Below are 56,696 nucleotides of genomic sequence, written 5' to 3' on the forward strand. Positions count from 1 at the left end.
TTGCCGATGTCGCGGCCCACGGCCGAGACGATGCCGGCCGTCACCGTGCCGCCGAGGCCGAACGGATTGCCGACCGCCAACACCCAGTCGCCGATGCGCGGCTTGCCGTCGGCGAGCTTGGCGAACGGGAAGTTCGTGCTGCCCTCGACCTTGATCAGCGCCAGATCCGTACGCTGGTCGGTGCCGATCACCTTGGCGCTGTAGGTCTTGCCGTCGTCGGTCGTCACCTCGACCTTGTTGGCGCCGTCGACCACGTGGTTGTTGGTCACGGCATAGCCGTCGGCGGAGATGAAGAAGCCGGAGCCCTGCCCGGTCACGGCGCGACCACCGCCGCGGCCGCCGCGGCCCGGCATGCCGGGAATGCCGTTCTCACCGCCGAAGCGGCGGAAGAAGCGCTCCATCGGCGAGCCCGGCTGGAACGGCGTATCGTCGTCGCTGTCGTCCTTGGCGACCTTCTCCGCGATGTTGACCTTGACCGAAATCACCGACGGCTTCACCCGCTCCACGATGTCGGCAAAGCCGACGGGGCGCGCGACCTTGCTGACCTCGTTGGCGACCTGCGCGTGCGCCGAGGTCGAGAACAGATCGACCGGCGCCCCCTGCGGCGACAGGCCATAGGCGGCGACGCCGAGGCCCGCGACCACGGAGGCCATCAGCGCGAACTTGCGCGCCGAGAACAGCCCGCGCCGGGGCTGGCGATAGGACGGAAGCGAGGACAGGTCGGTCGGACGGTCAGTCATACGGTTTTCTCCGCAAGCGATTTTGGTCAAGGTCTAAACTGGGGTCCCGGGCTGTGCGCCCCGTTCGCCAGTGAAGATGGGGGCCGCCGCCTTACGGCGTGCTGGCTGCGGCGTTAAACTTCTGTAATGGACGGACACGAACACTGCGGCGGAATGGCGCAGATGGTGGAGCGAGGGTGAAAAGACGTTTGCGCCCAATAACTTGCCAAAGCCTCGGCCGCCCTCTGGCCGCCATCATTTTGGCCGCTCCAACCAAAGTCGCACCCAGCGACGGCCCGACCGGGCCGCTCGGCCGGGCGATGACAGTTAGGCGAAAGCCGCCGCTCCACTCCATCCTGTCATTCCCCGCGAAAGCGGGGAATCCAGCACGCCGAGCCCTCTCGGTTCAACAATGACCGCTCCGGCGTACTGGATCCCCCGCTTTCGCGGAGGATGACAGTGGAGTGTGAGGCACACCGCCTGTCCCAATCTCCGTCATTGCGAGCGCAGCGAAGCAATCCAGGGTGGTGGGCGGGACTCTGGATTGCTTCGCTGCGCTCGCAATGACGCGGAGAGATCTCGATCCACACTATCAAACAGCACTTGGAGAACATAACCGAGAGACGAGCCCCATCATCCTCGCGACGCATCCCGCGCCCGAGCTATGCCCTTGAACTCGTGCCCTCACGTCGAGGGCACAGGGAAGGCCGGGCGCTGGCCGCGCCCGTGGCCCGCCTGCGGAAAAAAATGCAGGCGGCAGGTACCACAGGTCTGGCCGAACACGCCCGGCCCTCCCTGTGCGATGGTGTTAACGATTATACGTGATCTCCCCGGGGACCGGCTGTCTTGCCCCCGTCACCGGCGGATCATCACCACCGGCTTGGCCGCAGCATCGGGCGACCAGGACCACACGATTTCCCGTCCGCGTTCCGCCGTTCGTCGGCGAGGCCAAACCCCGCTGCGGCAGCCCGCGTCCATCGCATTCCGAAACCCGCGTCCGTGACGATCGCGATACGCTCCCTCAGCGGAACGGAACGCGCGGAGGATAAGGGTGATTTGGGGTGGAGCGCAAGAGTATTTTTGATTTTCGGAATTCGTAGGCGGGTTTTCGGAAGGCGAGTGGTTTTAGCCGGCCACGACAGGAGAGCTGGAATGTACCTAAGCCACGGATCACATGCGCCAGAACAGCACACCCTTTACTTGGATAATTTCTTGGACGCCGCAGATGGCAGTTGAGGGTCCACCGCGATGTTGATGTGACGATACACGATGTTGCTCTCCCTGATGTCTTCCGGGACGTTAATTTGCTCTTTGGTTACAACCACCAAATAGCGATGGCTGGTCAGCTCCAATCCGCCGAGTATCCCGCCTCTATAGATTTCCGCTTGAGCCTTCGCTTCACGGTAGGCGCTATCTGCATTGCCAGCGGTCACTCGCTTCCATTCGGTCAATACAAACCCGAGTGAGAGAGGTGCTGCGTCAATCCGCAAAGGCTCTTGATAAACAAGGTCAGTTTGCCCTCCTGCCGTGGCACTCACCTTAAAAGCCCAAATGCCATGCCAAAGGAGATGGACCGAACCGAGCTTCTCGCACGCGGTTTCATGGTGCGAATGCGCCTTTTGCCACTTTGACCGATAGTCCTCGTCAGCAACGATTTGGCGTTGTAGGTGCAAAAACGCCAGCTCAGACGCAGATCGGAGTTGCTCAGTGTGATTGCTCAGCAAATACGTCAACTCCGCCTCGAAGGCGATGAGTTTCACGATGATAGTGCGAACGAGCAAAGCATCAGCTACAGAGTTCTCTTTAATCTGACGACCAGCGTCATCCTTAAATGCGTCTATGGCGAGAGTCGCGGTCACAGGTAGCAAGCTCTCGTAATCTTGCTGAAAGCTTTCGATTGAAACAAGAATGTCAGCACACTGACGTTGCAACTCCTTCTCTGCGCCATACGACGATTTGTTATTTGCTGCGAGGAACCGCGCGTGTGTTGCAGCCGCTCGCTCAAGACCATGAATACGAGCGGATATACATTTCCAAACGGAAATATAAGTCAGCGCGCTCATTATCTCCTCCACGGCTTCGTTTGAACCCACGAATGGGCGGCATGAATGTACGCACGATTTCACCAAAAGAACAGCGAGCGTGTCCCCATCCGCGTGGCGATATCCGGGGTCAACACGGCTAGCGTGTACGAACGCGGATGTCGGCATTACTCGTCCAAACTAGTGCGCTGAACTCATCGTAAATGAATCTAAACTCGCAGGTACAGCGCTCGTGGCCCATCCGTCGAGACGCCCACCCGCGGCGGGCTCCTCAAGAAGAGGTTCAAAACGCCGCGAACTCTTAATCCTCATGGTGAGTAGCAAGCGTAGCTCGGATGGGCGCAGCGATATCCGGAGTCATCTCTAGAGCTGGTGCAATCCCGGATGTCCTGCACTCATGCGGGCTACGGGACGGACCGCCCCATCGGTGGTGCGTAGGGCGGCTTAGCCGCAGGCGTAAGCCGCCGCGATCCGAGCTCGGTCTGCAGTGGCGGATTACGCTGCGCTAATCCGCCCTACTCGACCGAACGCGTCGCCCGGATGAGCGCAGCGATGTCCGGATTCGCCTCGGCGGCGCGTGAGACCCCGGATGTCGCTGCGCTCATCCGGGCTACGGGCGAGATGCCCGCAACTACTAGCTCGCCTTCACGCTCACGATGAACGCATCCACCTCGCGCTTCAGCGTCTCGGCCTGTTGCGACAGCTCGCCGGCGGCGTCGCGGGCCTCAGAGGCGAGGCGGCCGGTTTCGGCCGAGGTGGAGGTGATCTGGGCGATGTGGTTGGAGACGTCGAGGGTGCCGCGGGCGGCTTCCTGGACGCTCTTGGAGATGTCCTGGGTGGCGTTGCGCTGCTGCGAGGTGTCGACCTCGATGCCGGACATGATGGCGCTGATCTCGGAGAGCGTGGTCGAGATGCCGTCGATGGCGCCGCGGGTCTCGGCGGTGATGCCCTGGATGCTGGCGACATGCGCCGAGATCTCGTCGGTCGCCTTGCTGGTCTGGTTGGCGAGGTTCTTCACCTCCGACGCCACGACCGAGAAGCCCCTGCCGGCCTCGCCGGCGCGGGCGGCCTCGATGGTGGCGTTCAGCGCCAGCAGGTTGGTCTGCGAGGCGATCGCCTGCACCAGCTGGACCACGGCGCCGATCTTCTCGGCGGCGTCCGACAGCGAATGGATGGTGTTCTTGCTCTTCTCGGCCTGCGACGCCGCGCCCTCGGCGCGCTGGGTGGCGTCGGAGACGCGGCGGCTGATGGTGCCGATCGAGCTCGACATCTCCTCGGCCGAGCCGGCCACCGTCTGGACGCTGCGATTGGCGTGGTTGGCGGCGGCCTCGACCGCATTCGCTTTGGCAGAGGTGTCGTTGGCGGCGCGCGACAGGGTCTCGGCATTGCTCTTCAGCCGGACCGCCGAGGACGCCACGCTGCCGACGACGCTGGCGACGAGCTCGTTGAAGGAGTGGATGCGGCCGTCGAGAAAGCGCGAGCGCTCGCCCTGGCGCTGCGCCTCCTGCAGCTCGCGCTCCGTGAGGCGCTGGCGCTCGATGCCGTTGGTCTTGAACACCTCCAGCGCGCCGGCGAGCTGGCCGATCTCGTTGCCGAGGCCGAGGCCGGGAATGCGCGTGTCGAATTTCTGGTCGGCGACGTCGCGCATGGCGCTGACCATCGCGGCGAGCGGGCGCAGGATGCCGTTCTGCACGGCGGCGTAGGTCATCAGGCAGACGGCGCTGGCGAACACGGCAATGGCGACGCAGGCCATGAGGAAGTAGGAGAACGCCGAATGCGCCTGCTGATAGGTCAGCATCGCATGATCACGCGCCGGGCCGCTGAGACTGGCGAAATCCGACGACAGGCTGGTGATCTGGTTGTTGAGATAGAGCACCGCGATGAAGCCGGTGCCGCCGCCGATCGCCAACAGCATGAGGAGAGAGGCCACGACGCCCCCCACGAGGAAGCGGATCGTCAGATTACTGTTGGAGAACATCGGATTTGCCCGGGTACGTCAGACGGAATGTCAACGCACACTTCCAGACAAAGGTAAAATAAGCTGAAAGCCGGGAGACGGGACGAGCACGGGGTTTTGCGGGCTACCGGCCGAAGCAAGATGGAGCATCGAAGGCGTGCTGGACGCTGACCATGAGCACTCCGGCCACGTTCTGCCTTCCGCTCCTCACCCTGAGGAGCCCGCCGCAGGCGGGCGTCTCGAAGGGCGAGGCCCGCGCTGTGGCCTCATGGTTCGAGACGGCGCTGCGCGCCTCCTCACCATGAGGGTGAGCTCCGAAACCGGCGCGGCGCATCGACCATGAGTCGCGCACTTCATGTCGCCGGCGGCTGCTCCGCGGCCATCAGCGCGGCGAGCCGCGCCTCCTCCTCCGCCGTCAGCTTCGGCGTGGCCTCCGGGCCGCGCTGGCCGCGGCGGCGCACCTGCAGCCACAGCGCAAGCCCGCCGCCGAGCAACAGCAGCGGCGGCAGCAGCCACAGCAACAGGGTCTGGCGCTCGAAGCGCGGCTTCAGCAGCACGAACTGGCCGTAGCGCGCGACCAGGAAATCCAGCACTTGATTGTCACTATCACCGGCGGCGAGACGCTCGCGCACCAGGAGGCGCAGGTCGCGCGCCAGCGGCGCATCGGAATCGTCGATCGACTGATTCTGGCAGACCATGCAGCGCAGCTCGCGCGACAGCGCGCGGGCGCGCTGCTCCTTGGCCGTGTCGGCCATGACCTCGTCGGGCTGCACCGCATGCGCCACCGGCGCCGCGAGCAGCAGCAGCGCGAGCGCCGCGAGACCGAGAATGCGTCGCATCCGCCCTACTCCGCCGGCTGCAGCGCGTGCGCGGCACGCGCCGGCCGCGGCGCACCGACACGGAGACGACGATCGGACAGCGACAGCAGGCCGCCGAACGCCATCAGCACCGGACCGAACCAGATCAGCAGCACCAGCGGCTTGTGATAGATGCGCACGGCGAGGCCGCCGTCGGCGGTGGCATCGCCGAGCGAGACGTAGAGCTGGCTGACGCCGCGGGTCATCAGCGCCGCTTCCGTCGTCGACATGCCGCGGGTGGCGAAGCTGCGCTTGCTCGGCGTCAGGACGCTGAGCTGCCTGCCGTCCTCGCTGATGACGAAGGTGCTGACGACCTCGCTGAAGTTCGGGCCCTGGCGCTGGGTCATGCCGTCGAACTTGATCTGGTAGCCGGCGAGATTGCGGACGTCGCCGGGACGGAGCGTGCTGATCAGCTCGCTGTTCCAGGTGGTCTCGCAGACGATGCCGAGCAGCGCGACGCCGAGGCCGGCATGCGCGAACGCCGTGCCCCACACCGAGCGCGGCAGGCCGCGGGTCCGGTGCAGCGCGGTCCTGAACGGCACGCGGGCCACGCCGCTGCGCTCGACCAGATCAACGACGGAGCCGGTGATCACGAACACGCCGAGGCCGATGCCAACAGGCGCCAGCGCGCTGCCGCCGCGCGCCCAGGCCCAGGCGATCGCGATCGCCACCAGCGCGGTGACGCCAGCCGCGAGCAGCCGCTGCATCGCAGCGACGAGATCGCCGCGCTTCCAGGCCAGCATCGGGCCGAACGGCACCATCAGCAAGAGCAGCGCGAACAAGGGGCCGAAGGTGATGTTGTAGAAGGGCGCGCCGACCGAGAGCTTGAAGTCGAGCGCCTCCATGATGACCGGATAGAGCGTGCCGAACAGCACGGTGGCACAGGACACGGTGAGCAGCAGATTGTTCAAGACCAGCGCGCCCTCGCGCGAGATCGGCGCGAACAGGCCGCCCTGCTTCAGCGCGGTGGCGCGGCCGGCGAACAGCGTGAGGCTGCCGCCGATGAACAGCACGAGGATGCCGAGGATGAAGACGCCGCGCGTGGGATCGCTGGCGAAAGCGTGGACCGAGGTGATGACGCCGGAGCGCACCAGGAAGGTGCCGAGCAGGGACAGCGAGAAGGTCAGGATCGACAGCAGGATGGTCCAGACCTTGAGCGCGTTGCGCTTCTCCATGACGACGGCGGAGTGCAGCAGCGCGGTGCCGGCGAGCCAGGGCATCAGCGAGGCGTTCTCGACCGGGTCCCAGAACCACCAGCCGCCCCAGCCGAGCTCGTAATAGGCCCAGTACGAGCCCATGGCGATGCCGAGCGTCAGGAAGATCCAGGCCATCAGGGTCCACGGTCGCACCCAGCGCGCCCAGGCGGCATCGATGCGGCCTTCGAGCAGGGCTGCGATGGCGAAGGAGAACGAGATCGAGAAGCCGACATAGCCGAGATAGAGCATCGGCGGATGCACGGCGAGCCCGATGTCCTGCAAGACGGGGTTGAGGTCGCGGCCCTCGATCGGCGGGGTGGCGAGGCGCGTGAACGGGTTCGAGGTGGTCAGGATGAACAGATAGAACGCGGTCGCGACCCAGGCCTGCACGGCGAGGACGCGGGCGCGCAACGACAGCGGCAGGTTGTTGCCGAAGGCCGCGACCATGGCGCCGAACAGCGCCAGGATCGACACCCACAGCAGCATCGAGCCTTCGTGGTTGCCCCACACGCCGGTGACCTTGTAGAGCAGCGGCTTCATCGAGTGCGAGTTCTCGAACACGTTGGCGACGGAGAAATCCGAGGTCACGTGCAGGGTGATCAGCGCGATGAAGGACAGGCCGGCGAACAGCAATTGCGCCAGCGCCGCCGAGCGGCCGACATTCATCAGCGCGACGTCGCGCTGGGCGGCGCCGAGCATCGGCACGGTGGACTGGATCAGCGCCAGCGCGAGCGCCAGCACCAGGGCATAATGTCCGCTCTCTGCAATCACTGCGTCGCTCCTGCCGCGCTCTTGTCAGCTCCCTCGCGCATCGACACCGGGCTTGGTGTGGCTGCGCCGGCTGGCTTGGCGCCGGCTTGCGGCTTGCCGTAATCGTCCTTCCAATGGCCCTGCTTCTTCAGGCTGTCGGCGACTTCCTTGGGCATGTAGGTCTCGTCGTGCTTGGCGAGCACGGTGTCGGCCTTGAACACGCCGTTGGCATCGAGCGCGCCCTCGGCGACAACGCCCTGCCCTTCGCGGAACAGGTCCGGCAGGATGCCCTTGTAGGCGACCGGCAGCTTGGCGCCGCCGTCGGCGACCTCGAAGCTGATGTCGAGATCGTCGCCGCGCTTCAGCGAGCCCGGCTGCACCAGTCCACCGAGCCGGAAGCGCTTGCCCGGGCCGATATGCTTCTCCGCCACCATGGTCGGGGTCGAGAAGAACACGATGGAGTCGCGCAGCGCGTTGAGCACCAGCCCTGCCGCGACCGCGAGCACGAACAGCGCACCGCCGATGATCGTCAAACGCCTCTGCTTGCGTGTCATCCCGTCATCCCGTTGGCGGCGGAAGCGCCGCTCATCCATCCAAGCCGAAAGTCTTCACGCCCTCGTTGAGCTGCCGCAACCGCTCGGCATCGCCGGACACCGCCTGCCGCGCATCCGACAGCGCCCCCTTGGCCTTGTCGAGATCGCCCATCACGACATAGGCGCGCACCAGGCGCAGCCAGCCCTCGACGTCGTCGCCATTCTGCTTCAGCCGCGCCGCCAGCCGGTCGACCATGCCGCGGATCATCGTCTCGCGGTCACCGTCGCTCATGCTCTTGGCCGCGGCCATCGCCTCGCTCGGCAGCGCCGGCACCTCGCCGCCGCCGACCCGGCCGAGCGCCGCCGTCACCAGCGGCCGCCACGGCGCATCCGCCGGCGCCTTGCCCAGCATCGCCCGCCAGATCGCGCCCGCATCGTCCTTGCGGCCGTCCTGCTCGGCGGCGAGACCGAGGTAGTAGTTCGACTTCGGCTCGTCGGCCTCGAGCGCATGGGCCCGCTCGAACTCCGCCTTCGCCTCGGCGGTGACGACGCCGCCGGCGGCGGCCGTGATCACCTCGCCGAGATCGGCGCGCTTGGCCGCGCCGTCGCCGGCATAGGTGATCATGTTGCGATAGGCCCGAATCGCGTCATCGGTGCGGCCGAGCCGTGCCAGCACCGGGGCGAGCACGGTCCAGCCGCGGCCGTCGGTCGGATTCTTCTGCAGATGCTGCTCGACCTGCGCCACCAGCGTTTCCAGCGGCTGCGTCCCGGTGGGCGGCGCCGCGCGCGCGGTGAGCGGGAAATCCGGCAGTTGCGGCGAGCCGAGCGGCAAATAGACCGCGAGCGCCACGATCGGCACGCCGATCAGCGCCAGCACGGCCGACGCGCGGCGCAGGCCGAGGCTCGGCTTCACCGTGGCCTCGCCCTCCTGGTCCGCAGCGGCCAAAAGGCGGCGGCTGATCTCGACCCGCGCGGCCTCCGCTTCGACCTTGCCGATCAGCCCGGTTTCGACGTCGCGCTCGATCTCGGCCAGCTGGTCCTTGTAGACGACGACCTCGCGACCGTCCGACGAGGCCCGCGCGCCCAGGCCGAGCGGCAGCAGGACGGCGAAGATCGCCGCGGCCGTCATCACGGCGAACACGAACCAGAGAGTCATCGGACAGAGTTCCAGTCAGCGCCCACCGGCAGGCGCGCCTCGCGCCGCTTTTAACCAGCACCGTTCCCGGCGGCAATTCACATTTGCCGCCGTGGTAGCCCAGCCGTCCGCGCCGAAAAACTCAGGAGGATTACGTAATTAGAGGACCTCGAACTCGGCGCTCTTGGCGAGATAGCTGCCGCGCCCGTTCAGGGCCACCAGGAAATAGGTCCCCGGCCTGACATGGTCGGTGAGCCTGATCCGCAGCGACCCGACCGGGACCGGCGAGGCGATGGTGATGACGGGATCGGCGAGTGGCGCCCCGCTCGTCTTGTCGACGAGCACGACCTTCGCCTTGATCATGAGGTTGCGATAGGTCGCGCGAACGACGCGGTTCTCGACCTCGACGAAGTTGATGACGGAAATCATGGTCTTGATGAAAAAGGATGGAACCTGGCGGGAACCTATGCGTGGCCCCGGGGCGGGGTCAACTTGAAATTGCAAAATCAAAAACGTAAACAGATTAGCAGAAAATCTCAGCCGGCGCGCGAGGATTTTCGTTCGCCGTTCATCGCGTTCTCGGCCGCCCTGCTCATCAATTGGGCGTAGTCGTTGCCGAACAGGACGTGACAGAAGCGGATCGCCGCCGACACCTGCGACTGCCGATAGGCGCGCGCCCGCGCATCGCCCGAGCGCAGCGACTGCACCAGCGCTTCGGTGGCCTTCTCGACATATTGCTGCAGGTCGGAATAGGTCCGCAGCGTCACCTCGTTGATCGCGAGCTCGCTGGCATAGTTGCGGCAGACGGCGACGAACTCGATCAGCGCCGCCACCTCCTCGACCTCGCTGCCGTCGACGCCGGCGCCGGCCGGAATGTCCTTGTCGGCGCGCTGGCGCAGGATGCGGCGGACGCGGCCCGGCACGCTGTCGATCTCCGATTGCAGGGCATTGGAGATGTCGGCGCGGATCGCGGTGAGCTGCTTGCCCCAGTTCGATTCCGAGCGCAGGTCGAGCTCGGTGCGCAGGCCGCGAACGCCGTCATGCAGCGTCTTCAGCGTATCGCCGAGATTGGAGAAATGACCGCGCCGGATGTCGGCGCGCAGCACCGAGGCGAGCCCGGCGAGATCGTTGAGCGCGATGGTGACGGCGACGCCGAACGGGGTCGCCGCCACGCGGATCTCGTCGTCCGATGCCGCGATCTTGGTGGCGAGCCGGATGATCTGCCAGGGCGCGGCGAGCCGCTGCATCACCAGCGACAATGCGAACGGCAGCATCGAGGGCGTCTGCAGCGACGGCACGTTGATGGCTTCGGTGACGGAAGCAATCTGCGAATCGCCGAGCACGCGGATGATGCCGGGCAGCCGGCCGTTGAGGCCGTCGAGCGCCTCGCGATTCTGCAGCACCAGCCCGATCGGCAGGAGATCCTCGATCACGCTGGGCGCGCCGATGCGGGCCAGCGCGCGCTGGCGGTCGCCGGTCGCGTTGGGGCCGACGAGGTTCATCAGCGCGTCGGCGGCGGCGCGCTGCAGCTTGCGCGCGGCCATCTCGACCTCGCGCGAACTGTCGCTGGAGACCGCCATCGCGGCCTCGAATTCGGCGTAGCGCTCCGGCGCCCCTTCGCGGCCGAGCCACTGCCAGACCGGCAGCAGCGAGGCACGGCGGATCTGGCCGGGACGGAGAGGACCGGTGGAATCGGTGAGGAACGGGTCGAGCGGCCGGAACAGCCGACGCGGGCCATCGCCGCTCTGGCGGCGCTCCTCGCGGGCCTGCGGACGGGCGATCTCGATGGCGGGTTGGGGCCGCGCCGGGTCGGCTGTTGGCGCGGGAGCCGGCGGCGCGACGGGACGCACCACCTTGCGCAGTTGCTCGAGCACCAGGGTCGCCACGGCGACGTCCTGGCCGCGCTCGATGGCGCGCTCGAATTCGCGCATCAGGAGCGACTGCGCGTTCGGCGGCAGCTGCCCGAGATATTCCCTTAACCGCTCGTGAGCTGTCTGACCCATGCGCCGGCGTGCAAATTTCCACGGCGAGAGCGCACATCGCGCACCCCTGCCCGAACCATAGCGTCCGCGGTATTAAGAACACCTTTAGGATGGCGAAATTCGCCGCCCCGTCAAACGCCGGGCAATCTCAGCTCCGCCCGCAGTCCCCCGGTCGGGGCATCGCCCAGGGTCAGGCGGCCGCCATAGAGCGCGGCCAGATCGGTGACGATCGACAGCCCGAGCCCCGATCCCGGCTTGGATTCGTCCAGCCGCTGGCCGCGCCGCAGCACCTGGGCGCGCTCGGCGGCCGAGAGGCCGCGGCCATCGTCGTCGACCACGATCCGCAGCATCGGCGACGCCCCGGATTGGGCCGGCGGCTCCACCGTGAGCTCGACCGAAACCCGCGAAGCCGCCCATTTGCAGGCATTGTCGACCAGATTGCCGACCATCTCCTCCAGATCCTGGCGCTCACCGCGAAACCTCGCGGCGGGATCGGCGGTCGCCTCGACCACGATGCTGCGGTCGCGGTAGATCTTTTCCATGGTGCGCCGCAGCGCCTCGATGGCCGGCGCCACCTCCGTCACGGTGGATACGATGGTGACGCGCGCGGCGATCCGCGCCCGCTCGAGGTGGTGGGCGACCTGGTCGCGCATGACGTCCGCCTGCTCCATGACCTTGGCCGCGAAGGGGTCCGCCGCATGGGTCGCCGCTTCATTCACGATGACGGAGAGCGGCGTCTTGATGGCATGGGCGAGATTGCCGACATGCGTGCGCGCCCGCTCGACGATCTCGCGATTGGCATCGATCAGCGCATTGGTTTCGCGGGCCAGCGGCGCGATCTCGACCGGAAACTCCCCTTCCAGCCGCTCGGCGCGCCCGGACCGGATGTCGGCGATCGATTCGGAGATGCGTTTCAGCGGCGCGAGGCCATAGCGGACCTGGAAGATGGTCGTGAGCAGCAGCACGATCCCGAGCGCCGTGAAGGTGCCGCCGAGGTAATAGTCGAAGCTGCGGGTCTCGTCGAAGATCTCCGAGGCATCTCCGGCGACGCTGACCAGGAATTTGCCGTCGGAGCCGAGATCCACCGGGCGCTCGACCATGCGCAGGTCCTGGTTCTCCGGCCCCTCGACATAGCCGATCCGGATCCCGGCCGCCGTGAGCTCGACCCCCTGCTCCTCCAGCTTGGGCAGCTTCTTGTCCCACAGCGAGCGCGAGGCCCGTACCTCCGGCTTCTCGGCGTCGGTACGGGTGATCTGCCAGTACCAGCCGGACAGCGGCAGCTCGAACAGTGGCTCGCCCAATGACTGGAATTGGCGGTCCGGCGGATCATCGGGGGTGGCGACCTCGGCGATCAGGGTGCGCAGATAGAGGTTGAGCCGTCGGTCGAAGGCGCGCTCGGTCGCGTTGCGATAGACCGAGGACAGCACGATGCCGGTGATGGCGAGAATGACCACGAGCCACGCGGTCGCGGACAGGAACAACCGGGTGGCAAGTGAACTCTGGCGCATGACCGCAAACTAGCGAAACGGCCGGCGCCCGGCCACCTCGAATGGCTGGCTCCGGAAATGGATCAGGCGCCTGCGGCCGGCGGCGGGGTCAGCAGGTAGCCGAGGCCGCGCACGGTCTGGATGACGTCGCAGTCGAGCTTCTTCCTGATGCGGCCGACGAACACCTCGATCGTGTTCGAATCGCGGTCGAAGTCCTGGTCGTAGAGATGCTCGACCAGCTCGCTGCGCGAGACGACGCGACCGGAATGATGCATCAGATAGGACAGCAGGCGGTATTCGTGTGAGGTCATCTTGACGGGGTTGCCTGACACGCTGACCTTGCCGGTGCGGGTGTCGAGGGTGACCGGCCCGCAGGTCAGCTCGCTCTGGGCATGGCCGGCCGAGCGGCGCAGCAGCGCGCGGATGCGCGCCAGGACTTCCTCGAGATGGAACGGCTTGGCGACATAGTCGTCGGCACCGGCGTCGAAGCCCTGGACCTTGTCGCTCCAGCGGTCGCGCGCGGTCAGGATCAGCACGGGCATCGCCCGGCCATTGCGCCGCCAGGCTTCCAGCACTGAGATGCCGTCCATCTTGGGCAGGCCGATGTCCAGCACGACAGCGTCGTAGGGCTCGCTGTCTCCCAGATAGTGCCCTTCCTCACCATCGAACGCACGGTCCACAACGTAGCCGGCGTCGCTCAGGGCCGTGGTGAGCTGACGGTTGAGATCCGGATCGTCCTCGACAACGAGCAGACGCACGCTTGCCTCCAGAGCTGAACTGCACGATTTCCGCCCTCAAGATGAACCGGAAGGCCGTGAACCGTGCATGAACGGAACCCGAGCGACCAAGTTACTTTTTGGTCATCTCGATCGGGACCGCCGGCAAGGGCCGACAGAATTGGGGCGGATATAAGCTCTGGAGGATGGGCATGTGAAGACCCGCCGCACCGATGGCGGGGCTTGAACGCGGACCCGCGGGGACGCGGACGGACGTGCTCCCCGGGTCCCCTCCCCAGCCACGCAACGGAGCGGGTCGAACGGTCCTCGTGTCACGTGCGGAAGAACACGAACCAGACCAGGCCAAGGACCAGCAGCGCCAGTCCGGTGGAGATGGCCAGGATCGCCAGGACGGACGATCCAGGCTCACCCTGCCGCGCTTCGGTGGGGGTCTCGACGATCTGCGTCGGTCGTCTGGCTGCCATGGTGCCCTCAGCTGACTGTTATCCGCGTTCGAGCGGTAAAGCGCTCTGTCACGCACTCTCGTTGGCAACGTCGGCAGCCAGGTGATGTTCCGGTACGGCGCCCCCCCTGCGACGGGTTAACGCCGATCCGAGAATCTGCCGGCCAGCTTGTTGAATCCGCAGCCTCGGGTGTTATCCTCGCGGCTGCCGCGAGAACGACGTCCGCAGCAGCCCGGTTCGGAGCAAGCCGTTAGTTCGGAGTTAAGTGGAGTAGGTCATGGCCCCGCGCGCCAATTGGAAGGGTTTTCTGCGCCTGTCGCTCGTGACCTGTCCGGTCGCGCTCTATCCGGCGACGTCGGAGTCCGAGAAGGTCTCCTTCAACCAGATCAACCGCAAGACCGGCCACCGCATCAAATACAGCAGGGTCGATGCCGAGACCGGCGAGGAAGTCGCCAATGACGACATCGTCAAGGGCTACAAGGTCGACACCGACACCTACATCGAGGTCACCAAGGACGAGCTCGAGGACATCGCGCTGGAATCGACGCACACGATCGAGATCGACGAGTTCGTGCCGCGCACCGACATCGACAGCCGCTATCTGATCCGCCCCTATTACCTCGTCCCTGACGGCAAGGTCGGCCATGACGCCTTCGCAGTCATTCGCGAGACCATCCGCAGCATGGACAAGGTCGCGATCGGCCGTGTCGTGCTCACCAACCGCGAGCACATCATCGCGCTGGAGCCGCTCGGCAAGGGCCTGATGGGAACGCTGCTGCGCTACCCCTACGAAGTGCGCAACGAGGAAGAATATTTCGACGACATCCAGGATGTGAAGATCACCAGCGACATGCTGGATCTCGCCAAGCACATCGTCGAGAAGAAATCGGCCGACTTCCAGCCGGAGAACTTCGAGGATCACTACGAGGCCGCGCTGATCGAGCTCATCAACAAGAAGCGCAGCGGCGTGACGATCGCCGCCAAGGCCGCGCCGAAGTCGAGCGGCAACGTCATCAACCTGATGGACGCCCTGAAGCGCAGCCTTGCCAGCGAGGGTGACAAGGCGCCCGCCGCGGCCGCCCCCGCGCCGAAGGCCAAGGCCAAGAAGCCGAAGAAGCGCGTCGAAGGCCAGCGCGAGATGCTGCTGCCGATCAGCGGCAAGAAGGCCAAGGACGAGACGAAGAAGGCCGAGGAGCCGAAGAAGTCGGAGAAGCCCGTGCGAACCACCGCACGCTCACGCAAAGCGAGTTGAGGCTTCGATACGGCGAGCGACCTCCGGATCTCTGCACGTCGTACGGGTCCTCTGCATAACGGTCACTCGGCCGCGACTGCCGCGAGTTCCAGGTGTTGCAGCGGGCACGCCACACCGCGCGTGGCCACGGGTCTGTCATCCACCAACGACACCGCATCGATCGCCGCCGTCCCATTCACGGCGGAAACATCTGCCTTGGTCAGGTAAGTTGATCCTGCGACGGTGATCCAGCGATCAGGCGCGGATTTGTGATCGTGTCGACATCGCTCCGATGCTTGCGGAATGATCACGTCGCGCCTAGCTCTGCGGCGCGGGATGGTGATCCGGGCGTACAGCTTCCTGATGGAAGATTGATGTGCCTGGTCGGTCGGGACGACGCTGGCGAAGTCGTCCCAGCCGCACGACGCGGCGTATCAGGGGGATATGGATGTTTCAGCACGATACGGACCAACGCCGGGCGCAGTACGCCTAGCGATGGCACGGGTTCAGCTGTCCGAGCTCTCCGCTTTCGCAGCCGTCGCGGATTCGTTGAGCTTCACCAAGGCCGCCGCTTATCTCGGCTGCTCCTTGCCCACCATCAGCCAGACCATCAAGAGCCTCGAGGAGCGGCTGGACGTCAGGCTGTTCAACCGGACGACACGCAGCGTGGCCCTCACGGAGGCCGGCGAGCGCCTGCTGGCGGAGATCCAGCCGATTCTCGAACGGGTCGACCAGGCCATCGAGAGCATCAACGCGTTCCGCGACAAGCCGATGGGCACCCTGCGCCTGACCGTATCCCGCGTGTTCGCCGTAAGGGGGCTCGGCCCCCTGATCAGGTCATTCCTGGCCGAATACCCGGACATCCATATCGAACTGGCTGTCGACGACACCAACAGTGACATCGTGCGCAATCGCTTTGATGCCGGCATCAGATCCGGACACCGGGTGGAGCGCGACATGAAGGTCATCCGCGTCTTCGACGAGTGCAGCTTCGTTGCGGTTGCCGCCCCCGGCTATCTCGCGGCGCATCCCGCGCCGGCCGTTCCCGAGGATCTCCAGGCCCATAATTGCATCCGGCATCGGGTCCCTGCCGACGATACGCTGCAGCCCTGGATCTTCGAAAAGGGCGGCGAGCGCACCGAGATTGCTGTGGACGGCTCCCTCATCGTCAACGACTTCGATCTCGCGCTGAATGCCGCACTCGACGGCATCGGCGTCGCTTATCTCGTCGAGCCGATGATCGAGCCGCATCTGGCCGAAGGACGGCTAATGCGGCTGCTGCCCGGCTGGAGCTACGCGACGCCCGGACTGTTCCTGTACCATCCGAGCCGCCGGCAACCGCCGATGCCGCTGCAGGTCTTTCTCGACTTCGTCAAGCGCTGGCGCAGCGGCGTCACCCTGGACGCGATGACGCGCGCGGCGGATTACGGCGCACACGGGTTGGTAGCAGCGACGTCACATCGAACGTCGATGCACGTCGAGCCCAACCGCCGCTGAGATCACGTGCGAGGCCGGAGAGATCATTCGCGCGTCGGCAGCGACGCTGCGAAACGCCATGATGCGCGCAGTTTGCGATGTGCAGCGGGATTGTTCGGGATTCCCATCTAACCTATTCACGATTATCACCATTAACAAATTGACACAGCGAGGCCAAAACCGCGGCGTGACCGCGTCGACGCTGGTGCGTGCGAGCAGCGTGTTAACGACGATCGAGTGTGCCTCGAACAAGCAGAGCACATTCATCAAATCGAAATTGGCTCATGCACACTGCATTCAACCATTCCGCCAGTCGCGCCGATCAAGCCGTCGCCGGAATCAAATGTGTGAGAGCAGCAATCTGGCGAAGCCAGAGGCGACACGCGGGGGGCCGTGTGCATCGCCGTCAACCGGAGAAACGGAAATGAAGACGTTGAGGGGCCTGCTACTCGGAACGGGAGCAGTGATACTGTCCGCCGCGGCGGCGCAGGCCGCGGATCTTCCGCTGAAGGCCAAGGCCGTCGAATATGTGAAGGTGTGCTCGCTGTACGGCACCGGCTTCTACTACATTCCCGGCACCGACACCTGCATCAAGCTCGGCGGCTATCTGCGCGCCGAGACCGCGCTGTGGACCAACAGCAATTACGGTGGCGCCTATTCAGGCCAGGCCGGCGCAGACAACCGCCTGAGCAACCGCTATCAGACCCGTTCGCGCCAGGATCTGAACATCGATACGCGCACCGCGACCGAATATGGCGTGGTGCGCACCTACTTCGAGACCGTGCTGAACTGGACTTCGGGCTCCTATGGCGGCGCGGGCGCCGGCGCCACCTCCTACACCGGCGATGCCATCTCGGGCGGCATCGTCGGCGTCTACTACGCCTTCATTCAGTTCGCCGGCTTCACGATGGGCAAGGCGGTGTCGACCTTCGACGCGCCCTGGACCAACTATCCCGGCAACAATTTCGACGGCCTGGTTGGCGGCAGCGGCTCCAACAACGGCGTCAACCAGTTCACCTATACCGCCGATTTCGGCCAGGGCATCACCGCCGCGGTCTCGCTGGAAGACCAGACGCAGTTCTTCACCACCAACATCTGGAACACGTCGGGCATCACCGCGGCCGGCGTGCTCGGCGGCAATTATGGCTCGAGCAGCTTCGGCGGGACGGTGTCTCCCGACATCATCGGCATGGTTCGCGTCGACCAGGCGTGGGGCATCTTCCAGGCGTCGTTCGCCGCGCATGACAATCATGCCGCCTATTACGGTGCGACCGAGACCTCGGGTCATCCCTCCGACAAGTGGGGCTGGGCCGCGCAACTGGCGCTGTCGATCAAGAACATCCCGACCGGTCCGGGCGACGTCGTCAACCTGCAGGCGGTCTACACCGACGGCGCTAGCCGCTACAACTTCCAGAGCCTCGCCAACACGACCTACGCGATGTACGGCGGCACCAACGTAGCCGGCGCCTATCAGAGCATCGGCTTCGCCGGCGTCGCCGACGCGGTGTTCGGCACCGGCACGGGCCTGTCGACCGTGCAGACCTGGGGCATGCGCGGCGCCTTCACCCACAATTGGGATCCGCGCTGGAATACGGCGCTGTACGGCGCCTATGCCCAGGTGCGCTATGGCCAGACGGGATCGAGCCTCATCTGTGCCGGCATTGCCGCCACCGCGATGCTGACGGCGGGCTCGACCTGCAACCCCGACTTCAATCTCGGACAGATCGGCCTCATCACCCGATGGACGCCGGTCAAGGGCCTGACCTTCTCGGCCGACGTGACCTACAGCCACCTCGACCAGAAATATTCGGGCACGGCGATTGCTCCGGCCGTCACGAGCACGGCGAAGCCGGCCGCGATCTACCAGCTCAAGGACCAGGACACGGTGAGCATGCTGCTGCGCGCCCAGCGCAACTTTTGAAGCTGGGCTGTTGAACCTCTGACTGCTCGACGAGCTTCCGGCGATGCCCCCGCCGGAAGCTTCGTTCGTGGAGACTGGCGGCGCGTCGCATGCAACAGAATGGGATGGGGCACAATGCAGCAGGCGTCGTGCACAATCACGACGCCTGTGACTTGATCGGCCAATGAGTTGATTCGGCCAATGAGTTGATCACGCGCCGACTTGATCGCGCGGCAATTTGACCGGCGGGCTCTACTTGATCGAGGTGTTGATCGCGGTGAACTTGCTGCTCAGCCCCGAGCCCAGGCCATTGACGGCCGCCAGGATCACGATGCTCAATCCGCCGGCAATGATGGCGTATTCGATTGAGGTCGCGCCAGCCTGATTCTTCAGGAAGCTCGCAATCAACTGCCGCATCTACCTCTCCGGTCGGGCTCGATCATCTGACGCGCCGGAAGGGCGCGCCGAGGCCGGGATGGACGCCCCGCCGGAAACCCTCCGTCATCGGCTTGAACAATCGGTTAACCCGATGAGGTACCTGCGCGGCCCAGATTCGGAGCCGGCATTCGATCGCAGGCCCGCCCTCACCCGACCTCCGAGATCCGAACCGGAGTGCAAGCAACTGAACTTGCTTCGCTTTATTCTCAGTCCGCGGCCCCCGGCCGGCTGGCGGCAGAGCCGAGCCGCTGAATCCTCGTCCGACACATTCAGAAAAAATTCGGCTTATCCGCCAGATGCCACGTCATGATCTGGGTCAACGGCGATGGCGTGGACCGCCTTAAAGGTTATCCTGGTCGCCATGAGCACAACAGATTCCGCCCGCCCCCAGCTCAAGATCCGCAGCGTCGCGCTCGACACCGGCCGCGAGAACGTTGTCGTGATCTCCCGCCGCTCGAAGGCGCTGCGGCCCGAGGTCTTCCGCGGCTTCAGCCGCGTCGAGCTGCGCTGCAACTCGCGGACGCTGCTGGCCACACTCCTGATCACCGACGACGACGCACTGATCGGGCCCGACGAGATCGGCCTGTCGGAGCCGGCGCTGCGGCGCTTTGCCGAGCCGGCCGGCACGCTCGCGACCGTGTCGCCCGCGACGCCGCCCGACAGCATGGAGGCGGTCCGGGCCAAGATCCGGGGTGAGACCTTGAGCGACCAGGCGATCGTTGCCGTGATCGAGGACCTCACCCACTACCGCTATTCGGACATGGAGATCGCAGCCTTCCTGATCGGGTCGGCCAGCTTCATGACCTCGGGTGAGCTGCTGGCGCTGACGCGCGCCATGGCCAATGCAGGCACTCAGCTCAAATGGCCGGACCCGGTCGTGGTCGACAAGCATTGCATCGGCGGCATCCCCGGCAACCGCACCTCGATGGTGGTGGTGCCGATCGTCGCCGCCCACGGCCTGACCATCCCGAAGACCTCCTCGCGTGCGATCACCTCGCCGGCCGGCACCGCCGACACGATGGAGGTGCTGGCGCGGGTCAATGTCGGCGCGGAGGAGATGAAATCGATCGTCGCCGCCTGCAATGGCTGCGTGATCTGGGGCGGCCACGTCAACCTGTCGCCGGCCGATGACATCCTGATCTCGGTCGAGCGCCCGCTCAGCCTCGATACCCGCGAGCAGATGGTCGCCTCGATCATGTCGAAGAAGCTCGCTGCCGGCTCGACGCATCTGCTGCTCGACCTGCCGGTCGGCCCGACCGCCAAGCTGACCAGCGGCGCGGAGGCGATGCGCCTGCGCAAGCTGTTCGAGTTCGTCGGCGACAGGTTCGGTCTCAAGGTCGAGGTGATCACCACCGACGGCCGCCAGCCGATCGGCAACGGCATCGGGCCGGTGCTGGAGGCGCGCGACGTGATGGCGGTGCTGGGCAACGAGCCGTCGGCCCCGGCTGACCTGCGCGAGAAATCGCTGCGGCTGGCGGCGCATCTGCTCGAATATGATCCGAAGCTGCGCGGCGGCGCCGGCTATAACAGGGCGCGCGAGCTGCTCGACAGCGGCGCGGCGCTCAAGCAGATGCTGAAGATCATCGATGCGCAGGGCCCACCGGAATGCCGCAGCGAGCTCGGTGATCTCGCCTTCGACGTCAAGGCCGAACACGACGGTATCGTCTCCGCGATCGATTGCCTGCGGCTCAATCGCCTCGCGCGCACCGCCGGCGCGCCCGTGAACAAGGGCTCCGGGATCATGCTGTTCAGGAAGATCGGCGATCGTGTCGACCGGGGTGAGCCACTCTATCGCGTGTTCACCTGCGATCCGTCGGAGCATGATCTGGCCGCAGCCGCGGCCGCCGCCAACCACGGCTATAGCTTCGCCGACGGCGCGAACGGTCGTTCGTGATGAACCGTCGTCGAGCATCGATCCATCGTCCTCGGGAGACCGCCGCATGAGTGTGACCGTTCGATTCTGCGGTGCGGCGCACACCGTCACCGGGTCCTGCTATCTGGTCCGGACCGACAACGGACAGATGCTGATCGACTGCGGCCTGTTCCAGGGTCAGAAGACGCTGAAGGAGCTCAATTACGGCGACTTCCCATTCCGTCCCGCCGATATCGACGCAGTGCTGCTGACGCATGCGCATATCGACCATAGCGGCCTGCTGCCGAAACTGGTGCGCATGGGCTTCGACGGCAAGATCTTCGCGACGCGCGGCACCATCGATCTCTGCTCCTGGATGCTGCCCGATGCCGGCAACATCCAGGAGCAGGAGGTGCTGGCGCTGAACCGCCGCAACACCGCGCGCGGCCGCGGCGAGGTCAGCCCGATCTACACCCAGGACGACGCCATCGCCGCGCTGCAATACTTCCAAGCCGTCCCCTACGAGACCTGGACCGATATCATTCCCGGCGTCCGCGCCCGCTACTGGAATGCCGGGCATCTGCTGGGCTCGGCCTCGATCGAGATCGAATTCGCAGGACAAGGCGCCGACGGCGCGCCGCTGCGGCTGCTCGCCTCCGGCGATGTCGGGCCCGACGCCAAGCTGCTGCAGCCGGATCCGAAAGCGCCCGAGGGCTTCGACTACGTGATCTCGGAGGCGACCTATGGCGACCGCATCCGTGAGCCGACCACGCCGGAGCTGCGCCGCGGCCGTCTGGCCGGCGAGGTGCGCGACGCGGCGGCGGCCCAGGGCGCGCTATTGATCCCGGCCTTCGCGGTGGAACGGACGCAGGAGCTGATCGTCGATCTGGTCGGCCTGATGGAGCGAGGCGAGATTCCGGCCGCGCCGATGTTTCTGGATTCGCCGCTGGCGATCCACGCCACCGAGGTGTTTCGCGCGCACACCGAGAGCCTCGACGGCGGCAGCGATGTCGGCCGTCTGTTGTCGTCGTCGCATCTGCGCTTCACCGAGACCGTCGATGAAAGCAAGGCGATCGCCAAGCTGACCGGCTTCCACATCATCATCGCCGCCAGCGGCATGTGCGATGCCGGTCGCATCCGCCATCATCTCAAGCGCTGGCTGTGGAACAGCCGCGCCACCGTGCTGCTGGTCGGCTACCAGGCCAACGGCACGCTTGGGCGCTTCCTGCAGGACGGCGTCAAGGCGGTGCGCATCCAGGGCGAGGAGATCAAGGTCGCGGCGCGCATCCGCATGATCGACGACTATTCCGGCCACGCCGACGGCGCCGAGATCGCGCGCTGGATCGCGGCCCGCCGCCCGATCGCGCGCGGCCTCTTCCTGTCCCACGGCGAGGACGCTGCGATCGCGGCGCTGGCGACGCGCGTCGCCGAGCGGATCGTGCCGGCGGCGAAAGTGTTCTCGCCCCTGCTCGACGACGTCTATGAGCTGACGAGCGCAGTGCCGACGCCGCTCGACGTCGCGCGCCGACGGCGGCTGGCGCCGGAGGCGGTCACCCGGCTGGACTGGCACAACGACATGTCGGGTCTGCTGCTCGACATCCACGAGCGGATCGAGCAGGCCGCCGACGATCGCGCCCGCGGCGTCATCATCCGCCGCCTGCGCCGGGCGCTGGAGGAGTGATGCGAGCGGCGTAGCCGCGAAGGCTGCGCGCCTGCGATGTTCGTCGTCGAACGGTCACACTTTGATCGCACCTTGAGGACGATCGGGTGCGGTGCGAAGCTCGCAGACGGCGACGCTCTCGCAGCTTGTGCATATTGAAACACACAACGTGCCGACGGCTGGTCTCCGAGAGCTGTTCTGATAGGCTCGACACGTGGTTCATGACAACGGAACGATCCGGGTGAACCGGGCGCAGGTGGGGAAACGAGGGGCTCTCACATGCATCAACCATCGAAATGGTGGGCGGGACTGATCGCTGTTGCCGTGCTGTGGCTCGCGGCCATGAGCTTCAAGACGGCGGGGGTCGAGGACGATATCGCACCGCGGGCACGTGCCGCCGTTGCCGCCGCCGTCCCCGACACAGCCGCGGCTCTCAAGGTCTCTGTCGCGGGGCGTGACGTTCGCATCGAAGGGCCGGAGTTCAGTCCCGATCAGTCGACGAAACTGGAGGACGCCGCGTCGGTCAACGGCGTTCGGCTCGTCGACGGCACCTACGACAAGCTGCCGACACCGAAACCGTATGCCTTCCGCGCCACGCGAAACGGCAGCCAGCTCGTGCTCGAAGGCGCGGTGCCGACGCCCGCCGTTCGGAATGCCGTGCTCAATGCCGTCCGTTCGTCCGGCGGTGAGGTGGTCGATCGCCTCGGCTATGCGCTGGGAGCTCCGGCCGACTTCGCGGCCATCGCGAGCCACGGATCGGTCCAGGCCGCCAAGCTCAACGGCGGCGCGTTCGCGCTCGCGGACAAGGCCTATTCGATCGCAGGTGCCGCCGCATCGTCGGACGCCTATGAGGCCGCCATCGCCGCGACGCGGCAGTTGCCGGGCGGCGCCGTGCTCGACAAGGTCGCGATCCTGCCGCCGGAGGCAAAACCGTTCATCTGGAGCGCGGTTCGCGAGAGCAACACGCTGGTGATGTCCGGCGTCGTTCCGAATGACGACATCAGGCGCGCGCTCGAGGCCGCCGCGATCAAGGCCTGGCCCGGCGCGTCGGTGATGCATCACATGCAGATCGCGCGTGGCGCGCCTGCTGGCGATTTTGGTGCCTACACGTCCTATGCGCTGACGGAGCTCACCAGGCTGAGCACGGGCCGCGTCGTCATCTCCGACGCCACCTACACGATTTCGGGCGAGGCGCCCTCGACCGCCGCCTATGACGAAACGATGGCCGGTGTCGGCAAGCTGCCGACCGGGCTGACCTTGGCGAAGGCCGACATTCTGCCGCCGGAGATCAAGCCCTATCGCTGGTCGGCGGAGTTCGACGGCACCGGCTTGAGCCTCACAGGTCTCGCGCCGAGCGGAGCGACCCGCGATGCGATGCTGGGCTCCGCCAGCGGACAGTTCGACGGCAAGCCGATCAAGAGCCAGATCGGCATCGCCCGCGGCGCCCCGGATGGCGACCTTGCCAAAGCGAGCGCGAGCCTGCTGCAGCAGCTCGCCCGGCTTTCGCAGGGGCGCGCCGAGATCAACGACACCCAGGTCTCGCTCAGGGGCGTCGGACTCGCCAACGTCACCGGCGCAGCCGTGCGCGAGCAACTGGCCGGCGCCCTGCCCGCGCCGTTTGCGCTCGCGTCCATCGACGTCCGCGACGGCCCGGTCTCGCCTTACGCGTTCGGACTGCAGAAGCAGGACGGCCGTGTCATGCTGAGCGGCTACGTGCCTGATGATGCCGCCCGCCGCGATCTCGTCGACGCCGCCACGTCGACGTTCATCACCGAGACGGTCGAGGACGGCCTGAAGATCGGCGACGGTGCGCCAAAGGATTACGTGCAGTCGCTGAAGGCGACGTTCCCGGCGCTGGCGCGGCTGTGGTCGGGTGCGCTGACGGCGAAGGACGCGGCGATCACGGTCGACGGGCTCGCCATCTACGACAAGTCGGCAGAGCAGGTCCGCAAGGAGCTCGCCGATGCGGTCGGCAGCGGCTTCAAGCTCGACGACGTCAAGATCGGCCTCAAGCCGGAAAGCCCGCCACTCGCGGTCGCGGAGTGCCAGCCGGCGTTCAACGGGCTGCTCGCCAAGGGCCGCGTCCGCTTCAGCACCGGCAGCGCCGAGCTCAGCCGCGAGTCGCTGGCGCTGCTCGATCACCTGATCGAGGTTGCGCAGCGCTGCAAGGACGCCGAGATCGCGATCGAAGGCCACACCGACAATGTCGGCGACGAAGCTAACAACATGGACCTCTCCAAGCGCCGGGCTGCCGCGGTGGTCGGCTATATCGGCGACGCCGGCATCGACACCTCGCGCATGACCTCGGAAGGCTACGGCCAGACCAAGCCGGTCGCCTCCAACGACACGGCCGAAGGCCGCGCGCAGAACCGCCGCATCGAATTCGTCGTCAAGTGAGGCGCTGACATCATGATGTACGACCTTGCGACATTTCCGTTCTGGATCATCTTCGCCGTCGGCATCGGCGGCTTTGTCGGCTGGCGCACCTGGTCGGACGCGCCGCGGCCGGATTGGCTGAGAAGCTGGCTGCTGCCGGCGACGCTCGCCCTCGTCATCGGGATCGTGATGGCGCTGCTGAGCGTGCTGCCCGGACGTGCCGGCCTGTGGCTCGAGGTCGGCCTGCTGATGGTCGGCGCCTATGTGCTCGGCTGCCTGATCGGCGGACAGCTCAAGGACTATGTCGGGCTGGGTGACACCAGTGCGATGTCTCCGGGCGGTCCAGGACACAGCGTCGCGTTCGCCGGCGCACCGGCGGCGGCCAGTCCTTGGGCGGACAGCCCATCCCCGGCTGCGCAAGCCGCAGCCAGCGTCGAGGCCGATCGCCTCGCCACTGAAGCCGCCGCGAAAGCTGAAGCCGAACGTGTTGCGGCCGAAGCCGCTGCAAGGGCGGAGGCCGAGCGTCTAGCCGCCGAAACGGCCGCAAAGGCCGAGGCTGAGCAGCTCGCCGCGGAAGCCACGGCAAGGGCCGAAGCTGATCGTCTGGCGGCTGAAGCCGCAGCGAAGGCCGAAGCCGAACGTCTCGCTGCCGAGGCGGCGGCGAACGCCGAGTCCCAGCGCCTTGCTGCGGAGACCGCCGCGAAAGCCGAGGCCGACCGCCTCGCTGCGGAAGCAGCCGCGAAAGCAGAGGCCGATCGTGTTGCGGCAGAAGCGGCCGAAAAGGCCGAAGCTGAACGCTTGGCCGCTGAGGCAGCGGGGAAAGCCGAAGCAGACCGTCTTGCGGCGGAGGCCGTCGCGAAAGCCGAGGCGGAGGCTCAGCGTCTCGCGGCCGAAGCGACCGCCAAGGCCGAGGCCGATCGCCTGGCCGCCGACGCGGCCGCAAGGGCGGAAGCCGATGACCTCGCCGCAGACGCCGAGGCGGAACGGCTTGCAGCCGAGGTTGCCGCATCATCGGCGCCGGAGATCCCAGCCACAGCCGACGGCAGGCCGCCGGCCCTGCCCGCACCCAACGGTGCCGCCGATGATCTCAAGCTGATCAAGGGCATCGGACCCAAGAACGAGCGCGTCCTCAACGACATCGGCATCCACCATTTCAGCCAGATCGCGGCGTGGTCGCCTGACCATGCGAGCTGGGTCGGCCATCACATGGCCTTCCCCGGCCGGATCGAGCGCGAGCATTGGATCGCGCAGGCCAAGCTGCTCGCCGCGGGCCTCGACACCGCGCATTCGACTGCGGTGAAGTCCGGCGCGATCACGATCGATGATCAGGCCGACGCGCCGCTGAGCGAGGACGAGGCCAGCTACCTCCTGGCCCACCTGCCGGCGCTGATGCCGCCCGTCGAGAACGAGGACACCCATGGCGGCGCCCGCCCGCTCGGACTGGCGGCGCCGCGCGGCGGGCAAGCCGACGATCTCAAGCTCATCAAGGGCATCGGCAAGCAGAACGAGGCCCGGCTGCACGGCCTCGGCATCTGGCATTTCGAGCAGATCGCAGCCTGGACCGCCGAGCACGCCAAATGGGTCGGCTCGTATCTGGCGTTCGCAGGACGGATCGAGCGCGAGCGATGGATCAGCCAAGCCAGGGAGCTGGCGAACGGCCGATCGACCGAATTTGCGAAACGCGTCGAGGCTGGTCTGGTGAAGTCATCGCTCGACGACGGCTCGCGCGGGCAGGACAACATCGAGATCCCTCAGCCGCGCGAGTAGCGGCCCCAACTGACGAACCGTAGGGTGGGCAAAGGCGCAGCTGTGCTCTCTCCTCACGTCCCATCGTGGTGGCGCCGTGCCCACCATCTCGCCGCGGGCTGAGCTTGACGACGGTGGGCACGGCGCGCGCGACAGGGTGCCTTGGAACAACGGCTGTGCCGGGCGCCTTTGCCCACCCTACCTGTCTTTCCTATTCCGCCATCTCCACCGGCTCGGTGCGCGACGGGCCGGCCAGCGGCCGCTCCTCCATCAGCATCATGCAGACCGAGGCGCAGGCCAGCATCGCGGTGGCCGCGGCATAGACGAAGCGGAAGGCATGGATCATGTCGGCTTCCGCGATGCCGCTGACCGCGCCATGGGCGCCCTCCGCCAGCGAAATGTCGGCGCCCAGCGCCATCAGCAGGATGGCGCTGAAGGCCGCAACCGTGAACGAGGACATCATCGAGCGGAAGAAGTTCATCGCGCCGGTGATGGTGCCGATCTGGGAGCGGTCCACCGCGTTCTGCAGCGAGACCACCGAGATCGGGAACGCCGTTCCGAGCCCGATGCCGTAGATCGACAGCAGCGCCATCAGCACCCAGAGCGAGGGCGTGGTCACCGTCATGACCGCGGCGGCGATGGTGCCGATGATCGTGCCCACGATGGCGACGCGCTTGTAGTGCCTGACCCGGGCCATGGTGCGGCCGGCAATCGCCGCACCGAAGGTCGAGATCGCCGCGATCGGAATCAGGCCGAGGCCGGCCTCGCTCGGCGTCAAATGATAGACCAGCTCGTAATAGAGCGGCAGATGGACCGTGAGCCCGATCAGCGCGCCAAGTGCGCAGCCGCTTGCCAGCATGCCGTAGGGCACGACCGTGCCGCCCATCAGCGACAGCGGCAGGAACGGCTCATCGGCCCGTCTGGCGTGCCAGACGAAGGCCAAGCCCAGCGCCACCGCGCTGCCGATCATCGCCAGCAGGGTCGGCGATAGCCAGGCCAGCTTGTGGCCGCCCCAGGTCAGCACCAGCATGAACACGACGGCCGAGGCCATCAGCAGCAGGCCGCCGGCCCAGTCGACCTTGCGCAGCCGGTGATAGACCGGCAGCCGGCCCATCTTGGGCAGCAGCAAGGCGAGAGCGGCGATCGCGAGCGGGACGTTGATCCAGAAGATCATCGACCAGTGCAGATGGTCGGCGAAGAAGCCGCCGATCACCGGCCCGAGCAGGCCGGCGAGCAGCCAGACGCCGCTGAAATAGGCCTGGTACTGGCCGCGCTCGCGCGGGCTGACGACGTCGGAGATCACGGTCTGGACCACCGGCATGATGCCGCCACCACCCAGCCCCTGCAGGCCGCGGGCGAGGATCAGCACCGGCATGTTCGGCGCCAGCGCGCAGACCACCGAGCCGACCACGAACAGGCTGAGCGCGGTGATGATCATCGAGCGGCGGCCATAGATGTCGCAGAGCGTGCCGAACACCGGCGCCACCGCGGTCGACGCCAGCAGGTAGGCGGTGATCACCCAGGAGAGATTGGTGACGTCCTGGAACTCGCGGCCGATGGTCGGTAGCGCGGTCGCCACGATGGTCTGGTCGAGCGCGGCCAGGAACATCGTCAGCAGCAGGCTCATCAGGATGGTCCGCACCTCGGCCTGGGTCAGCGGCACGGGCGGCGCGAGCGGCGGCGCATCCTCGATCGCCTGCACCTGCGGCGGAATGGCCGGCAGCTCGGCGGCGATCTCTTCGGGCAGGGATTGGGACGCGGCAGGACAATGGCTCTGCCGATCGAACTTGTTCATGGGATGAATGCTATGCCGGGCGCGACCAACGCCGCGCGGATTCGCTGACTGGCGAACTACTTAAGGCATAAATTTCCCCCGCGGCAGCCGGCCGGGCGCATGGGTGCATCCCGACAGCACGAGAACGGTCGCATCATCGTGATTTGCTGCGAACGCGAGGTGATCGAGCCTATTTCGGCCGTCGCTTCAGCTTGGCCCGCTTCGGCAGCAGCACCGGCCATTGCACGATGTGGTCCTCGAGCTGGTCGTCCGGAACGTCGTCCTCGGTCCCTTCGACCCGTCCGCGCACCGAGACGCCGGCTTCATGCACCGTCTGAGGATCGCCCGAGATCAAGGGATGCCACCAGTAGAGATCGCGCCCCTCGGCCACGAGGCGGTAGCCGCAGCTCGGCGGCAGCCACGTCAGGGTGCGGACGTTCTCAGGCGTCAGGCGAACGCAATCCGACACTTGTTCGGAACGATTCGGGTAGTTCTTGCAGGCACATAGCCCGGCATCCAAGAGCTTGCACGAGATGTGGGTGAAGTAGATGTCGCCGGTATCCTCGTCTTCCAGCTTCTCCAGGCAGCAGCGCCCGCAGCCATCGCACAGGCTTTCCCATTCTGCCTCGGACATCTCTTCCAAGATCTTGGTTTTCCAGAACATTCCCTCCTGGCCCGAGGGACGTTTGAGCGGTGCGGTCATCGGGCGATTCTCAAGGAGGGCATGGCGTGGCCGCCATCTAGGTGCCCGGCCCCGAGCCGCGCAAGGGGCTTTGCCGATTACGGCGGCACGTTAGCTTTGTGCATCAAATTGTGAGCGGAACCATTGGTTTGTGACCTCCGCTCGGCTAGATACATAGTTGAGTCACTCCGGCGCGGCGCCGGCAACGCGGCTTGGGGTCAGGTGCTCGGGTTCGGGCGGCTGACTGTGCAGTGCCATGGGTTTGCCGCAACAATCGCGCAAGACCCTTCGATGGCCCCCAGCCCCAGTTGCTGAGTGCTTTCGAAGCCAGCTGACACGCTTTCGAAACGACCAGGGTTCCCGTGCGGCAGATCATTCCAGACGATTGGAAGAAGCGGATCAACAATTTCCGCCTGGATCTCGACGCCCGCTTCGATTCGGCGCTGTTCTCCTCCCTGCGCGGCACCCGCGAGCTGTATGAACGCTATTCGGCGTTCATGGACCGCTTCTATGTCGGCGGCTGGAAGCGCTGGGTGTTCGTCGAGCCGTTCTCAGAGGCTGCCACCATCGGGCTGGGCGGCCTGGTGCTGATGCTGGCGCTCGCGATCCCCGCCTTCCGGGAAACAGCCGACGAGGACTGGCTGAAGAAGTCCGACCTCGCCGTCACCTTCCTCGACCGCTACGGCAACCCGATCGGCAGCCGCGGCATCAAGCACAACGACTCGATCCCGCTGGAGGACTTTCCGGACAATCTGATCAAGGCGACGCTCGCCACCGAGGACCGCCGCTTCTACGATCATTTCGGCATCGACATCGCCGGCACGGCGCGCGCCCTCGTCACCAACGCCCAGGCCGGCGGCGTCCGCCAGGGCGGCTCCTCGATCAGCCAGCAGCTCGCCAAGAACCTGTTCCTGTCCAACGAGCGCACCATCGAGCGCAAGGTCAACGAGGCGTTCCTGGCGATCTGGCTGGAAACCCGGCTGACCAAGAACGAGATCCTCAAGCTCTATCTCGACCGCGCCTATATGGGCGGCGGCACCTTCGGCGTCGACGGCGCGGCACACTTCTATTTCAACAAGTCGGTGCGCGACATCAACCTCGCCGAAGCCGCGATGCTGGCCGGCCTGTTCAAGGCGCCGACCAAGTTCGCCCCCCACATCAACCTGCCCGCCGCCCGCGCCCGCGCCAACGTCGTGCTCGACAATCTGGTCGACGCCGGGTTCATGACCGAAGGCCAGGTGTTCGGCGCCCGCCGCAACCCGGCCTTCGCGGTCGACCGCCGCGATGAGAGCTCGCCGAACTACTTCCTCGACTACGCCTTCGACGAGATGCGCAAGCTGGTCGACACGTTCCCGAAATCCTACACCGAGCGCGTCTTCGTGGTGCGGACCTCGATCGACATGACCGTGCAGCATGCGGCCGACGAGGCGATCGAGAACCAGTTGCGCCAGTTCGGCCGCGACTATCACGCAACCCAGGCGGCGACTGTCGTCTCCGACCTCGACGGCGGCATCCGCGCCATGGTCGGCGGCCGCGACTACGGCGCCAGCCAGTTCAATCGCGCCGTGGACGCCTACCGGCAGCCGGGATCGTCGTTCAAGCCGTATGTCTACACCACCGCACTGCTGAACGGCTTCAAGCCGACGTCGATCGTGGTCGACGGTCCGGTCTGCATCGGCAATTGGTGCCCGCAGAATTATGGCCATTCTTATTCCGGCTCGGTGACGCTGACGCAGGCGATCACGCGCTCGATCAACGTCGTGCCTGTGAAGCTGTCGATCGCGCTTGGCGGCAGGGAGGGACCAAAGGCCGGCCGCGCCAAGATCATCGAGGTCGCCCGGCGCTTCGGCCTCAAGGCGCCGCTGCCCGACACGCCGTCGATGCCGATCGGCTCCGACGAGGTCACGGTGCTGGAGCACGCGGTCGCCTATGCGACCTTCCCGAACAAGGGCAAGGCGGTGACGCCGCATTCCGTGCTCGAGGTCCGCACCGGCGGCGGCGACCTGGTCTGGCGCTGGGACCGCGACGGCCCGAAGCCGAAGCAGGCGATCCCGGCCTCGGTTGCTGCCGACATGGCGGGCATGATGAGCCACGTCGTCAGCGAAGGCACCGCACGCCGCGCCGCACTCGACGGCATTCCGACCGCCGGCAAGACCGGCACCACCAATGCCTATCGGGACGCCTGGTTCGTCGGCTACACCGGCAACTTCACCTGCGCGGTCTGGTACGGCAATGACGACTATTCGCCGACCAACCGTATGACCGGCGGCTCGCTGCCGGCGCAGACGTGGCACGACATCATGGTCGCAGCGCATCAGGGCATCGAGGTCAAGGAGCTGCCCGGAGTCGGCATGGGCGAGAAGCTGCCGCCGCAGCCCGCGTCCGCCGCGATGGCGCAGGCCGGCCAGCCGAAAACGCTGGAGATCAAGCCCGGCCCACCGCCGGTCCTGACCCGTCGCGGCGCCGACGTCCTGGTCCAGGTCGAGAAGATGCTCGACGACGCCGCGCGCGTGGCCGAGAAGGCGGCGCCCGTCGATCCGCGCAAACCCGCCAAGCCGGTGTCGTCGAGCGCGCTGGCCTTTCCTGAAAACTACGTCGCGGCAACGGCCGACGGCGTAACCACCCCTGCCCTGCGCAAGAACTGACGTCAGCGATCCCCGTGCGGCTGCTCATCATCACCCTGCTTACGCTCCTGATCGCCACCGGCGTCGGCATCGGCGCGACCTGGATGACGACGACCCGCGGCACCGAATTCGGCACCTTGACGATCGGCGCGTGGACGGCGCGTCCGAAGACGGGCACGGCCGACGTCGACCCCTATGCCCGCGCGACCATCACCCGCAACGGCGAGCTGCCGATCGGCACCGGCGACGGCGTGGCCTTCACCGCCACCAGAGACGACAAGAAGAAGCCGCTCGACGGGCGCTGCGACATCCTCGTCAGCGGCGTCACGCCACCCGCCCGCTTCTGGACGCTCACGCTCTACGACCGCAAGGGCCACCTCGTCGCCAACACGCTGCAGCGCTACGGCTTCACCAGCCAGGAGTTGGTGCGCGGTGCCGATGGCTCCTTCGAGATTCGCGTCGCCGCGCGCTCGCGCTCCGGCAACTGGCTGCCGACCGGCGGCATCGAGCGCTACGCGCTGATGCTGCGGCTCTACGACACGCCGGTCGGTGTCGCAACCCGCACGCAGCGCGACGCGCCGATGCCGTCGATCACGACAGTGGGCTGCCCATCATGATCCGGCTGCTGTTCACGGTCGTCGTCGGCGTGCTGCTCGGCGGCGTGGTCCATCTCGTCAGCGTGCTGGCGTTGCCTCGGATCTCGACCCAGGACGCCTATTCCCGGCTGACGCCGATGACCAAGCTGAACGCCGTGACGCCCTTGCCGCTCGCCGATCCCGGCAATTCGCCGATGCCGTTCATGGACCCGGCTTTCGCCATGGCGATCTGCCGCTACGATCTGTCCGACGGACCACTGAAGCTCACGGTTCCGGTGAGCCAGGCCTATACGTCGGTGTCGTTCTATACGCGCAACGAGATCGCCTACTACGCCATCAACGATCGCTCCGCCGGCAAGCGCGTGATCGAGCTCAACCTGATGACCGAGGCGCAGCATGAAGACCTGCCCGAGGACGAGGAGATCACGGCCGCCGACCGGCTGATCATCGATTCGCCGACGACGACCGGGTTGATCGTGCTGAAGGCCCTTGCCGCCGAGCCGGGTCTCATGCCGCAGGCGCAGGCATCCCTTGCAGCGGCAAGCTGCGGCGTACAGACCGAGGCACCGGCCAAGGCCGAGAAGCCGCGCGGCAAACGATAAGTCAATACGACGTCCTGGATGAATTCGACAACACTCTCTTCACCCTTGGTGGCATAGTCGTTGTCGCGCGCCGCTGCTATGACGTATCAGGACGGCGGCGCTTCGCTCAACATCAGGTCATGCCTCTCGAAATCGAACGGAAGTTTCTCGTCAAGTCCGACGCTTGGCGGGATCAGGCGACGCACAGTGAACGCCTGCGCGACGGGCTCGTCGCACGTCAGGACGGCCTCAAGGTCCGCGTTCGCTGCTATGGCAACCGGACGACGCTGTGCGTGAAGAGCGGCCGCCGCGGCCTGACCCGAGATGAATTCGAGTACGATATTCCAGCGGACCACGCCGCGGTGCTGTTCGCGCATTGCAATGGGCGCATCCTCGAAAAGACGCGTCACTACGTGCCCGCGGAAAGCGGCGTCTGGGAGGTCGACGTCTACCACGACGCGCTCGAGGGCGTCGTCATCGCCGAGATCGAGCTGCCGACCGAAACGACCGTCGTGACCCTTCCCGACTGGGTCGGCGACGAGGTCACCGGCGACCCGCGCTACAGCAAGGCCAACATGCTGACGGAGCGCTCGCGCGCCGCGAAGGTCCGGGAGCTGCGACGCGCGCGCCTTGCAGGGCTGTGATGCACGCACGGGCCGTTGCGGCTTGACCCCTGTCAAATCACCCGTCGAGGGCCCACCTTAAACAGCGCGGACTTGGCGGTCTGGACGATCGCGCATGGAGTTTGCACGATGAGTTCATCGCAGGTGATGTCACAGGCGCTGCGCGCCAAGATCATGTCGGCGGACGAGGCTGCCGCGCTGGTCGAGCCCGGCAACCATGTCGGCATGAGCGGCTTCACCGGGTCGGGCTACCCGAAAGCGGTGCCGCTCGCGCTGGCGCGCCGGATCGAAGCCGCACATGCGCGCGGCGAACCGTTCCGCATCGGCGTGTGGACCGGGGCAAGCACCGCGCCCGAGCTCGACGGCGCGCTCGCCCGGGCTGATGGCATCGACCTGCGCCTGCCCTATCAGTCCGATCCGGCGACACGACAGCGCATCAACGCCGGCAGCATCGACTATATCGATCTGCATCTCAGCCATGTTGCACAGTTCGTGTGGTTTGGTTTTCTCGGCCATCTCGACGTCGCCGTGATCGAATGCGCCGGCATCCTGCCAGACGGGCGGCTGATCCCATCGACCTCGATCGGCAACAACAAGACCTGGCTCGATCTGGCGGACCGCGTCATCATCGAAGTCAATTCGTGGATGAACCCGGCGCTGCTCGGCATGCATGACATCTATTACGGCACGCGCCTGCCGCCACATCGCAAGCCGATCCCGATCGTGGCGCCCGGCGACCGCATCGGCGAGACCACCTATCGCTGCAATCCGGACAAGGTCATCGCGGTCGTCGAGACCCACGCGCCGGACCGCAACACGAGCTTTGCCGCGCCCGACGATGTCTCCGGCGCGATCGCCGGGCACATCCTGGAGTTCTTCGCACACGAGGTGAAGCAGGGCCGCCTCCCGCGCAATCTGCTGCCGCTGCAATCCGGCGTCGGCAATGTCGCGAACGCCGTCATGGCCGGGCTCGACGACGGGCCGTTCCCGCATCTCACCGCCTACACCGAGGTGCTGCAGGACGGCATGCTGAATTTGATCCGCTCGGGCCGGATGGATCTCGCTTCCGCGACCGCATTGTCGCTGAGCTCGGAAGCTGCGATCGAATTCAATCGCGAGATCGAGTTCCTGCGCGACCGCATCGTGCTGCGGCCGCAGGAGATCTCCAACCATCCCGAGGTGATCCGCCGGCTCGGCGTCATCGCCATGAACGGCATGATCGAGGCCGACATCTACGGCAACGTCAATTCGACCCATGTCCGCGGCAGCAGCATCATGAACGGCATCGGCGGCTCCGGGGACTTCGCCCGCAACGCCTATCTATCGATCTTCATGACGCCCTCGACGGCAAAGAATGGGACGATCTCCTGCATCGTGCCGATGGTCACCCATGTCGACCACACCGAGCACGACGTACAGGTTCTCGTGACCGAGCGCGGCCTCGCCGATCTGCGCGGCCTGTCGCCGAAACAGCGGGCCCGCGCCATCATCGACCAGGCGGCGCATCCCAAATTCCGGCCGGCGCTAGCGGACTATTTCGAACGCGCCTGCCGTGATTCGACCGGCAAGCACACGCCGCATCTGCTCGAGGAGGCGTTCCGCCTGCTCAGGCCGGAATGAGCGCTGCGGCCCGATCACCGCAGCGGCACGTCTCGTAGGCAACGGGATCGTGGCTGTTCACGATCGTGACCCGGTCGCCATGGTCGCATTTCAGGCGCCGCAGCCGCTCCTGGTTGGCGATCCGCATCGTGCGATCCTGATCGCCCTTGCGCTGGAATAGCCCGAGCAGCAGCGGCATGCGTGGCCGCGGACCGAGCTGGCCGTGGAAGAAATAGGCATCGCCGGCGTGCAGCAGCCATTTGTCGCCGCGACGCACGGCGACGCCGCAATGTCCGCGCGTATGGCCCGGCAGAGGAATGATCAGGATGTCGCCGCTGCGATCAACGGCAGCGCGGACACCGCGAAAGCCGAACCAGTCCTCGCCGTCAGCGCCGTAGAACTGCCAGTCGGGACGATGCCGCCATTGGCCGGCGACGTAGCGGCCGCGCGGCGGCGCCGGGGATCCCTCGACAGCCATCGCATGCTCCGCGCGATGAACGTGCACCTTGGCCTTCGGGAAATCGCCGATGCCACCGGCGTGGTCACGGTCGAGATGAGTGAGCAGGATGTGCCTGACGTCACCGGGCGAGAAGCCCAATGCCCTCACCTGTTGCAGCGCCGTCTCCGACGCATCGAGAAGCGGCGCGGCCTGCCTCACCCAGCGTGCCCCCAATCGTGCGGGCGCGGCGATGTCGCCGGTGCCGATGCCGGTGTCGACGAGGACCAGGCCGTCATCGCTTTCGATCAGCAGGCAGTGGCAGACGAGGCGGGCGCGCGCGAACAGGCCGCCGCTGCCGCTCACCAGCCGACCGCCGCGTGGACACATCGTGCCGGTGTTGAGGTGGTGGACGCGCATCGATCTCCTCCTTCATTGCCGATATCGGGCGCATCCTTGCGTGCCGGCCTGAGATAAGTAAAATATTGATCAGTGATACGCATCATAGGCAGCTCCTATGGATATCCGCGAGCTCCGTTATTTCTCCGCCGTGTTCGAGGAACGCAGCCTGACCAGAGCCGCGGCGCGCTGCTTCGTCTCGCAGCCATCGATTTCGCTGGCGATCGCCAATCTCGAGGCCGAGCTCGGCACCGAGCTGTTCCTCCGCCACCGCAAGGGTGTCGTGCCGCTGGAGGCGGCCGAACGCCTGCAGCCGATCGCCCGCCGGATCGTCGGCGAGGCCGATGCCGCCCGCAACCTGTTCCGGCACGGCGCGCCGAAGCAGGCGCTCAAGCTCGGGCTCATGCGCACCCTTGACGGACGCCGCGTGACCGCGCTGCTCAAGCCGCTCACGGCGCGCGAGGATCTCAGGCTTCACATCGTCGGTCCGACCGAGCGGGCCGACGGACGCATCGTCTCAAAAAGCCTGGTCGGCGACGGCGAGTATTTCCTGCCGCTGTGGAGCGAGCGCTATGTCGCGGCGCTCCCGCTCGCGCATCCGCTCACGCTGAAGCCGCGCTTGCGCGCGGCCGACCTCGCCGACGTGGCGATGATCGACCGCTGCCATTGCGAGCACAGCGCGCTGGCGCGACGCAGCGGCGGACCGCGCGAGATCGCCGCCATTGCTGAAACCGAGGATTGGGCCCTGGCGCTGGTCGCCGCCGGCGTCGGCGTCGCGATCGTTCCCGAAGGCGTCGTGCACGGCCGAAGCGACGTTGCGGTCCGCGAGATCGAGATGACGTTGAAGCGCCAGGTCGGCCTCGCCTACTCCGCCTCGCGCGCCCCATCCGAGGCGCTGAAGATCCTGATCGCAACGCTGCGCGCGGCAGCGCCGCAGAAGCTCCGTGCGACAGCAGGGCGGCAAAAGGGAGCACCGGCCAAGCGAGGCCGGCGCCGGAGCAAGGTCGTGCCGGGCTAGCCCCGCGTCGTCAGCGGCCGTTCGATCAGGGGCCGCGCCGCGACCGGCGGATTGGCGGTCTGAGCCGCCAGTTCATGGATCAGGCGATCGGCGTCGGCGGCCAATCCGTCGGGAGCCTGGAGCACCAGGCGCTCCAAGGCCCAGCGGTAGGACGAGACGCGCTGCTCCAGGCTGATCTGCACCCATTGCACGATCAGCGAGTTCTCCTGCATGCGCGCGACCGCATCGGCCTTCTCGCGCGGCGAGAGCTCGGTCATGTATCTCATGCTGGCATCGCGCTTGCGGTCGAGATCGATGACGCGGATGGCCGATGCGAAGAACGGCTCGAAGCGGGTGATGTCGTCACGCACGTCGTCGATCAACTGGGCGTAGCGCGAGGCGTGCGAGCGGTGCGGCTCGTCGATCAGGGCGCGGCCATAGGCGGTGCGGTCGAACACGACCTTCTGGCGCCAGGGCGAGGCCGACGGCTGATAGTCGCCGAACACGCTCTTCCAGGCAGGGCGCGAATGCGGCGGCTCGATCAGCGGATAAGCGAGATCGCGCAGTTGGCGCTCGTTGTCGGTCAGTTGGAATTGCGATGGGTTGACGCCGACGCTGGCGGTGGCTTCCGCCCCGATCCATTTGTGCATGTCGTCATTGCGCATGTCGGCGCGGGTGCGGCCGAAATCGCCGCCGCTGCAGGCGCCGAGCAGTCCGCCGACGAGAACGAGTGCGAGGACCGGCACCGCGCGCCGGGCCGGATTCACGATGGCCGGCATTCCCGTTTCCCCCGACCTTGTCAGCGGCGACGGCGGCGGCGGCTTGGCGCTGTGCCCTCGCGGGGCCCGCGGTCGTCGGTCGGGGTCTCGCGCTCGATCCGAACGACGGGAAGAATCAGGATCGTTCCCATGCCCTCCTGCGGCGCGCCGGTCACGGCAGGCCGCGCGCGACGCGCAACGCCCGCCGGGAATTCAATGATGGTCGCCATGTTGACTCTCTTTCGTGCCCGAAGTTCTGACCCCCTGAAAACTCCCCGTCGCCCGAACTTCGCAGGCAAGAGGGCACGCAGAACTGACGATCACGAATGCCGGCGCATGAAGCTGCACTTTGGCATTCGGCGCGGCGAAGATCAGGCTGGCCGCGTGACGCGGCCAAGGCGAGATCATCGAACGGATCGATTAAGATCAGGACGTGGTTAAGAGGATATTAATGCGCGGGCCGCCCGACACGGATCGCGTGCACCGGCGGGAGAGAAGGCAAGCCAGCGTTGCGCCTTTGTCTCACCGGGTCATTTCGGCCCATCTTCACCGATTGTTTTCCTTAACGCCGCATTAAAACAACTCCGCTCTAATCGGCGCAACGATTGCCGAAGTTGCGTACCCCGACATGACAAGATCATCGCTGTTCCCCGGCTTCGACGGGTTGCTCACGCTCTCGCGCCGCGAGGGCGTGGACATCAAGCCCACTCTGCTGCGCGTCCTGACCGACCTCTATGTCCAGGCGAGCGCGCATTCCGCCGACGAGGAGCGGCAGTTCGTCGAATTGGCCTCCCGTCTGGTCGACGACGTCGATGATGCGACCCGTGCGGCGGTTCGAGCGCGGCTGGCGATCTATCCGGCGACGCCGATCGAGATTTTGAACAAGCTGGGCTTGCGCCCGGCGCAGAGCGAGCCGACGCCGCCGCTCGCCGGCCCCATTCCCGCATCGCTTCGCGCGTCGTCTCCGATCCCGCCGCGCGACGACGCGGCGTCTGGATTGTCGATGCAGCCGAAGGATGCCGCCGAGCTCAGCGAGATGTTCATGCGCGCCGCCTCGCACGAACGCATCGCCATCCTGCAGAACCTCGCCACCACGCCGCTAAGACCCGCCGCGCCGACGCCGTTGCACCGCGCGGTGCATGCGATCGAGGCGCTCGAGATGGCCGCCTTCAACGCCGACGTCGAGACGTTCACGATCGAGCTCGGCGAGAGCCTGATCCTGCCCTCACGCATGACCCACGAGGTCGTCAACGACCCGAACGGCGAGCCGCTGGCCTGCGCCGCAAAGGCGCTCGGCATGCCGGCGCCGGTGTTCGAGCGCGTGCTGCTGTTCCTCAAGCCGGAGATGGGCCAGTCCGTCCAGACCGTGTTTCGGCTGTCACGTTTCTACGAGCGCCTCAGCGAGCGCGCGGCGCTGATCATGCTGGCGGCCTGGCGCGGCTCCGGGATGGCCGCGATCAGGGCCAAGCATCGCACGGCGCTCTATGACGACGAACGTCAGCACGTCCGTGGCAGCACGGCGCGGGCCGGCACCGCGACGAGGCCGATCGTGCGCACGGGGACCGACGGCTTCAAGCGATGACGCGCGATCGCTGTCCCGAATCTTGGCGATGATCAGGGACGCTCGCGCACGAGATCGAGAAAATGACGGCCCTGCCTGTCCTCGGTCTCGATGATCCAGGCGTCGGGATCGAAGCGCAGCTCCTTGACCAGGCGTTCCTCGATCTGCGCTTCCTCGATCGGCTGCGGCGATATCGGTACGAAGAAGCGGTCGATCGGCCGGCTGTCGTCATAGACGGTCTGCGGCGCGGGAACATAGAGCTGGGCCGTGCCGTCCATCAGCGCGACCTTGACGAACACCGCGCCGGCTTCCTCCGCGCCACGGTGGCGGATCGCGCTGAACGCGCCGGCCGACTGGCAACGCCGCAGATAGGCGCTCACCCAGATGCTGCTCTTCAATCGCATGATGGTTCGATGCAGGTGCAAGCGCGCTGCAAGTCGCAGCCGCCCCTGCTCTATTCGATCGGATGACCGATGACAATCGCAAGCTCGCGCACCAGGCGGTCCGACACCTGGCCCGTCACCGGCAGCTTGCGCTCGCGCTCGAACTTCTGGATCGCGGCCTGGGTGTCGGAGCCGACCATCCCCGTCGGCTTCAACTGGCCATAGCCGTATTCGGTCAGCGCACGCTGGACCGCGGCGACACGGCGGACATTGCCGCCCTGCTGCGTCGGCTGCGGACGCGGCACGTTGCCCTGACCGCCGCTGACCGAGCGGACGAGATCAGCCAGAGGATCGGCATATTTCTGATCCGGACGCGCCTCGGTGGCGCGCTGCTCAACCGCCCTCTGCTCTGCAGCCCTGGTTTCAGCGGGCCGCGTCTCGATGACCTTCGGATCCAAGGGCGAGATGTCCATCGGCCGGGGCCGCGGCAGCGGATTGGAGCTCGTCAGATTGGGCGGAATGGTCACGATGGACCCGAACATCGGCGCTGGATGCGGTCCGGATTGCAGGAACACGGCATTGACGATGATGGCGCTGCCGGCCGCGCAGGCCAGCAGGCCCGCAAACAGATCCTTGGGGCTGTAGAGCATGGCCCGCAGCAGCCAGCCGCGCTCGTCCGCGACGACGGCCGCAGCCGCGGCAGCGCGCTTGCGACGGCGCGGCGGCGCCGGATCATCCTCTGCAGCTCGTCTAGGCACTCTTCTTCACCTGCATGACCTGCCCTGGCAGGGCGGAGCGCGAGGGCGACAGCGGCGTGATGGTGGCGCCCGCGGCCGCCTCGGCCACGAAGTTGATCGGCAGCGCGATCGTGACCGTGGTCCCCTCGTCGATCTTGCTTTCTATCGACATTTCGCCGCCGTGCAAGTTCACGAGGCTCTTGACGATCGACAGACCGAGGCCGGTTCCCTCGTGACGGCGCTGGTAGGTCTTGCCGGCCTGGAAGAACGGATCGCCGATGCGCTTGAGATCATCGGCGGCGATGCCGACGCCGGTGTCGGTGATTCGCAGCAGCAGGCGCGCGCCGTCGACGCCGGCAGAGACCGTGACACGGCCGCCGCGCTCGGTGAACTTGATGGCATTGGAGACGAGGTTGAGCACGATCTGCTTGAAGGCGCGCGGATCACCGGTGACCATCGGCAGGTCCTGCGGCACGTCGGCCGACAGATCGACACCGTTCTCGCGCGCCCGCAGCGCCAGCAGGTTGCAGCAATTGATCAGCGCCGCGCGCGGCGCGAACGGCTCCGGCGTAAGCTCGAAATTGCCGGACTCCATCTTCGACATGTCGAGAATGCCGTTCACGACCGACAGCAGATGCTGGCCGGAATCGTTGATGAGCTGCGCATATTCGCGGCGCCGCGCGGCGTTCAGCACCAGCACCTGCTCCTGCATCAGCATCTCGGAGAAGCCAATGATGGCATTCAAGGGCGTGCGCAGCTCGTGGCTCATGGTGGCGAGGAATCGCGTCTTCGCGGCGTCGGCGCGCTCCGCGGCGCTGCGCGCCAATTCGAGCGCCTGCTCCTGCAGCTTGCGGTCGGTGACGTCGCGCATGACCGCGACCACCTCCTGCTCCGATCCGCCCGGCGCCACGCCGATGCGGTCGAGCGGGCGGCAACGCATTTCGACCCAGATGAAATCGACCGGATGCTGAAAGCCGCGCCCCTCGCCCGGCGCATCGCGGCGCAGGCGGAACTCGACGCTCGAGGCTTCGCTGCCGCCTGCCGCCTCCGACAGCGCCGTGAGATAGGCCGGCCGGTCGACAACATGGACGCGTTCGAACAGGCCATGGCCGTGCAACTGCGCGACCGGCGCGCCGAGCAGCGTCTCGACCGCGGGCGAGATGAACATGACAGCGCCGTTGCGGCGATGACGGGAGATCACGTCGCTCATGTTGCGCGCGAGCAGGCGATAGCGCTCCTCCTCCATCGACAGCAGCGTCACGCTGGTGCGCGCGAGCGTGTCGGCGGCAAAGGCGAGCACGGCCGCATAGAGCGTCGCGGAGGCGACGCCGAAGGCGAGCAGCACGGTGCGCAAGGCGGGGGTGGTCTCGGGCTTCGGCAGCCAGCCGAAATGACCGATGAGGATGAGCAGCAGCGCGCAGCACAGCGCGAGCCCCGCGGAGAACACGACGACGCGGCGCGAGGCGGAGAACGAGGCTTCCAGGGGAACGACGATCAGCCACACCGCAGCAAAGGATTCGATGCCGCCGGTCTCGATCGAGACCGCCATGATCAACGCCGACAACGCCAGCGACGACAGCGCGCAGGCGCTCTCGTAGCGGCCGGTGCGCGACAGATACCAGGACAGCAGGATGGGCGCGATCAGCCACGACAGCGCGCCGACCTCGAGCGCGCTCGGCGCGCCGCGCATCGCGAGATAGGCAGGAAACACGGCGAAGACGGCGAGGCTGCCCAGCAGGCGCGGCGCGATGAAGGCGCGGTGACGCGCGCGCGTCATCGCATCAGTTCGAGCCGATGGATGCAATAACGCATCGAGACAATCGCGGATGATACTCAACACACTCACGGCTCTCGCGCCTCGGCCTGTCGGTCGTTCTCACAAAGAGAACGCGCCGGGACGCCCCCTGTCGTCGGAAGTCACCGTGTCAGACTCGCATTAAGCGAACGCTAAGGGCCAGACTGCGGTAAGCCCGCCATTCGGCCGGGATGGTGAATGCATCGTTTCCGGCCGGGCCTGCGGTTGCGAAAGCTGTGCGATCTACAGCCGGTTGCGCGGCGCATGCGGCCCGCGCCAATGAAAAATTTACTCCGAAGAAAATCCGGCCTCCGGCTTCGCGAAATCTCAACCAATTAAGCCCAATGCAAGCAGTCGCGACATAGAACAATCAGCTGCGATCCCGGTTGCGCGATTTGAGCACGCGAGATCAGCAGCACGGTCGGGGTTGCGTGATGTTCTTTCTGCTTCGGATGGCATTCTGGCTCGGGCTCGTGCTGGTGCTGCTGCCGCGCGAGAAGAGCCAAGACGCCGACAAGTTGCCGCAGATCAATGCGCACGAAGCCGTGCAGGCTGCGACCGCCGCCGTCTCCGACATGAGCCAGTTCTGCAAGCGGCAGCCGCAGGCCTGCGAGGTCGGCGGCCAGGCTGCGACCGTAATCGGCCACCGCGCCCAGGAAGGCGCGCGCAAGATCTACCAGATCATCACCGACAAGGCCGATGCCGCGGAGAAGCCGGCCGGCGCCGACAAGTTCATCGGCCCGGTGAAACCGGCCAGTCTCGACAAGCGCGGCAACGATCACACCGGCTCGATCGACGCCCCCGTGGTCGAGGAGGTTCCGCCGGGCGACGCGCCGGCCGACACGCTCTCGGCCGACGATCTCGCCGCCGAATGGCAACTGCCGCCGACGCCCTGAACCGGCGGAACCGACTGTCGCTTTCGCCGTCCCGAACGCCTATATGAAGGCCGATATCGGGACCGAAGAACATCATGACGATCGACGACATCCGCGACAATTTCGCCCTGCTCGACGACTGGGACGACCGCTACCGCTACGTGATCGAGCTCGGCCGCACCTTGGCGCCGATGCCGGAGGACGAGCACTCCGCCGCGAACAAGGTGCAGGGCTGCGCCAGCCAGGTCTGGCTGTCGAAGCACGTCGATCGCAGCAGCGCCGTGCCGGTGCTGAACTATCTCGGCGACAGCGACGCCCATATCGTTCGCGGTCTGATCGCAATTCTGCTCACGCTGTATTCTGGGCGGACGCCGCAGGAGATCATGACCATCGATGCGCCCGCCGTGTTCGACGAGCTCGGGTTCCGCGAGCACCTGACGCCACAGCGCTCCAACGGCCTGCGCTCGATGGTCGAGCGCATCCGTGCCGACGCCCGCGAAGCGCTCGCCACGGCGTCCTGATCGGTTCGGCTACTTCTCCCGCTCGGGCCGCTGCTGGCCCAGGCCCATCTTCTTGGCGAGCTGCGACCGGGTGACCGCATAGTTCGGCGCCACCATCGGGTAGTCCGGCGGCAGGTTCCATTTGTCGCGGTATTGTTCCGGCGTCATGTTGTACTGCGTGCGCAGATGCCGCCGCAGGGACTTGAAGCGCTTGCCGTCCTCGAGACAGACCAGATAGTCCGGGTGGATCGATTTCTTGACCGGCACCGCCGGCCGCGCCGGCTCGGGCGCGGGCTCGCTTCGTCCCGCCGCGACCCGTGTCAACGCGGCATGCACCTGGCTGATCAGCGAGGGAATCTCCGCCGCCGGGGTCGGGTTGTTGCTGAGATAGGCCGACACGATGTCGGCCGTCAGATCGATAAAGCTCTTGCCGGCCGCTTCGGTCATCGAACCCTCATCCCGCTCCGCCCTGTGACCGTCGATCGCAAAGTATTCCTCGATCGCAAGTATCACTCGCGCCGAGTGACAGCGTTGTCTCGCGATTCTACAAGCAATATGGGCAATTAACTGGCAAAATGACAAGATAGTGAGGACTTCTTCTTGAGAAGTCTGTCACCTGCCAAGTACTGCGTACCAAATTCCAGACGCGCTCAACCTGACCGTGTGGTCTGGCCCGTCAGGAGCGGCCTTCGAGATGGGTGCGCAGCTCGTCGATCGACGCGAAGCGCATCATCCCTTCGGGCATCTGCGCCTCGATCGACCCGTCGGAATAGAGCGAATAGGCCATCCCATCCACCACGCCCGACTTGACGATGCTGACGGCCGGCGCGTCCAGGTCCTTCGGCTCGGGCGGCGGCGGGGTTGGCTCGGGCTCGACGAAGGCCGGTGCGGCCCGCGCCAAGCGTCGCGGGAAGGGCGGGCGCAGAGGTTCCGGCGTCCGCGTCCGCTCCGGTCGCGACCAGCCATTGTCGAACGACGAATCCGATTCGGTTGCGGCGGGCCCGTCCAGCGGCACGGGCGGCGGGTCGCTGAGGGGCGGAGACCGGAAATCCGTCGGCGGCGGCTCGGCGCCGCGCTTCTCGGCGCGCTCCCGCTCGCGGCGCGACGAAGACGCAAACAGCAGGTTGCGCTTGGGCCGCTCGGCGGGTTCGGCCGGCGGCTCATCCGAGGCCGGCTTCGACTCGCGCAGCGAGGCCGACAAGGGAGACGAGGACAGTGGCGACGACGACACCCCCGAGGACAAGGGAGACGACAGGTCCGGCATGCGGGGACGCGGACGTGGCGAGCCGCCCTCGCGCCAGACGTCCTCCGTCGGCGGCACCGGGGCGGTCTCGAAGTCGGTCTTGCCGGCGGCGAGCGGGAGCTGAAGAGGCCTGGGTTCGGACTCAGCCTCAGCGCCCGGACGCGACCGCAGCCGACTCGAGATCATCTTCAGCTCGCTCAGGACGGCCGACAGTCCGAACAGGATCAGCCCACTGCAGACGCCAAGGGTCCCCGACAGGATCAGCGTGTTACCGACGCTGAACTCCTTGACTGGAATTCCCCAGGCGATCGCCCCGAGCCCGGCCAACACGGCGAGGGCCCCGGCGGCCAACATTGCACTCATCATCGAACTCATCCCCTAATGCGCCGGTTCCGGACGGTGTCCCGACCGAAATCACATTAGATAGTTGCGGTTGCCCGCGTCCTTGAATCCGGTTTCTAGTCCAAATCCGCGACAATTTGCAGCGGAAGTTCGGCCAATCCTGCTGAAGTTCTCGTCCGCCGTGCAGCCATCGTCATGATGCCGCCACAATATACATCGGCCAACCCTCGGCATTCATTGAGGTTCCTCCCGGGTTCTTCCGGCCCCCGTGGTTCAGCGGGCGTTCATTTGACTGTGCCAATATGGCGCTCAGCAGCCGAAATTCGGGTCCCCGCTGCGCTGCGAGAAGCATGCCTTCCCATAATTCCGACACCTCGGAAGCCGGGACGCGCTATACGGAGGCGGGGAACACAGGCCTGAAACGCGGAAGCGGGGTCGCCAGGGGACGCCGGGTTACACTCAGCCATGACAACGATAACCACTTCGGTCCTCGAGACGCCGACGCGGCGGTCCCTTGAGCGGACGTATGACGATCTTGCCATGTTCGCGCTTGCCGCGGTCGCGGTGGTGGCCGGGCTCACATTCCGGGATTACGGCCTCGGCTGGGATGATTACACCCATGCCGAATATGCCGATCTGTTGCTGCGCATGTACGGTTCCGGTTTCAGGGATCAGGCGGCGCTGTCGTTCGCCAACCTTTATATGTACGGCGGCGGCTTCGACATGGTTGCAGCCCTGCTGCACAAGATCCTGCCGCTGGAGCTGTTCGAGACCCGCCGGCTGGTCGGCGCCATCGTCGGGCTGATCGGCCTTGCCGTGACCTGGCGCCTGGCGCGCCGCATCGGCGGCCCGGTGGCCGGCCTTGCCGCCCTGCTGCTGCTGGCGCTCTGCCCGATCTTCTACGGCCACATGTTCATGAACCCGAAGGATGCGCCCTTCGCGGTGGCGATGGTGGTGCTGCTGATGGGCCTGGTCCGCCTCGCCGATGAGTATCCCTACCCCTCGCCGCGCACCATCCTGATCCTGGGCCTGGGGGCCGGCTTTGCGATCGGCTCGCGCATCCTGGGCGGCATGGCTGTCGTCTATGCGATGGTCGGCTTCCTGCCGCTGTTCATGGAGGAATACCGCACGCAAGGGCCGCGCGAGGCGATCCGCCGCTTCGCCCACGTGCTCTATGTGCTGATCCCCGGCCTGATCCTGGGCTACCTGATCATGGGACTGATCTGGCCCTGGTCGATCATCGAGCCGGCCAACCCGTTCCGGGCCCTGACCTACTTCTCACACTTCTTCGAGAAGCCGTGGAAGGAGATGTTCGACGGTGCGCTGGTCTCAGTGCCGGACATGCCTTGGTCGTACCTGCCGACGCTGTTCGCGCTGCAGCTGCCTGAATTGATGATTGCGCTGTTCGTCGCCGGCGTCGTGGCCTCCATCATGTCGCTGTCGCGGCCCGACGTGCCGGCACGCCAGAAGAGCATCCTGTTGATGCTGACGCTGGCGGCGACGCTGCCGATCCTGATCGCGATCGTCAAACGCCCGGCGCTCTACAACGGCATCCGCCACTTCGTGTTCGTGATCCCGCCGATGGCGCTGCTCGGCGGCATCGCCTTCTCGTGGTTGCTGTCGTGGCTCAACGCCGACGAGCGCCGCAGCTGGCAGCCGGTGGCGATCGCCGCCTTCTGCTTCGGCCTGCTGCTGCCGCTGGCCGAGATGATCCGGCTGCATCCCTATCAGTACACCCACTTCAACTTCATCGCCGGCACCGTGCGCGAGGCCGACACCCGCTTCATGCTCGACTATTGGGGGCTGGCGTTGAAGCAGGCCTCCGACGGGCTGAAGGAGCAGCTCGACGAGCGCCAGGAGGTGCCGCCGATCGGGCACAAATGGAAGGTCGCGGTGTGCGGCCCGCAGCGTCCCGCCCAGGTCGCGCTCGGCCCCGATTTCACCATCGGCTGGGACAGCCATGCGGCCGACTTCGCCATGACGCTCGGCGAGTTCTACTGCAAGGGACTGACTGCCCCCGTCATGGTCGAGATCAAGCGCGACGACGTCGTGTTCGCCCGGGTCTACGACATCCGCGGCCGCAGCATTTCCAGCCTGCTGTCGATCCCGGCGCCCTGAGCGGCCTCCTCAGCCAAACGACATGACTGCTGCCCTGCCCTGCGCCTTGCCGCACGGCGGCGTGCCGCCTAGGCTCCGGTCAACCTGGAAATCGGAGAATGCCATGTCGCCAGCCGAAGCGCGCCTCAAGGAAGTGCCGTCGAACATGACCGAGGCCGAATGGTCGCAGCGGGTCAATCTCGCCGCCGCCTACCGCCTGGTGGCGCTGTTCGGCTGGGACGACCTGGTGGACACTCACATCTCGGCCCGCGTGCCCGGCCCCGAGCATCACTTCCTGATCAACCCCTACGGCCTGCTGTTCGAGGAGATCACCGCCTCCAGCCTGATCAAGGTCGACCTCTACGGCAACCAGCTGTCCGAGAGCGAGTACAGCATCAATCCCGCCGGCTTCACCATCCATTCCGCGATCCACGAGGTGCGCGAGGATGCCGGCTGCGTCATCCATCTGCACACGCTGGACGGCGTCGCGGTGTCGAGCTGCGCCGACGGCCTGCTGCCGCTGAACCAGATCGCGCAATACGTCACCCACGACCTCGCCTACCACGACTACGAGGGCGTGGCGCTGGACCATGACGAGCGGCCGCGGCTGCAGCGCGACCTCGGCACCAGGAACCACATGCTGCTGCGCAATCACGGCACGCTGACGGTCGGTCGCTCGGTGGCCTCCGCCTTCGAGCGGATGTATCACCTGGAGCGCGCCTGCTCGATCCAGGTGCGCACGCGCACGCTGGGACCCTCGGCCTATCCGGTGCGCGACGAGGTCATCGACAAGAACGCGAAGCTGTTCGACAATGAGGATCGCGTCGAGCTGCGCTCCACTCAGCTGGTCTGGCCGCCACTGCTGCGCAAGCTCGACCGGGTCAACCCCGGCTACCGGACCTGACGACCGGGCCTGACGGTCGCAGGACGGGCCGCATGACGATCCTGGTGACGGGCAGCTCCGGCCATCTTGGCGAAGCGCTGATGCGGACCTTGCGGGCGCAGGGCCGCGCCGCGCTCGGCGTCGATTGCCGTCCCGGCGCTTTCACGCAGCGCGTGGGCTCGATCACCGACCGCGGCTTCGTCCGCGCCGCCATGGCGGGCATGACGGCGGTGCTGCATGCCGCGACCCTGCACAAGCCGCATGTGGCAACCCACAGCCGGCAGGACTTCATCGATGTCAATGTCACGGGCACGCTGAACCTGCTCGAAGAGGCGGCAGCTGCGAAGGTCGAAGGCTTCGTCTACACCAGCACGACGAGCGTCTTCGGCGACGCGCTGGTGCCGCCGCCGGGGCAGCCGGCCGCCTGGATCACCGAGCAGGTCACGCCGGTGCCGAAGAACATCTACGGCGTCACCAAGGCCGCCGCCGAGGACCTCTGTCAGCTGTTCGCGCGCAATGACGGCCTGCCCGTCACCGTCCTGCGCGTCTCGCGCTTCTTCCCCGAGCAGGACGACGATCCGGCAACGCGTGCGCGGCGCGCTGACGCCAATATCAAGCTGAACGAGTTCCTGGCGCGCCGGGTCGACATCGAGGACGCGGTCGAGGCGCATCTTTGTGCGCTGGCGCGCATGCCCGCGGGATTTGCAGAGTACATCATCAGCGCGACGACGCCGTTCACGCCCGCCGATGCCGCCGAGTTGCGCAGCCGCGCACCGGACGTGCTCCGCCGCATCATCCCGGAGCACGCCGCGATCTATGCCCGGCACGGCTGGACCATGTTCGAGGGCCTCGACCGCGTCTATGTCAACGACAAGGCCCGCCATGAGCTCGGCTGGCGGCCGCGTCATGATTTCCGCGCCGTACTGGCCCGGATCGCAAGCGGCGGCAACATCGCCAGTCCGCTGGCGCAGGTGATCGGCAGCAAGGGCTACCATGACGGCGACGGGACGACGCGTGAGATTGAGGAGCACGCGGTTCCGAAATGAGGTGCCGTCGGCTGTCATGGACAGCGCCGACCGAGGGTGCTACATTTCCGACATCACCCTCTACGCTGTCTGGAATGAAACGCCGCCCAATTCCGGGCGGCGTTTTCGTTATGCGCGGGCTGTTCTCATCCGCGCCGGTCGATCGGGATCAGCAGCGTCCGGCGCGGGCGAAGCCGCGCCGCTCCGGCAGGGGATGCAACTGCTGCAGCTCCTCGGCCAGCCGACGCTCGACAAAGCGGCGCTCATGGTCGGCAAGCCGGGTGGCCAACAGCTTGCGATAGCGCCGCACATTGGCTTCGCGGGAGAACCGCACGCGGGCGGCCGGCCGCATCCGGACGTCTGATCCGGACGCAACGTCCGTTGCCGAGCCATCCGCTTCGACGTCGACGCGCGGAACGATGCGCATGGCGGCCCCGCCGCGCGGGCGCGGTGGCTGATCCTCGCGGTCGAGCTGACGCAGCGCACCGAGCACGTCGGCCAGATGCAGCGGCCTGGAGATGCCGGGAATCTTGCGCAGGCCAGGCTGCGACTCGACGGCATACATGTCCGACGCCCAGGACGACAGGATCAGCCGCTTCTCGGCCAGTGACAGCTTGCGGTCATTCAACAGGTCTGCCGGCGACTCGTAGTGTGAGACCGGATGGAATCCGGCACTGCCGGCGGTGATCGAAAAACGGTGCTCGCTCATGGCGTCTCTCCTCTTCCACTCCTTTCACAAGAGACAGTTGATGCAAGGGCGCGGGCGACATTCCGCCCGCGCCGCAGCTCGAACAAGGCGTCAAGCCGCCTTCTGCTGCGCGATCTGCTCGACCGGTGCCGTGCCGATGGCAATGCGGCGGGGCTTCATCGCCTCGGGGATCTCGCGTACCAGCTCGATCCGCAGCAGGCCGTTGTCGAACGCCGCGTTCGTCACCTGCACGTAGTCGGCGAGATTGAACTGCCGCTTGAAGGGACGCGACGAGATGCCCTGATAGAGATATTCGCGGGTCTCCTTGTCGGCCTTGCGCCCTTCCACCGTGAGCACGTTGTGCTCGGCGGTGATGGACAGCTCGTCCGGGGCGAAGCCTGCCAGCGCCAGCGAAATCTGGTAGCGGTCGTCGCCGAGCCGCTCGATGTTGTACGGGGGATAGTTGTCCTCGACCGCGCGCTGGGTCTCGTCGAGCAGGTCGAACAGACGGTCGAAGCCGATGGTCGAACGCCACAGCGGAGAGAAGTCGTAGGTCCTCATAGCCAAGTCCTCCTAAGAGCAAGATGGATACGAAGGAGCGCCGAGCCGATGCAAACTTCAAAGTCCCAGAAACTTCTGAGTATCAGACGACCGGTCAGCGCCCAGATATCGACCGGGCCCTTACGGCACCCGGCGCCGCCGAAGCGGCAGCAGACGACTTAGAACAGCCGACATCCGTTTCAAGAGGAAAAATCGAATTTTTTGTCGCAGCCTCTATCGCAGCGCAACACCCGTCAGGCGGCCACGGCGGACAGCCGTTGCAGCCGCATCGTCGCCTCCCGGAGCACGCTGACCAGCCGGTCGCGCTCGCGCTGGTCGATGTCGCCACGCGACAACACGGCCTGGCAGTGTGCCACCACGCGCTGCTCGCTCTCGATCAGGAACCGCGTCAAACGTCTAGGATCACCCATGCTCATGACGGAGGTCGGGTTAGGCGGCGGATGATCGTATTGCCAGGCTGGCATGATCGGGCCTGCGAGCTCGCGCTGCGCTGCTGATGAGACCGGGCGGCGCGACAGCGCTCAACCACACCTCCCGTCGACCGTCGGTCCGTTTACAGCCGGCTCATGAACGCAATTGTGGCCGGTTCTGGACGAACTGCGATCGTCAACCTGATTGATAGCTGCGCGTTGTGGCCGATCCACGACCGGCCGCGGCAGCGATGAGTTGTTTGTAGATATTTCTTTCGCGCAGCCGGGGCCGGGCTGCGACCAGTCCGCTCGGATTCGTGCGATCAGAAGTCCTTCGATGGCGCGGCTTGACGTCGAGGGCGACCTGCTGCCCCTGCTCATTCCGCGCACCTGGACCCGCGGCGACGATCTCGCCCTCCTGCGGCTTCTCCTTGGCGTTGTCGGGAATGATGATGCCGCCCTTGGTCTTCTCCTCGGCATCGATACGGCGCACGAGCACGCGGTCGTGCAATGGACGGAAATGCATGCACATCCTCCTTTACAGATCAGCGATGTCATAAGCCTCGGGTCCATCCGGCCCCCGGGCGAGCAACGACCTAGGAAAGCCGAACTTTTCGTTCAAGAGGGTCACACAAATTTTTTGGCACTCTCGGGGAACGATTGCCAGCGCGGCTCTTGAACCGGGCCGGCTGCTTTCCCAGCTCTGTCGTCGCCAAAAGAACCTGATCGCGCTTGTTGGGGATCACGATGCAGCTTCCGCCTTCTCTTCGGGCCGTCCTGGCGCCTGCCATCCTGTTTTGCCTGATGACCGGGCCCACCCTGGCCCAAATTCCCGATCTCAAGCTCGGCCGGGTGCCGACGCTCGCGCCGCTGGTGAAGGAGGTGACGCCGGCCGTCGTCAACATCTCGGTCGAAGGCAAGGTCCGCCAGGACAACCCACTCTACCAGGACCCGCTGTTCCGCGAGTTCTTCGATGTCCCCAAGCAGGTCGAGAAGCAGATCAGCGCCACCGGCTCGGGCGTCATCGTCGATGCGCAGCGCGGCTACGTCATGACCGCCAATCACGTCGTCGAGCACGTCACGACAGCGCAGATCCGCACCAAGGACGGCCGTAAATTCGCCGCCCGCCTGGTCGGGCGCGATCCTGCCACCGATATCGCGCTGCTGCAGATCAGGGACCCCATCGACCTCAAGACCATCTCGCTTGGCGACAGTGACGCGCTCGAGGTCGGCGACTTCGTGATCGCCGTCGGCAACCCGTTCGGCCTTGGCCAGACTGTCACCTCGGGTCTCGTGAGTGCGCTCGGGCGAACCGGCCTCGGCAAGCAGGGCTACGAGGATTTCATCCAGACCGACGCGGCGATCAATCCCGGAAATTCCGGCGGCGCGCTGATCAATCTGCGCGGCGAGCTGGTCGGCATCAACACGGCGATCATCTCGCCGGGCGGCGGCAATGTCGGCATCGGTTTCGCCGTGCCCATCAACATGGCGCGGCGGGTGATGGAGCAACTGGTCGCCAACGGGCGCGTCGACCGCGGGCGTATCGGCGTGACCCTGCTCGACCTGGACGCGCCGGCCGATGGCCGGATTCAGGGCGCGCGCGTCGCCGACGTGACCGTGGGCTCGCCGGCCGAACGCGCGGGACTGCGCAAGGGCGACATCATCGTGAAAGCGAACGACATGCCGGTGCGCAGCGCCACGCAGGTTCGCAACCTGATCGGCCTCACACCGGTCGGGCAGCGCGTCCGTCTCGTGTTCGAGCGCGACCGCGCGCTCGGCAACGCGACGGTGGAGGTCGCGCCAGTCACCGAAGAACGTGCGCGCGCGAGAACCTCGGGCTGAGAATTCAACTTCTGTTCGCTGTTAGCTGCGCATACCACGTGGAGTAAATTTTTACCGTGCATCAAGCATGCAGCGAGACGCCGATACCTCTCTAAACGCCTGTTAAGTGCCATCGCGCTTATTGCAACCCCGCGGAGGTATTGAAATGCGGGGTGATGGTTTGGCGTTCAGTTTGCCACGCTGGCGCGTGACGCGCTGGCTGGCCGACCCGGGATATCCGGTGTCATCAGATATCCGACTCGCATTGACGGGTGAGCTGTACGGCTGCTGGTCGGTTTTCGCCGGCGGCGCCATCAACACCGTGGCGGTCGCCGCGGCGCTTGCGCTGCGCACGCCGACCGCCCTCTTCATCACATGGTTCGTGATGGAAGTCGTAATCTGCCTGTCGCGGCTGATCGTGATGATCATTGCCTACCGCCGCGCGCGCGAGCGGCTAACGACGCCGACCGACATCCACATCCTGCTGTCGGTGGCCTGGAGCGCCAGCGTCGGCTTCGGCGTCGGCATCAGCCTGGCGTCGGGCGACTGGGTCGCCGCGTCACTCACCTGCATCTCGTCGGCCGCCATGGTGGGCGGCATCTGCTTTCGCAATTTCAGCGCGCCGCGCCTCGTCGGCACCATGATCCTGTTCAGCATCGGCCCGGTGATCCCGGGCGTCGCGACGTCGCATGAGCCGCTGTTGTTCGCGATGTATCTGCAGATGCCGGTCTACTTCCTCGCCATGACCGGCGCGGCGTTCCGGCTCAACAAGATGCTGGTGGCGGTCATGCAGTCCAAACGCGAGAGCGACGAGCGGGCGCGGCGCGATCCGCTCACGGGCCTGTCCAACCGCGCCGGCCTGATCGACGCGCTGCAGAGCAGGCTCACGGACAAGGCCGGCGGCGATCGGAGCTTCGCCGTCCTGTATCTCGATCTCGATGGCTTCAAGCCGGTCAACGACACCTTCGGTCACGCCGCAGGCGACGAGCTGCTGAAGATCGTCGCCAATACGCTGCGGCGGACCGCCTCTCCTGACGACGTCATCGCCCGGATCGGCGGCGACGAATTCGTGGTGCTCGCCGGCGATCCGACGATCGACCACGCACTGGCGCTCGGCGAGCGGATCATCGAGGTGATGGCCGCCCCGATGGTCATGCCGGGCGGTGCGCATGTCCAGATCGGCATCAGTATCGGCATCGCCGTCGCGCCCGAGCACGGCACTGATCCGGAAGCCCTGCTGTTCGCGGCGGACGCCGCGTTGTATGAAGCGAAATCGAGCGGGAAATCCTGCTGGCGATTGGCCTCGGCCGAAGCCAACCTCGCAGCGCTGCGCAAAATCGCCGGCGGCGATCTCGCTGCGAAGTCGGTCGCCAGCGCAGCGTGAGTTCAGCCTCGTGCAAACAATCTGCGCCGTCGCAGTCGTAGCCCGGATGAGCGAAGCGACATCCGGGATCTCACGCGCTGCCGCGTCGCCCCCGCATGTCGCTTCGCTCATCCGGGCTACGGACTCATGCGAAGGCCAGCGGATCTAGCGCGGCATCTCCGCGAGCGCAGCGAGGATGCGGGCCCAGGAGCGGATGCCCTTGTGGTAGCTCTTGAGGTCGTACTTCTCATTCGGCGAATGGATGTTGTCGTCGTCGAGACCGAAGCCGACCAGCAGTGAATCGAGACCGAGCGTCTTCTTGAAGTCGGTCACGATCGGGATCGAGGCGCCCGAGCCCATCAGGATGGTCTCCTTGCCCCACTCCTCGGTCAGCGCCTGCTTGGCAGCCGCCAGCGGCTTCATGGTCCAGTCGAGCGCGATCGCGGCACCTGCCGAATGATCGCCGAACTCGACCGAGCAGTCGCCGGGGATGCGCGCCGACACGTAGTCGCGAAACGCCTTGCGGATCTTCAGCGGGTCCTGGCCCTCGACGAGCCGGAACGAGACCTTCGCATGGGCCAGCGACGGGATCACGGTCTTGGAGCCCTCACCGATATAGCCGCCCCAGATGCCGTTGATGTCACAGGTCGGCCGCGACGAGATCTGCTCGATCAGCAGACGATCCTTCTCGCCTGCGGGGATCGACAATCCGATCGGCTTGAGGAAACTTTCGGGAGTGAGGTTCAGCTTCTTCCACTGCTCCAGAACCTCCGGCGGAACGTCCTTCACGCCGTCATAGAAGCCGGGAATGGTGATGCGGCCGTCGGCGTCGAACAGGCCGCCGAGAATCTCGGTCAGCACCCGGATCGGATTGCGCGCGCCGCCGCCGAACACGCCCGAATGCAGGTCGCGGTTGGCGGCCTTGATCTTCACCTCTTCATAGAGCAGGCCACGCAGTGAGGTCGTGATCGCCGGCGTGTTCGGGTCCCACATGCCGGTGTCGCAGACCAGCGCGAAGTCGGCCTTGAACTCGTCCTTGTTGGCTTCGAGGAACGGCACGAAGTTCTTCGAGCCGACCTCCTCCTCGCCTTCGATCACCACGGTGACGTCGAGCGGCAGCGCGCCCGTCACCTTCTTCCAGGCGCGGCAGGCCTCGACGAAGGTCATCAGTTGGCCCTTGTCGTCCTCGGCGCCGCGCGCGACGATGATCTTGCGGCCGTCGGCGTGATCGGCGACGACAGGCTCGAACGGCGGCCGGTGCCACAATTCGAGCGGATCGACCGGCTGCACGTCGTAATGACCATAGAACAGGACATGCGGCCTGGCGGCGCCATGGCTGTTGCTCTTGCCGACCACGGCGGGATGACCGGCGGTCGGCCGCACCTCGGTCGCAAAGCCGAGCGTCGCAAGATCCTTGGCGAGGTGGTCGGCCGCTGCCTTGCAATCCTCAGCGAAGGCCGGATCGGCCGAGATCGACTTGATGCGGATCAGCGCAAACAGCCGTTCCAGGCTGTTGTCGAAATCAGCATCGATGTGATCGAGAACGGATTGAAGCTGCGCATTGGCCATGGCCACGAGACCCCTTTAGCAATTGACGACGATCGGCCCGCTTGTAGCTCCGTTGCGCGGTCCGGGCCAGCCTCCCGCGGCGAGAGCATCGCGCCGAAGGAGAGCACTGCCTGGATCATCGCCGCAGCAATCCCCCAAGCGCGCCGCGCACCAAAGAGCGGCCGATCGAACCGCCCAAGGAGCCGCCGACCTGCTTGCCGAGATCGGCCGCAATCCCGCCCACCACCTTGTCGGAGACCGAGCGGGCGACGTTGCGCGCAATCACCTGTGTCGTCGAGAGCTGGCCGCGCTTGACGTTGGTGCCGAAGATCGTCGCGGCGATGTCGCCGATCTTGCCGAGCACGCTGCCGGACGAGGCTTCCGTCGTCACGGCGGTTCCGCTGATCCGCTTCTGCAGCAGCTCATAGGCGGACTCGGCGTCGATCGCGGTATCGTATTTGCCCTTGACCGGGCTCGCAGCGATGACCGCCTTGCGCTCCTCCGGGGTCACCGACCCGATCCGCGCCGACGGCGGCCGGATCAGGACGCGCTCCACCATCGCCGGCGTGCCGTTGCCCTCCAGGAACGAAACCAGCGCCTCGCCCTTGCCGAGCTCGGTGATCACCTTGGCGGTGTCCAGCTTGGGATTGGGGCGGAAGGTGTCGGCGGCGGCGGCCACCGCCTTCTGATCGCGCGGAGTGAAGGCGCGCAGCGCGTGCTGCACGCGATTGCCCAATTGCCCGAGCACCCGGTCCGGAACATCGAGCGGATTCTGCGTGACGAAATAGACACCGACACCCTTCGACCGGATCAGCCGCACCACCTGCTCGATCTTGTCCATCAGCGCCTTCGGCGCATCGTTGAACAAGAGGTGCGCCTCGTCGAAGAAGAAGACCAGCTTGGGCTTGGCGAGATCGCCGACCTCCGGCAGCTCCTCGAACAGCTCGGACAGCATCCACAGCAGGAACGTCGCGTAGAGTCGCGGGCTCTCCAGCAGCCTGTCGGCAACGAGGATGTTGATCATGCCGCGGCCGTCGCGGTCGGTCTTCATGAAGTCGGTGAGCATCAGCGCCGGCTCGCCGAAGAACTTCGTGCCGCCCTGGTTCTCGAGCACGAGCAACTGCCGCTGGATCGTGCCGACGGTGGCGCGCGTGACGTTGCCGAACGATTGCGCAGCCTTCCGGATCGGCGCCAGCGGATCGGCGTCGGCATCAGCGCCTTTCTTGCCGGCCTCCGGAATGATGGCATCGAGCAGCGCGCGCAGATCCTTCATGTCGA

The 56,696-nt window shown here is 66.3% G+C and carries 52 protein-coding genes (2 of these 52 cut by a window edge); 22 read left to right on the forward strand and 30 right to left on the reverse strand.

The genetic code is table 11. The features are described 5' to 3' along the window. From QX132_RS20485 to QX132_RS20495, 3 genes are all read right to left on the reverse strand, one after another. Positions 1-740, reverse strand: the start of a protein-coding gene (locus QX132_RS20485; RefSeq protein ID WP_315777576.1) for a Do family serine endopeptidase. 844 nt of this gene lie to the left of the window's left edge; 740 of the gene's 1,584 nt are visible here — the first part of the coding sequence; the start codon lies at positions 738-740; its stop codon lies beyond the left edge, outside the window. Positions 741-1,915: 1,175 nt separating this feature from the next. Further along, entirely contained in the window at positions 1,916-2,782 is an 867-nt protein-coding gene (locus tag QX132_RS20490; RefSeq protein ID WP_315777575.1) for a hypothetical protein, read from the reverse strand. Between the two features lie 613 nt (positions 2,783-3,395). Then, on the reverse strand, positions 3,396-4,739 hold the full coding sequence (locus QX132_RS20495) for a methyl-accepting chemotaxis protein (protein WP_316162678.1): 1,344 nt from the start codon (positions 4,737-4,739) through the stop codon (positions 3,396-3,398). A 152-nt stretch (positions 4,740-4,891) separates the two neighbouring features. On the opposite strand from QX132_RS20495, the gene QX132_RS20500 reads away from it, so the two are divergent. After that, entirely contained in the window at positions 4,892-5,023 is a 132-nt protein-coding gene (locus QX132_RS20500) for a hypothetical protein (protein ID WP_315739833.1), read from the forward strand. A gap of 48 nt (positions 5,024-5,071) precedes the next feature. Here QX132_RS20500 and QX132_RS20505 read toward each other — a convergent pair whose 3' ends face one another. From QX132_RS20505 to QX132_RS20545, 9 genes are all read right to left on the reverse strand, one after another. Beyond that, positions 5,072-5,557: a cytochrome c-type biogenesis protein gene (locus QX132_RS20505; protein ID WP_316162679.1), complete on the reverse strand. Its 486-nt coding sequence runs from the start codon at positions 5,555-5,557 to the stop codon at positions 5,072-5,074. Positions 5,558-5,562: 5 nt separating this feature from the next. After that, positions 5,563-7,542, reverse strand: coding sequence for a heme lyase CcmF/NrfE family subunit (locus QX132_RS20510; RefSeq protein WP_316162681.1), 1,980 nt, complete (start codon positions 7,540-7,542; stop codon positions 5,563-5,565). Continuing rightward, positions 7,539-8,075 carry a cytochrome c maturation protein CcmE gene (gene ccmE, locus QX132_RS20515; RefSeq protein WP_315756469.1) on the reverse strand — a complete coding sequence of 179 codons (537 nt, stop codon included), beginning with the start codon at positions 8,073-8,075 and terminating at the stop codon, positions 7,539-7,541. Before ccmE ends, QX132_RS20510 begins: the two co-directional genes overlap by 4 nt. Before the next feature lie 31 nt (positions 8,076-8,106). Beyond that, the gene (gene ccmI / locus QX132_RS20520; protein WP_315739837.1) at positions 8,107-9,210 is read right to left on the reverse strand and encodes a c-type cytochrome biogenesis protein CcmI; all 1,104 of its coding nucleotides are present in this window, start codon (positions 9,208-9,210) and stop codon (positions 8,107-8,109) included. A gap of 138 nt (positions 9,211-9,348) precedes the next feature. Next, positions 9,349-9,618, reverse strand: a complete 270-nt coding sequence (locus QX132_RS20525) for a hypothetical protein (RefSeq protein WP_316162683.1) — start codon at positions 9,616-9,618, stop codon at positions 9,349-9,351. Between the two features lie 107 nt (positions 9,619-9,725). After that, positions 9,726-11,192: a hypothetical protein gene (locus QX132_RS20530; protein WP_315798372.1), complete on the reverse strand. Its 1,467-nt coding sequence runs from the start codon at positions 11,190-11,192 to the stop codon at positions 9,726-9,728. A 110-nt stretch (positions 11,193-11,302) separates the two neighbouring features. After that, positions 11,303-12,679: a sensor histidine kinase gene (locus QX132_RS20535; protein ID WP_315739840.1), complete on the reverse strand. Its 1,377-nt coding sequence runs from the start codon at positions 12,677-12,679 to the stop codon at positions 11,303-11,305. A 62-nt stretch (positions 12,680-12,741) separates the two neighbouring features. Beyond that, positions 12,742-13,416 (reverse strand): response regulator transcription factor, encoded by a 675-nt coding sequence (locus QX132_RS20540; RefSeq protein WP_006614547.1) that lies wholly within the window; start codon positions 13,414-13,416, stop codon positions 12,742-12,744. A gap of 290 nt (positions 13,417-13,706) precedes the next feature. Then, positions 13,707-13,859 carry a hypothetical protein gene (locus QX132_RS20545; RefSeq protein WP_316162685.1) on the reverse strand — a complete coding sequence of 51 codons (153 nt, stop codon included), beginning with the start codon at positions 13,857-13,859 and terminating at the stop codon, positions 13,707-13,709. 256 nt (positions 13,860-14,115) lie between these two features. Here QX132_RS20545 and QX132_RS20550 point away from each other — a divergent pair, with 256 nt between their 5' ends. Next, a complete protein-coding gene (locus tag QX132_RS20550) occupies positions 14,116-15,090 on the forward strand; it encodes a Ku protein (protein ID WP_315739842.1) in 975 nt (324 codons plus the stop codon). A 62-nt stretch (positions 15,091-15,152) separates the two neighbouring features. Here QX132_RS20550 and QX132_RS20555 read toward each other — a convergent pair whose 3' ends face one another. After that, the gene (locus QX132_RS20555) at positions 15,153-15,380 is read right to left on the reverse strand and encodes a hypothetical protein (protein ID WP_316162687.1); all 228 of its coding nucleotides are present in this window, start codon (positions 15,378-15,380) and stop codon (positions 15,153-15,155) included. A 184-nt stretch (positions 15,381-15,564) separates the two neighbouring features. Between QX132_RS20555 and QX132_RS20560 the strand changes: the two genes are divergently transcribed. Next, positions 15,565-16,566 carry a LysR family transcriptional regulator gene (locus QX132_RS20560; RefSeq protein ID WP_315798398.1) on the forward strand — a complete coding sequence of 334 codons (1,002 nt, stop codon included), beginning with the start codon at positions 15,565-15,567 and terminating at the stop codon, positions 16,564-16,566. A gap of 403 nt (positions 16,567-16,969) precedes the next feature. Further along, positions 16,970-18,466 (forward strand): porin, encoded by a 1,497-nt coding sequence (locus QX132_RS20565; protein WP_315756474.1) that lies wholly within the window; start codon positions 16,970-16,972, stop codon positions 18,464-18,466. Positions 18,467-18,697: 231 nt separating this feature from the next. Here QX132_RS20565 and QX132_RS20570 read toward each other — a convergent pair whose 3' ends face one another. Further along, positions 18,698-18,862 (reverse strand): Flp family type IVb pilin, encoded by a 165-nt coding sequence (locus QX132_RS20570; protein ID WP_315716136.1) that lies wholly within the window; start codon positions 18,860-18,862, stop codon positions 18,698-18,700. 382 nt (positions 18,863-19,244) lie between these two features. Between QX132_RS20570 and QX132_RS20575 the strand changes: the two genes are divergently transcribed. The 4 genes from QX132_RS20575 (at position 19,245) to QX132_RS20590 (ending at position 26,538) form a co-directional block, all read left to right on the forward strand. Continuing rightward, entirely contained in the window at positions 19,245-20,777 is a 1,533-nt protein-coding gene (locus tag QX132_RS20575; RefSeq protein WP_315739844.1) for a thymidine phosphorylase family protein, read from the forward strand. A gap of 46 nt (positions 20,778-20,823) precedes the next feature. Then, the gene (locus QX132_RS20580; RefSeq protein WP_315739845.1) at positions 20,824-22,416 is read left to right on the forward strand and encodes an MBL fold metallo-hydrolase; all 1,593 of its coding nucleotides are present in this window, start codon (positions 20,824-20,826) and stop codon (positions 22,414-22,416) included. A 258-nt stretch (positions 22,417-22,674) separates the two neighbouring features. Next, positions 22,675-24,792, forward strand: coding sequence for an OmpA family protein (locus QX132_RS20585; protein ID WP_316162690.1), 2,118 nt, complete (start codon positions 22,675-22,677; stop codon positions 24,790-24,792). Positions 24,793-24,804: 12 nt separating this feature from the next. Continuing rightward, positions 24,805-26,538 carry a cell envelope biogenesis protein TolA gene (locus QX132_RS20590; RefSeq protein ID WP_316162691.1) on the forward strand — a complete coding sequence of 578 codons (1,734 nt, stop codon included), beginning with the start codon at positions 24,805-24,807 and terminating at the stop codon, positions 26,536-26,538. A 190-nt stretch (positions 26,539-26,728) separates the two neighbouring features. On the opposite strand, the gene QX132_RS20595 is transcribed toward QX132_RS20590, so the two are convergent. Beyond that, on the reverse strand, positions 26,729-28,312 hold the full coding sequence (locus QX132_RS20595; RefSeq protein ID WP_316162692.1) for an MDR family MFS transporter: 1,584 nt from the start codon (positions 28,310-28,312) through the stop codon (positions 26,729-26,731). Positions 28,313-28,481: 169 nt separating this feature from the next. Further along, positions 28,482-28,994, reverse strand: a complete 513-nt coding sequence (locus QX132_RS20600) for a YcgN family cysteine cluster protein (RefSeq protein ID WP_316162694.1) — start codon at positions 28,992-28,994, stop codon at positions 28,482-28,484. A gap of 341 nt (positions 28,995-29,335) precedes the next feature. On the opposite strand from QX132_RS20600, the gene QX132_RS20605 reads away from it, so the two are divergent. The 5 genes from QX132_RS20605 (at position 29,336) to QX132_RS20625 (ending at position 35,017) form a co-directional block, all read left to right on the forward strand. Next, a complete protein-coding gene (locus tag QX132_RS20605; protein WP_315756480.1) occupies positions 29,336-31,618 on the forward strand; it encodes a PBP1A family penicillin-binding protein in 2,283 nt (760 codons plus the stop codon). Between the two features lie 14 nt (positions 31,619-31,632). Next, the gene (locus tag QX132_RS20610; protein ID WP_316162696.1) at positions 31,633-32,214 is read left to right on the forward strand and encodes a DUF1214 domain-containing protein; all 582 of its coding nucleotides are present in this window, start codon (positions 31,633-31,635) and stop codon (positions 32,212-32,214) included. Further along, positions 32,211-32,795, forward strand: a complete 585-nt coding sequence (locus QX132_RS20615; protein WP_315739852.1) for a DUF1254 domain-containing protein — start codon at positions 32,211-32,213, stop codon at positions 32,793-32,795. Before QX132_RS20610 ends, QX132_RS20615 begins: the two co-directional genes overlap by 4 nt. Before the next feature lie 119 nt (positions 32,796-32,914). Beyond that, positions 32,915-33,418 carry a CYTH domain-containing protein gene (locus tag QX132_RS20620; protein ID WP_316162698.1) on the forward strand — a complete coding sequence of 168 codons (504 nt, stop codon included), beginning with the start codon at positions 32,915-32,917 and terminating at the stop codon, positions 33,416-33,418. Between the two features lie 108 nt (positions 33,419-33,526). Next, positions 33,527-35,017 (forward strand): acetyl-CoA hydrolase/transferase family protein, encoded by a 1,491-nt coding sequence (locus QX132_RS20625; protein WP_315739854.1) that lies wholly within the window; start codon positions 33,527-33,529, stop codon positions 35,015-35,017. Here QX132_RS20625 and QX132_RS20630 read toward each other — a convergent pair. Beyond that, on the reverse strand, positions 35,004-35,852 hold the full coding sequence (locus QX132_RS20630; RefSeq protein WP_316162700.1) for an MBL fold metallo-hydrolase: 849 nt from the start codon (positions 35,850-35,852) through the stop codon (positions 35,004-35,006). The two genes, QX132_RS20625 and QX132_RS20630, sit on opposite strands and share 14 nt — an antisense overlap. Positions 35,853-35,949: 97 nt before the next feature. Here QX132_RS20630 and QX132_RS20635 point away from each other — a divergent pair, with 97 nt between their 5' ends. Further along, complete coding sequence (locus QX132_RS20635; protein ID WP_316162702.1) at positions 35,950-36,849, forward strand: LysR family transcriptional regulator; 900 nt, start codon at positions 35,950-35,952, stop codon at positions 36,847-36,849. On the opposite strand, the gene QX132_RS20640 is transcribed toward QX132_RS20635, so the two are convergent. Together QX132_RS20640 and QX132_RS20645 are read right to left on the reverse strand one after the other, a co-directional pair. Next, a complete protein-coding gene (locus QX132_RS20640) occupies positions 36,846-37,607 on the reverse strand; it encodes a hypothetical protein (RefSeq protein WP_315785140.1) in 762 nt (253 codons plus the stop codon). The two genes, QX132_RS20635 and QX132_RS20640, sit on opposite strands and share 4 nt — an antisense overlap. 20 nt (positions 37,608-37,627) lie before the next feature. After that, positions 37,628-37,816 (reverse strand): hypothetical protein, encoded by a 189-nt coding sequence (locus QX132_RS20645; protein WP_315777554.1) that lies wholly within the window; start codon positions 37,814-37,816, stop codon positions 37,628-37,630. A gap of 398 nt (positions 37,817-38,214) precedes the next feature. Between QX132_RS20645 and QX132_RS20650 the strand changes: the two genes are divergently transcribed. Further along, positions 38,215-39,168 (forward strand): DUF2336 domain-containing protein, encoded by a 954-nt coding sequence (locus tag QX132_RS20650; RefSeq protein WP_315777553.1) that lies wholly within the window; start codon positions 38,215-38,217, stop codon positions 39,166-39,168. Between the two features lie 32 nt (positions 39,169-39,200). Here the strand turns inward: QX132_RS20650 and QX132_RS20655 are convergent, their stop codons facing one another. Genes QX132_RS20655 through QX132_RS20665 form a run of 3 tightly spaced genes read right to left on the reverse strand, consistent with a single transcriptional unit; the run spans position 39,201 to position 42,044 of the window. Next, positions 39,201-39,551: a DUF1491 family protein gene (locus tag QX132_RS20655; RefSeq protein ID WP_315739860.1), complete on the reverse strand. Its 351-nt coding sequence runs from the start codon at positions 39,549-39,551 to the stop codon at positions 39,201-39,203. 50 nt (positions 39,552-39,601) lie between these two features. Beyond that, complete coding sequence (locus tag QX132_RS20660; protein ID WP_315739861.1) at positions 39,602-40,288, reverse strand: peptidoglycan-binding domain-containing protein; 687 nt, start codon at positions 40,286-40,288, stop codon at positions 39,602-39,604. After that, positions 40,281-42,044, reverse strand: a complete 1,764-nt coding sequence (locus QX132_RS20665; RefSeq protein ID WP_316162704.1) for a PAS domain-containing sensor histidine kinase — start codon at positions 42,042-42,044, stop codon at positions 40,281-40,283. The genes QX132_RS20660 and QX132_RS20665 overlap by 8 nt, the downstream gene beginning before the upstream one ends. A 452-nt stretch (positions 42,045-42,496) precedes the next feature. On the opposite strand from QX132_RS20665, the gene QX132_RS20670 reads away from it, so the two are divergent. Together QX132_RS20670 and QX132_RS20675 are read left to right on the forward strand one after the other, a co-directional pair. Next, positions 42,497-42,958, forward strand: coding sequence for a DUF5330 domain-containing protein (locus QX132_RS20670; RefSeq protein WP_315785132.1), 462 nt, complete (start codon positions 42,497-42,499; stop codon positions 42,956-42,958). Between the two features lie 74 nt (positions 42,959-43,032). After that, positions 43,033-43,458 (forward strand): SufE family protein, encoded by a 426-nt coding sequence (locus QX132_RS20675; protein ID WP_315739864.1) that lies wholly within the window; start codon positions 43,033-43,035, stop codon positions 43,456-43,458. Positions 43,459-43,467: 9 nt separating this feature from the next. Here the strand turns inward: QX132_RS20675 and QX132_RS20680 are convergent, their stop codons facing one another. Both QX132_RS20680 and QX132_RS20685 read right to left on the reverse strand, forming a co-directional pair. After that, positions 43,468-43,884, reverse strand: coding sequence for a MucR family transcriptional regulator (locus tag QX132_RS20680; RefSeq protein WP_172112134.1), 417 nt, complete (start codon positions 43,882-43,884; stop codon positions 43,468-43,470). 229 nt (positions 43,885-44,113) lie between these two features. Continuing rightward, positions 44,114-45,046: a hypothetical protein gene (locus tag QX132_RS20685; protein WP_316162707.1), complete on the reverse strand. Its 933-nt coding sequence runs from the start codon at positions 45,044-45,046 to the stop codon at positions 44,114-44,116. Positions 45,047-45,487: 441 nt separating this feature from the next. On the opposite strand from QX132_RS20685, the gene QX132_RS20690 reads away from it, so the two are divergent. From QX132_RS20690 to QX132_RS20700, 3 genes are all read left to right on the forward strand, one after another. Continuing rightward, complete coding sequence (locus QX132_RS20690; protein ID WP_315785123.1) at positions 45,488-47,140, forward strand: glycosyltransferase family 39 protein; 1,653 nt, start codon at positions 45,488-45,490, stop codon at positions 47,138-47,140. Between the two features lie 103 nt (positions 47,141-47,243). After that, positions 47,244-48,023, forward strand: a complete 780-nt coding sequence (locus QX132_RS20695; protein WP_315739868.1) for a class II aldolase/adducin family protein — start codon at positions 47,244-47,246, stop codon at positions 48,021-48,023. A 32-nt stretch (positions 48,024-48,055) separates the two neighbouring features. Then, the gene (locus tag QX132_RS20700) at positions 48,056-49,048 is read left to right on the forward strand and encodes an NAD(P)-dependent oxidoreductase (protein ID WP_316162710.1); all 993 of its coding nucleotides are present in this window, start codon (positions 48,056-48,058) and stop codon (positions 49,046-49,048) included. Positions 49,049-49,196: 148 nt separating this feature from the next. On the opposite strand, the gene QX132_RS20705 is transcribed toward QX132_RS20700, so the two are convergent. The 4 genes from QX132_RS20705 to QX132_RS20720 all read right to left on the reverse strand — a co-directional run bounded on the left by QX132_RS20705 (position 49,197) and on the right by QX132_RS20720 (position 51,212). Next, positions 49,197-49,736: a hypothetical protein gene (locus tag QX132_RS20705; RefSeq protein ID WP_315739870.1), complete on the reverse strand. Its 540-nt coding sequence runs from the start codon at positions 49,734-49,736 to the stop codon at positions 49,197-49,199. Positions 49,737-49,826: 90 nt separating this feature from the next. After that, positions 49,827-50,276 carry an Hsp20 family protein gene (locus QX132_RS20710; RefSeq protein ID WP_315739871.1) on the reverse strand — a complete coding sequence of 150 codons (450 nt, stop codon included), beginning with the start codon at positions 50,274-50,276 and terminating at the stop codon, positions 49,827-49,829. A gap of 233 nt (positions 50,277-50,509) precedes the next feature. Beyond that, positions 50,510-50,740, reverse strand: coding sequence for a hypothetical protein (locus tag QX132_RS20715; protein ID WP_315716108.1), 231 nt, complete (start codon positions 50,738-50,740; stop codon positions 50,510-50,512). Between the two features lie 142 nt (positions 50,741-50,882). Beyond that, positions 50,883-51,212: a co-chaperone GroES gene (locus QX132_RS20720; protein ID WP_315798362.1), complete on the reverse strand. Its 330-nt coding sequence runs from the start codon at positions 51,210-51,212 to the stop codon at positions 50,883-50,885. 221 nt (positions 51,213-51,433) lie between these two features. Between QX132_RS20720 and QX132_RS20725 the strand changes: the two genes are divergently transcribed. Both QX132_RS20725 and QX132_RS20730 read left to right on the forward strand, forming a co-directional pair. Continuing rightward, positions 51,434-52,528, forward strand: a complete 1,095-nt coding sequence (locus QX132_RS20725) for a trypsin-like peptidase domain-containing protein (protein WP_315798361.1) — start codon at positions 51,434-51,436, stop codon at positions 52,526-52,528. A gap of 145 nt (positions 52,529-52,673) precedes the next feature. Continuing rightward, entirely contained in the window at positions 52,674-53,891 is a 1,218-nt protein-coding gene (locus tag QX132_RS20730; protein WP_315812622.1) for a GGDEF domain-containing protein, read from the forward strand. A 144-nt stretch (positions 53,892-54,035) separates the two neighbouring features. Here the strand turns inward: QX132_RS20730 and QX132_RS20735 are convergent, their stop codons facing one another. Together QX132_RS20735 and QX132_RS20740 are read right to left on the reverse strand one after the other, a co-directional pair. After that, positions 54,036-55,439: a M20/M25/M40 family metallo-hydrolase gene (locus QX132_RS20735; RefSeq protein ID WP_315777546.1), complete on the reverse strand. Its 1,404-nt coding sequence runs from the start codon at positions 55,437-55,439 to the stop codon at positions 54,036-54,038. 115 nt (positions 55,440-55,554) lie between these two features. Next, positions 55,555-56,696, reverse strand: partial view of a helicase HerA-like domain-containing protein gene (locus tag QX132_RS20740; RefSeq protein ID WP_315798358.1) — the 3' portion only. It continues 469 nt past the right edge of the window; only the last 1,142 of its 1,611 coding nucleotides appear in the window; its start codon lies off the right edge, out of view; its stop codon occupies positions 55,555-55,557.

It is taken from the genome of Bradyrhizobium sp. SZCCHNRI20481, from assembly GCF_032485055.1.
GTDB lineage: Bacteria > Pseudomonadota > Alphaproteobacteria > Rhizobiales > Xanthobacteraceae > Bradyrhizobium.

Bases quoted from the DNA above. Each gene is read 5' to 3' on its own strand.
- QX132_RS20490 (WP_315777575.1), bottom strand. From the start codon at position 2,782: ATGAGCGCGCTGACTTATATTTCCGTTTGGAAATGTATATCCGCTCGT.
- QX132_RS20495 (WP_316162678.1), bottom strand. From the start codon at position 4,739: ATGTTCTCCAACAGTAATCTGACGATCCGCTTCCTCGTGGGGGGCGTC.
- QX132_RS20500 (WP_315739833.1), top strand. From the start codon at position 4,892: ATGAGCACTCCGGCCACGTTCTGCCTTCCGCTCCTCACCCTGAGGAGC.
- QX132_RS20505 (WP_316162679.1), bottom strand. From the start codon at position 5,557: ATGCGACGCATTCTCGGTCTCGCGGCGCTCGCGCTGCTGCTGCTCGCG.
- ccmE (WP_315756469.1), bottom strand. From the start codon at position 8,075: ATGACACGCAAGCAGAGGCGTTTGACGATCATCGGCGGTGCGCTGTTC.
- ccmI (WP_315739837.1), bottom strand. From the start codon at position 9,210: ATGACTCTCTGGTTCGTGTTCGCCGTGATGACGGCCGCGGCGATCTTC.
- QX132_RS20525 (WP_316162683.1), bottom strand. From the start codon at position 9,618: ATGATTTCCGTCATCAACTTCGTCGAGGTCGAGAACCGCGTCGTTCGC.
- QX132_RS20530 (WP_315798372.1), bottom strand. From the start codon at position 11,192: ATGGGTCAGACAGCTCACGAGCGGTTAAGGGAATATCTCGGGCAGCTG.
- QX132_RS20535 (WP_315739840.1), bottom strand. From the start codon at position 12,679: ATGCGCCAGAGTTCACTTGCCACCCGGTTGTTCCTGTCCGCGACCGCG.
- QX132_RS20545 (WP_316162685.1), bottom strand. From the start codon at position 13,859: ATGGCAGCCAGACGACCGACGCAGATCGTCGAGACCCCCACCGAAGCG.
- QX132_RS20550 (WP_315739842.1), top strand. From the start codon at position 14,116: ATGGCCCCGCGCGCCAATTGGAAGGGTTTTCTGCGCCTGTCGCTCGTG.
- QX132_RS20560 (WP_315798398.1), top strand. From the start codon at position 15,565: ATGGCACGGGTTCAGCTGTCCGAGCTCTCCGCTTTCGCAGCCGTCGCG.
- QX132_RS20565 (WP_315756474.1), top strand. From the start codon at position 16,970: ATGAAGACGTTGAGGGGCCTGCTACTCGGAACGGGAGCAGTGATACTG.
- QX132_RS20570 (WP_315716136.1), bottom strand. From the start codon at position 18,862: ATGCGGCAGTTGATTGCGAGCTTCCTGAAGAATCAGGCTGGCGCGACC.
- QX132_RS20575 (WP_315739844.1), top strand. From the start codon at position 19,245: ATGAGCACAACAGATTCCGCCCGCCCCCAGCTCAAGATCCGCAGCGTC.
- QX132_RS20580 (WP_315739845.1), top strand. From the start codon at position 20,824: ATGAGTGTGACCGTTCGATTCTGCGGTGCGGCGCACACCGTCACCGGG.
- QX132_RS20585 (WP_316162690.1), top strand. From the start codon at position 22,675: ATGCATCAACCATCGAAATGGTGGGCGGGACTGATCGCTGTTGCCGTG.
- QX132_RS20590 (WP_316162691.1), top strand. From the start codon at position 24,805: ATGATGTACGACCTTGCGACATTTCCGTTCTGGATCATCTTCGCCGTC.
- QX132_RS20595 (WP_316162692.1), bottom strand. From the start codon at position 28,312: ATGAACAAGTTCGATCGGCAGAGCCATTGTCCTGCCGCGTCCCAATCC.
- QX132_RS20600 (WP_316162694.1), bottom strand. From the start codon at position 28,994: ATGACCGCACCGCTCAAACGTCCCTCGGGCCAGGAGGGAATGTTCTGG.
- QX132_RS20615 (WP_315739852.1), top strand. From the start codon at position 32,211: ATGATCCGGCTGCTGTTCACGGTCGTCGTCGGCGTGCTGCTCGGCGGC.
- QX132_RS20620 (WP_316162698.1), top strand. From the start codon at position 32,915: ATGCCTCTCGAAATCGAACGGAAGTTTCTCGTCAAGTCCGACGCTTGG.
- QX132_RS20625 (WP_315739854.1), top strand. From the start codon at position 33,527: ATGAGTTCATCGCAGGTGATGTCACAGGCGCTGCGCGCCAAGATCATG.
- QX132_RS20630 (WP_316162700.1), bottom strand. From the start codon at position 35,852: ATGCGCGTCCACCACCTCAACACCGGCACGATGTGTCCACGCGGCGGT.
- QX132_RS20635 (WP_316162702.1), top strand. From the start codon at position 35,950: ATGGATATCCGCGAGCTCCGTTATTTCTCCGCCGTGTTCGAGGAACGC.
- QX132_RS20640 (WP_315785140.1), bottom strand. From the start codon at position 37,607: ATGCCGGCCATCGTGAATCCGGCCCGGCGCGCGGTGCCGGTCCTCGCA.
- QX132_RS20645 (WP_315777554.1), bottom strand. From the start codon at position 37,816: ATGGCGACCATCATTGAATTCCCGGCGGGCGTTGCGCGTCGCGCGCGG.
- QX132_RS20650 (WP_315777553.1), top strand. From the start codon at position 38,215: ATGACAAGATCATCGCTGTTCCCCGGCTTCGACGGGTTGCTCACGCTC.
- QX132_RS20655 (WP_315739860.1), bottom strand. From the start codon at position 39,551: ATGCGATTGAAGAGCAGCATCTGGGTGAGCGCCTATCTGCGGCGTTGC.
- QX132_RS20665 (WP_316162704.1), bottom strand. From the start codon at position 42,044: ATGACGCGCGCGCGTCACCGCGCCTTCATCGCGCCGCGCCTGCTGGGC.
- QX132_RS20670 (WP_315785132.1), top strand. From the start codon at position 42,497: ATGTTCTTTCTGCTTCGGATGGCATTCTGGCTCGGGCTCGTGCTGGTG.
- QX132_RS20675 (WP_315739864.1), top strand. From the start codon at position 43,033: ATGACGATCGACGACATCCGCGACAATTTCGCCCTGCTCGACGACTGG.
- QX132_RS20680 (WP_172112134.1), bottom strand. From the start codon at position 43,884: ATGACCGAAGCGGCCGGCAAGAGCTTTATCGATCTGACGGCCGACATC.
- QX132_RS20685 (WP_316162707.1), bottom strand. From the start codon at position 45,046: ATGATGAGTGCAATGTTGGCCGCCGGGGCCCTCGCCGTGTTGGCCGGG.
- QX132_RS20690 (WP_315785123.1), top strand. From the start codon at position 45,488: ATGACAACGATAACCACTTCGGTCCTCGAGACGCCGACGCGGCGGTCC.
- QX132_RS20695 (WP_315739868.1), top strand. From the start codon at position 47,244: ATGTCGCCAGCCGAAGCGCGCCTCAAGGAAGTGCCGTCGAACATGACC.
- QX132_RS20700 (WP_316162710.1), top strand. From the start codon at position 48,056: ATGACGATCCTGGTGACGGGCAGCTCCGGCCATCTTGGCGAAGCGCTG.
- QX132_RS20705 (WP_315739870.1), bottom strand. From the start codon at position 49,736: ATGAGCGAGCACCGTTTTTCGATCACCGCCGGCAGTGCCGGATTCCAT.
- QX132_RS20710 (WP_315739871.1), bottom strand. From the start codon at position 50,276: ATGAGGACCTACGACTTCTCTCCGCTGTGGCGTTCGACCATCGGCTTC.
- QX132_RS20715 (WP_315716108.1), bottom strand. From the start codon at position 50,740: ATGCCAGCCTGGCAATACGATCATCCGCCGCCTAACCCGACCTCCGTC.
- QX132_RS20720 (WP_315798362.1), bottom strand. From the start codon at position 51,212: ATGCATTTCCGTCCATTGCACGACCGCGTGCTCGTGCGCCGTATCGAT.
- QX132_RS20725 (WP_315798361.1), top strand. From the start codon at position 51,434: ATGCAGCTTCCGCCTTCTCTTCGGGCCGTCCTGGCGCCTGCCATCCTG.
- QX132_RS20730 (WP_315812622.1), top strand. From the start codon at position 52,674: ATGCGGGGTGATGGTTTGGCGTTCAGTTTGCCACGCTGGCGCGTGACG.
- QX132_RS20735 (WP_315777546.1), bottom strand. From the start codon at position 55,439: ATGGCCAATGCGCAGCTTCAATCCGTTCTCGATCACATCGATGCTGAT.